At 42.4% G+C, this 40,813-nt stretch carries 38 protein-coding genes, 2 pseudogenes and 3 other annotated features; of the genes and pseudogenes, 6 read left to right on the forward strand and 34 right to left on the reverse strand.

The genetic code is table 11. From position 1 onward, the window contains the following. Positions 1 to 77 precede the first annotated feature (77 nt). Positions 78 to 366 (reverse strand) — a binding site (T-box leader). Between the two features lie 956 nt (positions 367 to 1,322). The 3 genes from MXE28_RS06585 to queC form a co-directional block, all read right to left on the reverse strand. Further along, on the reverse strand, positions 1,323 to 1,787 hold the full coding sequence (locus MXE28_RS06585; RefSeq protein WP_021840119.1) for a hypothetical protein: 465 nt from the start codon (positions 1,785 to 1,787) through the stop codon (positions 1,323 to 1,325). Positions 1,788 to 2,375: 588 nt separating this feature from the next. Then, on the reverse strand, positions 2,376 to 2,969 hold the full coding sequence (locus MXE28_RS06590) for a GDSL-type esterase/lipase family protein (protein ID WP_021840120.1): 594 nt from the start codon (positions 2,967 to 2,969) through the stop codon (positions 2,376 to 2,378). Positions 2,970 to 2,983: 14 nt separating this feature from the next. Beyond that, entirely contained in the window at positions 2,984 to 3,673 is a 690-nt protein-coding gene (queC, locus tag MXE28_RS06595) for a 7-cyano-7-deazaguanine synthase QueC (protein WP_226974404.1), read from the reverse strand. 224 nt (positions 3,674 to 3,897) lie between these two features. Between queC and MXE28_RS06600 the strand changes: the two genes are divergently transcribed. Beyond that, a complete protein-coding gene (locus tag MXE28_RS06600) occupies positions 3,898 to 4,716 on the forward strand; it encodes an EcoRV family type II restriction endonuclease (RefSeq protein WP_247239978.1) in 819 nt (272 codons plus the stop codon). A gap of 126 nt (positions 4,717 to 4,842) precedes the next feature. On the opposite strand, the gene MXE28_RS06605 is transcribed toward MXE28_RS06600, so the two are convergent. The 15 genes and pseudogenes from MXE28_RS06605 to MXE28_RS06675 form a co-directional block, all read right to left on the reverse strand. Continuing rightward, a complete protein-coding gene (locus MXE28_RS06605) occupies positions 4,843 to 5,703 on the reverse strand; it encodes a Dam family site-specific DNA-(adenine-N6)-methyltransferase (protein WP_021840123.1) in 861 nt (286 codons plus the stop codon). A gap of 164 nt (positions 5,704 to 5,867) precedes the next feature. Continuing rightward, positions 5,868 to 6,962 carry a histidinol-phosphate transaminase gene (gene hisC, locus MXE28_RS06610; RefSeq protein ID WP_021840124.1) on the reverse strand — a complete coding sequence of 365 codons (1,095 nt, stop codon included), beginning with the start codon at positions 6,960 to 6,962 and terminating at the stop codon, positions 5,868 to 5,870. Positions 6,963 to 7,082: 120 nt separating this feature from the next. Further along, complete coding sequence (gene hisE / locus MXE28_RS06615; RefSeq protein ID WP_021840125.1) at positions 7,083 to 7,406, reverse strand: phosphoribosyl-ATP diphosphatase; 324 nt, start codon at positions 7,404 to 7,406, stop codon at positions 7,083 to 7,085. Positions 7,407 to 7,433: 27 nt separating this feature from the next. Further along, positions 7,434 to 7,760 carry a phosphoribosyl-AMP cyclohydrolase gene (gene hisI / locus MXE28_RS06620; RefSeq protein WP_226974414.1) on the reverse strand — a complete coding sequence of 109 codons (327 nt, stop codon included), beginning with the start codon at positions 7,758 to 7,760 and terminating at the stop codon, positions 7,434 to 7,436. A gap of 77 nt (positions 7,761 to 7,837) precedes the next feature. Continuing rightward, a complete protein-coding gene (gene hisF / locus MXE28_RS06625; RefSeq protein WP_021840127.1) occupies positions 7,838 to 8,596 on the reverse strand; it encodes an imidazole glycerol phosphate synthase subunit HisF in 759 nt (252 codons plus the stop codon). 146 nt (positions 8,597 to 8,742) lie between these two features. Next, positions 8,743 to 9,573, reverse strand: a complete 831-nt coding sequence (gene hisA / locus MXE28_RS06630; protein WP_021840128.1) for a 1-(5-phosphoribosyl)-5-[(5-phosphoribosylamino)methylideneamino]imidazole-4-carboxamide isomerase — start codon at positions 9,571 to 9,573, stop codon at positions 8,743 to 8,745. A 267-nt stretch (positions 9,574 to 9,840) separates the two neighbouring features. Continuing rightward, positions 9,841 to 10,470, reverse strand: a complete 630-nt coding sequence (hisH, locus tag MXE28_RS06635; RefSeq protein WP_021840129.1) for an imidazole glycerol phosphate synthase subunit HisH — start codon at positions 10,468 to 10,470, stop codon at positions 9,841 to 9,843. A gap of 26 nt (positions 10,471 to 10,496) precedes the next feature. Further along, on the reverse strand, positions 10,497 to 11,183 hold the full coding sequence (hisB, locus tag MXE28_RS06640; protein ID WP_156704118.1) for an imidazoleglycerol-phosphate dehydratase HisB: 687 nt from the start codon (positions 11,181 to 11,183) through the stop codon (positions 10,497 to 10,499). Beyond that, entirely contained in the window at positions 11,173 to 12,513 is a 1,341-nt protein-coding gene (hisD, locus tag MXE28_RS06645; RefSeq protein ID WP_247239979.1) for a histidinol dehydrogenase, read from the reverse strand. Before hisD ends, hisB begins: the two co-directional genes overlap by 11 nt. Positions 12,514 to 12,548: 35 nt before the next feature. Next, positions 12,549 to 13,178: pseudogene (gene hisG / locus MXE28_RS06650) on the reverse strand (ATP phosphoribosyltransferase); the annotation flags it as partial. Beyond that, positions 13,174 to 14,331, reverse strand: coding sequence for an ATP phosphoribosyltransferase regulatory subunit (locus MXE28_RS06655; protein WP_021840133.1), 1,158 nt, complete (start codon positions 14,329 to 14,331; stop codon positions 13,174 to 13,176). The pseudogene hisG and the gene MXE28_RS06655, both read right to left, overlap by 5 nt. Before the next feature lie 288 nt (positions 14,332 to 14,619). Next, a complete protein-coding gene (hisJ, locus tag MXE28_RS06660; RefSeq protein WP_021840134.1) occupies positions 14,620 to 15,603 on the reverse strand; it encodes a histidinol-phosphatase HisJ in 984 nt (327 codons plus the stop codon). Beyond that, positions 15,600 to 16,280: an energy-coupling factor transporter transmembrane component T gene (locus MXE28_RS06665; protein ID WP_021840135.1), complete on the reverse strand. Its 681-nt coding sequence runs from the start codon at positions 16,278 to 16,280 to the stop codon at positions 15,600 to 15,602. Before MXE28_RS06665 ends, hisJ begins: the two co-directional genes overlap by 4 nt. A gap of 8 nt (positions 16,281 to 16,288) precedes the next feature. Further along, positions 16,289 to 17,098: an ABC transporter ATP-binding protein gene (locus MXE28_RS06670; protein WP_226974407.1), complete on the reverse strand. Its 810-nt coding sequence runs from the start codon at positions 17,096 to 17,098 to the stop codon at positions 16,289 to 16,291. A gap of 133 nt (positions 17,099 to 17,231) precedes the next feature. After that, complete coding sequence (locus tag MXE28_RS06675; RefSeq protein WP_021840137.1) at positions 17,232 to 18,692, reverse strand: ABC transporter ATP-binding protein; 1,461 nt, start codon at positions 18,690 to 18,692, stop codon at positions 17,232 to 17,234. 52 nt (positions 18,693 to 18,744) lie between these two features. Beyond that, positions 18,745 to 18,995 (reverse strand) — a binding site (T-box leader). A gap of 401 nt (positions 18,996 to 19,396) precedes the next feature. On the opposite strand from MXE28_RS06675, the gene MXE28_RS06680 reads away from it, so the two are divergent. Continuing rightward, entirely contained in the window at positions 19,397 to 20,389 is a 993-nt protein-coding gene (locus MXE28_RS06680; RefSeq protein ID WP_226974408.1) for a Rossmann-like and DUF2520 domain-containing protein, read from the forward strand. Continuing rightward, complete coding sequence (panB, locus tag MXE28_RS06685) at positions 20,382 to 21,221, forward strand: 3-methyl-2-oxobutanoate hydroxymethyltransferase (protein WP_156704126.1); 840 nt, start codon at positions 20,382 to 20,384, stop codon at positions 21,219 to 21,221. The genes MXE28_RS06680 and panB overlap by 8 nt, the downstream gene beginning before the upstream one ends. A 274-nt stretch (positions 21,222 to 21,495) precedes the next feature. On the opposite strand, the gene leuB is transcribed toward panB, so the two are convergent. The 8 genes from leuB to MXE28_RS06725 all read right to left on the reverse strand — a co-directional run bounded on the left by leuB (position 21,496) and on the right by MXE28_RS06725 (position 30,191). Further along, positions 21,496 to 22,569 (reverse strand): 3-isopropylmalate dehydrogenase, encoded by a 1,074-nt coding sequence (leuB, locus tag MXE28_RS06690; protein WP_021840140.1) that lies wholly within the window; start codon positions 22,567 to 22,569, stop codon positions 21,496 to 21,498. Positions 22,570 to 22,687: 118 nt separating this feature from the next. Continuing rightward, a complete protein-coding gene (locus tag MXE28_RS06695) occupies positions 22,688 to 23,182 on the reverse strand; it encodes a 3-isopropylmalate dehydratase small subunit (protein ID WP_021840141.1) in 495 nt (164 codons plus the stop codon). A 1-nt stretch (position 23,183) separates the two neighbouring features. Next, positions 23,184 to 24,443 carry a 3-isopropylmalate dehydratase large subunit gene (gene leuC / locus MXE28_RS06700; protein WP_226974409.1) on the reverse strand — a complete coding sequence of 420 codons (1,260 nt, stop codon included), beginning with the start codon at positions 24,441 to 24,443 and terminating at the stop codon, positions 23,184 to 23,186. Between the two features lie 161 nt (positions 24,444 to 24,604). Further along, positions 24,605 to 26,221: a 2-isopropylmalate synthase gene (locus tag MXE28_RS06705; RefSeq protein WP_021840143.1), complete on the reverse strand. Its 1,617-nt coding sequence runs from the start codon at positions 26,219 to 26,221 to the stop codon at positions 24,605 to 24,607. Between the two features lie 505 nt (positions 26,222 to 26,726). Next, positions 26,727 to 26,928: a binding site (T-box leader), on the reverse strand. Positions 26,929 to 26,991: 63 nt separating this feature from the next. Next, positions 26,992 to 27,726 carry a DUF805 domain-containing protein gene (locus MXE28_RS06710; protein WP_156704128.1) on the reverse strand — a complete coding sequence of 245 codons (735 nt, stop codon included), beginning with the start codon at positions 27,724 to 27,726 and terminating at the stop codon, positions 26,992 to 26,994. Positions 27,727 to 27,784: 58 nt separating this feature from the next. Further along, on the reverse strand, positions 27,785 to 28,942 hold the full coding sequence (locus MXE28_RS06715) for a glycoside hydrolase family 3 N-terminal domain-containing protein (RefSeq protein WP_226974410.1): 1,158 nt from the start codon (positions 28,940 to 28,942) through the stop codon (positions 27,785 to 27,787). A gap of 15 nt (positions 28,943 to 28,957) precedes the next feature. Beyond that, entirely contained in the window at positions 28,958 to 29,587 is a 630-nt protein-coding gene (locus MXE28_RS06720; RefSeq protein ID WP_021840146.1) for a hypothetical protein, read from the reverse strand. A 16-nt stretch (positions 29,588 to 29,603) separates the two neighbouring features. Continuing rightward, positions 29,604 to 30,191, reverse strand: a complete 588-nt coding sequence (locus MXE28_RS06725) for a hypothetical protein (protein WP_021840147.1) — start codon at positions 30,189 to 30,191, stop codon at positions 29,604 to 29,606. A gap of 349 nt (positions 30,192 to 30,540) precedes the next feature. Here MXE28_RS06725 and MXE28_RS06730 point away from each other — a divergent pair, with 349 nt between their 5' ends. Together MXE28_RS06730 and MXE28_RS06735 are read left to right on the forward strand one after the other, a co-directional pair. Continuing rightward, positions 30,541 to 31,356 (forward strand): ADP-ribosylglycohydrolase family protein, encoded by an 816-nt coding sequence (locus MXE28_RS06730; RefSeq protein ID WP_156704132.1) that lies wholly within the window; start codon positions 30,541 to 30,543, stop codon positions 31,354 to 31,356. A 546-nt stretch (positions 31,357 to 31,902) separates the two neighbouring features. Beyond that, positions 31,903 to 32,070 (forward strand): hypothetical protein, encoded by a 168-nt coding sequence (locus MXE28_RS06735; RefSeq protein ID WP_021840151.1) that lies wholly within the window; start codon positions 31,903 to 31,905, stop codon positions 32,068 to 32,070. A 178-nt stretch (positions 32,071 to 32,248) separates the two neighbouring features. Here the strand turns inward: MXE28_RS06735 and MXE28_RS06740 are convergent, their stop codons facing one another. The 8 genes and pseudogenes from MXE28_RS06740 to MXE28_RS06775 all read right to left on the reverse strand — a co-directional run bounded on the left by MXE28_RS06740 (position 32,249) and on the right by MXE28_RS06775 (position 39,477). Beyond that, the gene (locus MXE28_RS06740; RefSeq protein ID WP_021840152.1) at positions 32,249 to 32,812 is read right to left on the reverse strand and encodes a DUF805 domain-containing protein; all 564 of its coding nucleotides are present in this window, start codon (positions 32,810 to 32,812) and stop codon (positions 32,249 to 32,251) included. A 266-nt stretch (positions 32,813 to 33,078) separates the two neighbouring features. Beyond that, complete coding sequence (locus tag MXE28_RS06745; RefSeq protein ID WP_021840153.1) at positions 33,079 to 33,621, reverse strand: DUF805 domain-containing protein; 543 nt, start codon at positions 33,619 to 33,621, stop codon at positions 33,079 to 33,081. A gap of 184 nt (positions 33,622 to 33,805) precedes the next feature. Then, a complete protein-coding gene (locus tag MXE28_RS06750) occupies positions 33,806 to 34,054 on the reverse strand; it encodes a hypothetical protein (protein WP_021840154.1) in 249 nt (82 codons plus the stop codon). 281 nt (positions 34,055 to 34,335) lie between these two features. After that, positions 34,336 to 34,746: a DUF805 domain-containing protein gene (locus MXE28_RS06755; RefSeq protein WP_021840155.1), complete on the reverse strand. Its 411-nt coding sequence runs from the start codon at positions 34,744 to 34,746 to the stop codon at positions 34,336 to 34,338. A gap of 140 nt (positions 34,747 to 34,886) precedes the next feature. Then, positions 34,887 to 35,645 (reverse strand): SDR family NAD(P)-dependent oxidoreductase, encoded by a 759-nt coding sequence (locus MXE28_RS06760; RefSeq protein ID WP_156705285.1) that lies wholly within the window; start codon positions 35,643 to 35,645, stop codon positions 34,887 to 34,889. A gap of 95 nt (positions 35,646 to 35,740) precedes the next feature. Further along, on the reverse strand, positions 35,741 to 36,982 hold the full coding sequence (locus MXE28_RS06765; RefSeq protein ID WP_021840157.1) for an L-serine ammonia-lyase, iron-sulfur-dependent, subunit alpha: 1,242 nt from the start codon (positions 36,980 to 36,982) through the stop codon (positions 35,741 to 35,743). A gap of 156 nt (positions 36,983 to 37,138) precedes the next feature. Then, positions 37,139 to 38,308 carry a diaminopropionate ammonia-lyase gene (gene dpaL / locus MXE28_RS06770; RefSeq protein WP_021840158.1) on the reverse strand — a complete coding sequence of 390 codons (1,170 nt, stop codon included), beginning with the start codon at positions 38,306 to 38,308 and terminating at the stop codon, positions 37,139 to 37,141. 80 nt (positions 38,309 to 38,388) lie between these two features. Then, a pseudogene (locus MXE28_RS06775) lies at positions 38,389 to 39,477 on the reverse strand (Zn-dependent hydrolase). A 340-nt stretch (positions 39,478 to 39,817) separates the two neighbouring features. Between MXE28_RS06775 and MXE28_RS06780 the strand changes: the two are divergent. Next, positions 39,818 to 40,735, forward strand: coding sequence for a helix-turn-helix domain-containing protein (locus MXE28_RS06780; RefSeq protein ID WP_226974413.1), 918 nt, complete (start codon positions 39,818 to 39,820; stop codon positions 40,733 to 40,735). Positions 40,736 to 40,813 lie beyond the last annotated feature (78 nt).

Here is a 40,813-nt window from a genome sequence, read left to right on the forward strand (position 1 = left end):
ACCGACCCCCAGTTTAACTGGGGGTTTTGTCATGCCTATTCGGCGTACAATAAAAAAAGCCCTTGGTCACATTTGTGACCAAGGGCGATATATCGCGGTTCCACCTTGTTTCATTTGACTGTGCGCACAATCAAACCTTTGCTGTACTATTAAACACATATTCTCCGGAGCATTTCACTCCTATCTGTTTAATTCTATACAGATTCGCTATAACGGGCGACCCCCGAATAAGACTCCCCTATATCGCTATAGCTTTGCCTTAATAACTCCGAGATGCACTTCCATACACTTCATAAGACCCGCTCTCACCGTCCGGGCTCGCTGCACATACAATAGTATATGTACTTTTCTCTTCCTCGTCCTGATTTCTATTCAAATCATAAACCTACTATAACACTATGAATTAATACTGTCAACAGCGAAATTAAACTTTTTGATTTTCATCAATTTATTATTGACGAATCTTTGACTCTCTGTTGCATGTACTTTATTTTACTACAACTGTACATTTTTTGCCAGTCCTATTGTATTTTATTATTCATTTTACGCTGATTTCGAACAATTTCATCAAACTTCTTTCAATTTTTGCAATTATTATCAATGCATTACCAAAATAAGCTGCAAAGAAAAAAACTGTCAAAGAAAAAACAGCCTATTTTCATAGACTGCTTTCTGTTATACATATATAAATTTTTGCTCGGTATAACCTAATCTAATGGGTATCCGCGTCCCTAATCGCAATCCCGATAAGACACGAGGCCTGCAATTACCGGTCATAGACTTAGCTACTGTCCATCACTCTTCACAGGTCTCAGTCTTACCTGTACTGTCATCTATGCAGTATATTCGAATCTATACTGTCTGTCCAACTCCTCGAAATAACCTATACCTTTAATCTATCCCTGCCGGTTCGACAGAAAGCTGACAGCCTTGAATACTAGGTATATTATAACAAACCTTTTGAATATAAGGAATATTTAAAATGAATTTTCGACATAAATATCCGTATCGATTATGCATAATTATCGTCAAAAAAACCGGCTATATAACTTAAAGTCATTTTCTAATTGACTTTAATGTAAAAAAATACCTTCCCGCTGTACTTGCGGGAAGGCATTTGCATATATGATTATATGCCGGTAAAAATTAAGTATTCATTTTACTGTGTTAAGTGTGTGTTTAATGTGTGTGTTATTTATGTTGTGTTATTTGTGTGTTGTGTTGTTTTGTATTGTGTGTATTTAAGTGTTGTGTTTGTGTTTAGGTATTTATGGAGTATTACCTATTAATGAGGGAGTTGGTTCTTCAGGGAAAAAACGTGCTTATGCGTTAAGAAGTACCCCGATTTGAACAGCTGTACCGGAATTTTGAGGAACCGGTTTCTTGTCATCTTTAGGTGGCAACGGTTTTTTATCTTCCGGTTTTACCGGTGGTTTTTCAGCGCCCGGTTTGCGATTATTGTAGTCGTTAGCCAAAGCTACTTTGCGTTTTTCCTTGGTTTCCGGTGTTACTTTGCTTGCTGCTTTATCTTTTTTAACAGTTTCTTTTTCAGGGGCTTTAGGTGCTACCTGAGGATTCTGCTGATTCTGATCTTTTTTATCGTTTTGGTTAATCTGTTTGTTGTCTTTATTAGGCTGATTTTGTTTGTTCTGCTCTTCTTGCTGCCATACAGCCGGTTTATTGTTGTTAATGTCTTGTAAGCTCTGAGCACTTACCAAAGTGCCGAAAGAGTTAGCCCAAAGAGTAACCGCCGCGACAGGTACCATTAATACATATTTGCGTTTCATAACTATACCTCCTAGTACAAAATTATACAATTTTCTTACTGTCTCATAAATGCTCGCGCATCACTTGAACAGCGCCATATACAAATCTAATCTGTTAACTTACGTTTAACATATGTACATCTTACCTAGATTTTATGAGGTATATATGAAAATTTCGATGAGCTTTCCGTAAAGTTTTTCATGATTGTTCATCTATCGTTCATCTATATTTTTATTCCAAAAGCAAGTATAATTATTCCTATTTATAAACAGAAAAATGCCGTTGCCCTTAGGGAGGAGGCAACGGCAAGTTGTTCGTACATATTTGTACTCACGATTAGGTATAGGTATTTATAGGTTTAACAAGTGGACTCACTCGCAATAACTTCCGGGATAAAGAAGTTAGTTGAGCTGTAGCGCTCGATTCTGAATAATCGTTAACTACTGTTCCCTTGTTATGAGCCTATTATAGCATGTAAATCTAATAATTTCAATATCTAAAATTTATTTTTTTCGATTTAATTTATTTTTCTCTATATATCCGTCAAAAAACCGCATAAATACTGGGTTTGTATGTTAGCTAATAATTTATTTTTATCTGTAAAGTGACTACAAGCCGGCCTTCAATACATCACGAGCCGTTTCATACATGTAATGATACCCCAACTCATTGGGATGCACATCACCGGCATAAAGAATTTCACCGCGATAATCCGCTTCGGCGATGGTTTTATAGAAGTCTATATACAACAAGCCTTGTTCCTTACAGTAGGCTTTCAAACGCTCATTATAATCAACGAGTACCGCATCATCGCCATCGGGATCACAGTCAATCTGCGGCGCTAAACCAACAACCACATCACAGCCGATTTTTTGAATATGATGAATCGAGCGCATCATTGAAAAATAGCAATCTTCCGCCGTGCGCCCATGCAAAATATCATTAGTCCCACCCATGATAAACACCGCATCATAGGACGAATCATGGAGAGCGCGCTCCAAATTATTATAAATAGCCTGCAAGGTGGCACCATCAACGCCGGCATTAACCATAGTAATTTTTGCACTTTCATTAGTTGCCGTGCTTTTTTCAAAATATGCTTTCAATAATTCAACCCAGCCCTTGCCGTAGGGCACATCGTAACCGCGCGTCAAACTGTCACCGATAAATAACACCTTTTGCCAACTCTTTGTATTTGCCATGCCCTTACCGCCTCCTATTTCATCAATGGATCCGTGGTGCCGTTCAATTCAAAAGCCTTAATGCGATCGATGCAGGTACCGCAAGTGCCGCAAGGCTTGTCGCCACCTTCATAGCAACTCCAGGTAAATTCATACGGCACCTTAAGATCCAAGCCAACCTTAACGAGTTGAGCCTTATTTTTAGTAGCAAACGGAGCCTCTACTTGGACTTTATCGTAGGTACCTAAGGCAATAGCTTTGGTCATAGCATCAACGAAGGCCTCACTACAATCGGCATAGGCATTACCCGCCGCATCATCGGCATGGGCGCCCAAATAAAGCTGCACCGTATCATCAGGGAAAAGGCTCATGCCGAGACTGGCTACGGCGGATAACATCAAACCGTTGCGGAACGGCACATACGTGCTGACCATGCCTTCGCCTTGTTCTTCAATCTGTTCCGCATAACTCTTATGAATAATCTCATCGGTGGAATTTTGCAATAAGGATGAATTCGAGTATTTTAAAATCTGCGATAAATCCAATTCATAATGAGGTACTTCATAATAGGCTGCAATCTTGCGGGCACATTGCAGTTCTTTATCGTGTTTTTGCCCGTAAAAAATGGATACAGCCGCCACATTTTCCTTGCCAAGGCGATCAATGGCTAAAGCCAAACAGGTGGTGGAGTCTACGCCGCCACTGGATAATACAATTGCTTTCATAGTGTCTCCTTTACCAAATAGTATGTAATAACAATAAATCTATTGAATAATTTATACTACTTAAATACTTTATACTTCTCAAATACTTTATATCAAAAATTTCATAATCACCCAAAATCTCAGCACAAAAACTAAATACATCACTCATAATTTATCGTACATCAATAAAAACATTAGTGATATAATAATATTATTCTTTGCTATATTAAAAAAGGAGCATATATATGGAAAATCCAATAAATACAAAAGATCCTATAATTGAACAAATCACCATACAATTAGAGTCTATGAAATACTCATGGAATTTTGCAGGACTAATTAATTTTAATAATACTATATATCCTTTTGGCAATGATTCTAAAATAATTGGCCGCATATTCGAAATCACCGCTAGAGAGGCGTTATCAATGGCCGCACAAAAACTTGGATATATATTTCAAGAAAATCCTACACAGACGGTATACCCTGATTTTTATTTTGCCATTCCAAATACCGATAAGCTTATTGCCATTGATATAAAAACGACATACAGACAATCCTCATCAGCCAGTTTTAAATTTACTGCAGGTAGCTTTACTAGCTATCTTAGAAACGGAACTAAAAATATCGTTGGACATTATGACAATTATATTAAACATTATATCATTGGATTTGTCTATGATAGAGAAGAAAGTCCAACTACTCAATGTACTCATTATGAAGATAGAGATTCTATTATTCCCGCTTATAAAAATGTAGAATTCTTTGTACAAGAAAAATATAAGATTGCAGGAGAACAGAAAGGAAGTGGAAATACTGACAATATAGGCACTATTTCCGCTAACTCAATAGAACCATTTAGATTAGGATATGGTCCATTTTCAGTACTTGGAGAAGAAATATTTGAAGACTATTGGAGACACTACCCTAAATACACAGACACAAAAAAGTTATATACTAACCTTCCAACATATATAGAATGGAAAAAACAAATTGGTGACCCACATGCGACTCGCATAGAATACTTATACAATACGTGGAGAAATAATATCACCCTATATTAAGCTTCAAATGAAAAAAATAAAATCCATAGTGATCCATAGCTAAGTACTAAAATTAACACGCTTAATGCTTAACCGAATAGGTAATCACTATGGATTTCTTATTTTTATATCTATTTTGAATTATAATCATTCAAAATTATTTACAACTAAGGCTTCAATCATTGGATTTCTATTACTTTCTTTGGCTCCTATATGGTAAAAGTGTTCTGTAGTTAACAGTTTTCCATGTGACCACAATTTAATGTGTTCATTTTCTCGATATTTATTTTTATACCACATACTAAAAGCGTATTTAGCAGGTCCATTTTGAGCCAATTTAGATAACAAAACTGCATAGTCTTCACTCCATGCATCATAGTAACCATCATACCTATCAATATATGGCGGATCTAAATAAGTAAAATCTTTTGGCTTCATCATCGAAAAGGCCTCTTCAAAAGGAATACATAAAAAGTCCCAATCATGATTAACGATTAAGTCTTGTGCCCACGCAACCTGATTTACTATTTTAGTAATGAGTGCTTTTTTAAACCTTTCTGGCTTTCTTCCAAAAGGAACATTATACTTCCCTTGATTATTAAACCGTATCATACCGTTAAAATTAGAACGTTGAAGGAATAAAAAATCAAGAGAAGTATGGGTTTTATTAAATCGTTCTCTAACTTCATAATAATAGGAGTTCTTATCAGCTGGTGTCGCCATTAGTTTTAAAGTCTCTTCCTCTAAAAATTCACGAACAATAGCCGGTGTAATAATTTTATTCTGTAAATCTTTATAAAATTGTATAATATAGGGATTCGTATCACTAAAAATTGCCTTTTTGGGTTGTAAATTAAATCCAACAACCCCTGAACCCATAAACGGCTCAAAATAAGTACCATTATCATCCCAATATATAGATGCAGCAATAAAAGGTACCAATTTTGTTTTAATGCCTTGAATTTTAATAGGTGGCACCTTCGTTAATTCGATATGCTTAGGAAACAAAAATAGACCTCCTCATTTTATAATGCTAAAAACACCATGATTATCCATGTGTTTTATTAAGCATAACATATCGTAAAGTATAAACAAAGTCCTATGTTACCAAGACAAGTGAAATTATAGAATTAACTCTTTTTCATAAGAGCGAATTCATGTTACTCCACATTTTATCTCTCTTCTTTGCAATATACTTTTAACAACTCTTGCATTTTTTCACAATCAGCGGCCTGCCCAACCGTAATCCGCAGCCATTCAGGACTGAGTCCGGAGCGCACTTGATAGCCCGTTTTGAGCCATACATCGGCAATAGCTTTAGCCTCTTCCGGTGATGCAAATTCTACAAAAATAAAATTGGCTTCACTGTGATAGTAATGGAGTTTTAACTCATCGAGGCAAGCTTCCCAGCCTTGACGAGCCTTAGCATTGGCTGCCACAACATCCGCAATAAAGGCTTGATCCATAAGGGCTGCCTCCGCCGCCACCTGTGACACGCTGTTGAGATTATAAGGCAAGCGAATAGCCTGTACATAATTTACCAATTCCGGACTTAATACTAAATAACCTACCCGATAATTGGCCAGGCCATAGGCTTTTGAAAACGTCCGCATCAAGCCCATATTGGTAAATTCTTTTAAAAGCGGTAAAGCACTGGCTGTTTCAGTAGTAGTGACGAACTCAATGTACGCTTCATCAATCAAGACCAGCACGTCTTGAGGAACCTTATTCATAAAATCGCGCAACGATGCTAGCGAACAATACGTACCGGTAGGATTATTCGGGTTGCATAGCCATACCAGCTTCGTCGTCTCATCGATAGCATTTAGCATACCGGCTAAATCAGTAGCACCTGTTACAGCATCACAAGGAACGCCTTTAATGACAGCCCCTTCCAACTGAGCATTCAAGGCATATTCTGAAAACGTCGGCGTGCTGATGACTATGGAGTCTTTATCGGTCAAAAAAGCACGACTGAGCATAGTAATCACTTCATCAAGGCCCACGCCGATAACAAGTGATGTTTCAGCCACGCCTAAATGATTGGCCAACGCTGTACGCAAAGAACTTGCATTGCCGTCAGGGTATTGGCTGCTGTCATGTTTAGTTACATAATCGATTACCGCTTCACGAACAGCCGGCGAAGTGCCATAGGGATTTTCATTAGCCGATAAGCGAACAACTCGCTCCACCCCCAAACGCGCCTTCAACGCTTCCACCGGTTCTTCCGGAACATATGGTTTTAAGTCTTTTATACTCTCTTTCATATACACTCACTCTTTCTCTTATCGCTTTATTGATTGCCCGTCATGCTTTATTAAATCAAGATTTTGCTTGGTTCATGATTTGTAAAAAAGGCCCACCGAGCGCAGGTGGACCCATATAGGCTATAAGTTCTTAATTTCCGGCCGATCCGTTGTTTTACTGATAAGACCTTCTCGACGTGCCAGTTCTTCCGTTATAGCTTCGTAAGGAATGCCCTTTTCAACCAATAAAACCAACACATGATACAGCAAATCCGCCGTTTCGCTGACAAGTTCCTCTGTACCTTCATTTTTAGCGGCAATCACCACTTCCGTAGCCTCTTCGCCGACTTTTTTCAAAATCTTATCGAGTCCTTTAGCGAATAGATAATTCGTGTAGGACCCTTCTTTCGGCTCTAATTGCCGATTCTTGATGACCTCATAAAGTTCAGCCAGTTCCTGTGTCATAGTAATCCCTCTCTTTTATTCAGCTTTTTAGCTATTTGTTTTTAATTTGATTTCGTTAAAAAAACAGCTCCTTGAACCGGTATGACAAGCCGGGCCGTTGGGGATAACTTCCAATAATAAGGTGTCCTTGTCACAATCCAAGGCAGCCCGTACAACCTTTTGCGTGTTACCGCTGGTTCCCCCCTTATGCCACAACTCTTGGCGCGACCGTGACCAAAACCAGGTTTCGCCGGTTACTAAGGTTCGTTCATAGCTTTCTTCATTCATATAGGCTACCATGAGCACTTCTTTCGTGTTGGTATCCACTACTACCGCAGGCAATAAATTGTGCACCTTTTCAAAATCAGGCCTCAAATCCGAATCCAATCTTAAATCGGTGGTAATGTTCTGTTGCATATCTGCTATTTTGTCAGCCATCATTGCCCACCTCCCTAGCGAACCGGAATATTATAAGCGCGCAAAGCCTCTTTTACTTCCTCAATGGTTATTTCGCCAAAGTGGAATATAGAAGCCGCTAAAGCACCGGTTACTTTTGTTTTTGAAAAAACCTCTACAAAGTGTGCTACCGTGCCGGCGCCACCGGAGGCAATTATGGGCACTTGCACCAAGTCGCCCAATTGTTTATACAGTTCAATATCAAAGCCGGACTTGGTGCCGTCTTTATCCATACTCGTTACGAGTAGTTCGCCGGCCCCCAAGGCTATGGCCTCCTGTGCCCAGTCATAAGCTAAGCGGTCTGTTTTTTTACGTCCCCCATGGCTGTACACAAACCGTTTCCCCGTCTCGGGATCGGTTTTCACATCAATGGCTACGACGATACATTGATTGCCGAATTTTTCAGCCCCTTCGCGGATTAGTTCAGGATTCGCCAAGGCTGCTGAGTTGATTGAGATTTTATCCGCCCCGGCCTGCAATAATTGTTGCATATCCGCCAATGTACGAATGCCGCCACCAACGGTAAGAGGCATAAATACTTCATTTGATATGGCTGAAATTACGTCCTTGAAGGTCCCCCGACCTTCCGTTGTGGCCGTAATATCCAGAAACACTTGCTCATCGGCACCTTGCACTTCATAAGAAGCGGCAATCGCCACCGGATCGCCTACATCTACTAAATTAATAAAATTAACACCCTTTTTTACACGGCCGTTATCCACGTCCAGACAAGGGATGATTCGTTTTGCCAACATAGTTTCTACTCCTTTATCATTAGCCGTATCCGGTTTATCATGATCATGAGTATGTATTGCTATCGCTATTGCTATGTGTATCTTATTAGTGTTATGTATTGATTTTATTTTATTGATTTTATTTTATTGACTTTATTATATTGAATTTACTTTGCCGCAACTGCGGAAATCGCTAAATTAGAAACATCATGAGAATCTGTTTCTTCATGGATAGTGCGTGTATAGTATGGTGACGGTTCAATCAATTCACCGGCTAACTCGCTTTTTTCCAAAGCTACAATATCCGCTAAAGCCAATGGACCTTCATACAAGGCTTTACCGACAATACAGTCGACAATGCCTTTTTTACGCAAGGCTACAATGTCACCGGCATTGCGAATGCCGCCGGAGGCAATAATACGAGCTTCCGGAAATTGATCGTGTAATTCAAAGAGCAATTCCTGGTTAACCCCTTCCATGGTACCGTCACGATTAATATCGGTAACAATGAAGTGTTTAGCACCGGCCGCCATCATTTCACGAATCAAATGGCTCATATCAACGTCCGACTTTTCAAGCCAACCTTCTGTGGCTACTTTACCGTCGGCACCGTCAACACCGATAACAATGCGTTCTGCTCCATAAGTGGCCAGCATTTGCTTAGTAAATTCCGCATTTTTTAAAGCTACAGATCCTAAAATAATACGGTCGATACCGGCATTCAGATACGCTTTAATCATTTCTTCGTCGCGAATACCGCCACCTACTTCAATAATGCCGCTGAAAGCTCTGCGAATACCTATAATAATATCGAAACTAACCGGTTTACCTGCTTTGGCCCCATCCAAATCAACCACATGAAGTGCCTTAATACCGGCGTGTTCATAGTCCTCAGCTTGTGCCATCGGGCTATAGTTAATCACGATTTCCTTGTCAAAATCCCCTTTATATAAACGTACGCTGCGTTTGTCTTGTATATCAATGGCCGGAAAAATCACGGTCAACCCCTCCTTTAAGTACTGCTCTTATATATTTAATATTATATAATATACACTTCTAGATTACATCTGTCTATGATTTACATCGAAGATTTCTATGTTGTGTATCAATTTTTATTATAAAAAAATGTGCAATACAGGCCATCATATACAACAAACATTATCTTTTAGCAACTATTACAATAATCACTTTTCACTAATAATAGAGTTTTTAAATTCTCACAATACGACTAATCTGTTGATAAACATCGCAATAAATACCATTCTTTAAGCCTCATAACCTGCCGTATGAGCTTCACATAGCTCATTAAATCGTTGCAATAATCTTAGCCCGATAGCGGCGCTTTTTTCCGGATGGAACTGCATACCATACACATTACCATGCGCCACCACGGCCGGTATTTCCATGCCGTAATCAGCCACCGCCGTAATATAGCGCGTTTCACATTTCACATAATAGGAATGAACAAAGTATGTGTATTCGCCATCAATACAGCTAAAAGGACTTGTTTTATTCACCAGTGAATTGCAATTCCAGCCGGTGTGCGGCACCATGAGACCCAAATCTTGAGGAATTTCATCTACCGTACCCGGAATAAAACCGAAGCCCTGTGTTTGGCCGTATTCATTGGAACTATCAAACAAAAGTTGCATTCCCAAGCATATGCCCAATACGGGAATATTTCGAGCTACCACCGTCTCTAAGACGGGTACCAAATCACGTCGTGTTAAAGTATCCATGGCTTGCCGAAAAGCGCCCACGCCGGGCACAACGACGCCGGCGGCCTGTAAAATCGTCGTCTTATCGGCCGTTAAGACCGTCGGTATGCCCAAGTGAGCAAAGGCTTTTTGCACATTAAAGGTATTGCCCGCATCATAATCTATAATTGCAATCATACGCTACCTTCTCTTTTCAAAATATTTTATACTGTCAAACTGCCCTTGGTAGAGTTAACGCCTACAATAGCCTCATTTACAGTTACAGCACGGCGCAGTGCCCGCCCCAAGGCCTTAAACATGCTTTCAATAATGTGATGTGTATTGCGTCCATATTCATTGCGCACATGAAGATTCATAAGACCGTTCATAGCGATGGCTTGGAAAAAATCTTCCACCAATTCTGTCTCAAAAGTTCCCAACAAAGGAGTTGAGAGTTCCGCCTTGAACACTAAATAGGGCCGGCCGCTCAAATCAATAACGACCTGAGTCAGTGCCTCATCCATAGGCACCCACGCATCGCCGTAGCGCTCAATTTGTTTTTTATCGCCCAAGGCCTTTGTCAAAGCTTGGCCCAAGGCGAGGGCCACATCTTCAACCGTATGATGAGCATCAATATAGGTATCGCCATCAGCCTTAACCGTTAAACCGAAGCGACCATGTTTAGCAAACAAATTCAACATATGATCAAAAAAGCCGATGCCCGTCGCCACGGCAACGCCTGATTCTTCATCTAAATTAAGCGTTACTTCAATATTCGTTTCCGCGGTTTTGCGGATTACCGTAGCCACTCGCCATGTAGCGGCCGCTTGCTCAGCTGCTTGCCGGGTCTTACCTGATATTGCCACCGTGGCCGGCTTAGTATTTGTCTTCGCTTCATCCTTAGTGTCCATAAGCAACTGCCTCCGTATCTTCACCTTTACCGGCTACTACCGCATTGTCTTTTGTTTTATCAAAACGAATTTCAATGGACCGCGCATGGCCTTCCAAACCTTCAGTGCGTGCTAATGTGGCAATATGCGGAGCCAGCTCAGCTAAGCGTTCTTTAGAAAATTGCATAAACGCTGTACGTTTTACAAAATCATATACGCCGAGGGGTGACGAAAAACGAGCCGTACCGCTGGTTGGCAATACGTGATTCGGGCCGCCCATATAATCACCCAGCGGCTCAGCCGTATAAGAGCCGAGGAATACGGAGCCGGCATTTTCTACTAAGCTCAAGTAATCTGACGCATTGTTAAGCTGAATTTCCAAATGTTCCGGTGCCACTTCATTCATTAAAGTGAACATGTCGGCTACCGAATCCATGATGGCAATAAAACTACGCTCTTCAATGGCCACTTTGGCAATATCCTTACGAGGCAGTTCCTCCAATTGCCGTGCCACTTCATCCGAAACGGCATGAGCCAATACTTCGCTGTCTGTAATTAGAATAGCCCGCGCCCGTTTATCATGTTCCGCCTGAGACAATAAATCAGCGGCCAAGTGAACCGGATTAGCTGTTTCATCAGCCAAAATGCCTATTTCGGAAGGCCCTGCAATCATGTCGATGGATACTTGACCGAACACTTGACGTTTCGCCGTAGCCACATAGATATTACCGGGGCCTACGATTTTATCAACCATCGGAATTGATTCCGTACCATAAGCAAGGGCTCCCACAGCCTGAGCGCCGCCTACCTGATAGACTGCATCAACACCGGCTAATTTAGCGGCACCTAGTACAATCGGCGCAATGCCTTCTTTTTGCGGCGGTGTCACCATAATAACTTCCTTAACACCCGCTATTTTAGCCGGCAAAGCACACATCAAAATAGTCGACGGATAGGCGGCCGTACCGCCCGGTACATAAATGCCCACCCGTTTTAACGGGGTTACTTTCTGGCCCCGGACTATGCCCGGTGTATCCAAATCAATAAAGCTTTGGTCGATTTGTCGTTTATGAAAAGCCTCAATATTACGTTTGGCCACTTCCAAAGCCTCTTTTAAAGCCGGATCCAGTGAATTATAAGCTTTGGTCAAAGCTTCGTCACTCACTTTTAACTCCGTAAGCTGTACGCCGTCAAACTTTTCACTATAATCACGCAAAGCCGCATCACCTTTGGCAATAACGGTATCAATAATTTCGCGTACCTGCTGTTCAATCACTAAATCCGTTGTGGCCGCCGTGTAATCATTTACCAATTCCAGCATCTTTTGTAACGGCTCTCTATATATTTTCATGATGGTCTCCTCTCTTTTTTTAATTTTTTCTCAAATTATTTCGCCATATCAAGCTTACGAGCTTCTTTTAAGCGGTCTACCAAATCAAAAATTTCACCCCGTTTTTGCTTAAGCGCCAAAGGATTCGCTACTAAGCGCGTTGAGATGGGGCTCAATTTATCAAAAATCTGCAAATTATTTTCCCTCAAGGTTGTCCCTGTTTCCGTTATATCCACAATGGCATCAGCTAAACCGATAAGGGGCGCCAACTCCACGGACCCCTCAATTTTGATAATTTCCACGTCTTTACCACGGCTGGCAAAATAGCGTTTCGTAATATTCGGATACTTGGTGCCGATGGTATGTCGCCGCGGCTCATTGAGATCATAACCGGCCAGCGATGCCAGAATAAATTGACAACGCCCCGTTTGTAAATCCAACAGCTCATACCCTGTATTCTGCTGTTCTTCCAAAATATCGCTGCCTACAATGCCGATATCAACGACACCGTTATTTAAATAGGTAAGAACGTCGCCGCCTTTAACTAAAATTACTTGCAAATTCTCACCTAAAGTAATGACCAGTTTTCGTTTTTTATTTCGTAGCGGCTCACAATCAATACCGCAACGTTCAAAGAGTGGAATAACCTGATCTTCCACTCGTCCCTTTGTCAATGCAATACTAAGCATCGGCTTTCACCCCTTCCTCTGTGACCACATAGAGTATGGCTCCGTCCGCAGCAGCTTGTTCACGGGCCTCCGCTAATGTATCGGCCAACACTAAACTATACGTCGGATGAGCCAATACATAATCAGCCACCACATCCCAAGCATCTTCACCGATATACACATAGGATGGTTTTGCCTGAGGCAAGGTTATATCCGCTACCGATGCCAATACATCCAAATCAAAGCCCATACCCACGGCCGGAGTAGGTTCTTTTTGAAAATTAGCGAGTAATTTATCATACCGTCCGCCGCTCACAATATAACTGGCCACGCCGTCAATATAGCCGCGGAAAGTAAGTCCCGTATAATAAGGTTGCGGTGCGGGACTGCTGAAGTCTATGCGCACCTTTTGACTGGATAATTTTTGTACCGCCTGCGCCATTTGCATAACCCCGTTCACCAAACGCTGTGCGCTCATCGGTAAAATAATGGCATCCAGCTCTTGCTGCACTTCCTCAATAGAGCCGAAAAGGCGCGGCCAAATTTTGAGCAAGGAATACAATGTATTTTCCGTATACGCTTCAATTAAACGCTCGTACACCGGCAAGTTTTTATTAAATAACGCTTCAAACAATTCGGTTCGTTCCGCCGCCGTAAGCCCCAATGCGTCGACTACGGTTTCGGCAAACCGCGCATCACTGAGTTCCACATATAGCTGATTGTTGAGCCATAATCGGTTAACTTGATTAATGATAAGCAAACACTCCAGTTCGGCTTTTTCCGAAGCATAACCGACCAGCTCAATGCCGGCCTGTGTCACTTGATTTGCCCAACCGCGGTGAGCCTGATTCATAGCAAACACATCGCCGGTGTAGTAAAATTTTTTAGGCAAATTAACTTGAATATTCGCTAAAAAGCGTGCAATAGGCAGCGTCAGATCGGGGCGAATTACCAAGCGTTCCTGGGAGCTGTCCACCACTTCATACATACGCTGCTGAACAGCCAAATCATAGTCATCAAATATATTCTTGTATTCAATGAGAGGTGTATTAATCTTCGTATAACCCCGTTCAAAAAAGCACTTAGCCAGACTATGACTAAGAGCTGCTTTTTTCTGTGCTTCTTCACCAAACTCATCGCGAAATCCCGGCGGCAATCGTTTCTGTCTCATATGTTCTCCCTACTCTCTTCCTCTTTGAACCCTATCGGTACGTTCTATTACATCTCTTTTACTTATTCTTTACTTTTATTCTTCATCTAACTAAAGGATTAAAGTTATAATACACTTTCAAGCGCGGATAGTCAACTTTCATTTAGGTATAGCATGCATGTATTTAAGTAATAAGATACTGTTTCAAATGGCAAATAACTAAAAAGGAGCCTTTAACCATATGATTTTATATGACTAAAGGCTCCTGATATGTTGTTCTCTCAAATCAATTTCTCTATAATATTACCCTTACTCACTCCAGGCTTTTACAAAAGCCGATAAGCTATGTGAGTCGGATCCCATCATGAACGGTACACCCAAAACATAGGCCATTCCTTGAATGAAAGGACTTGGATACATTTCACCGCAATTTTCTTTGAACACACCGCTCACATTATAATCAAGGGTCCGATTTTGCACTTTTAAGGTGCGTAAAATGTTCATAATGACCTGCTGCGTTTGCTGATCATAGGACGATGTAAAATTGAAATACTTTTGGTATTTTTTAATCACATCAATATGGCCGATACGCACCGGCGTATGTGGTCCGAAATCAGTCTGTACCGCCTGCAATACCAATTCAAAATAGCGACGGAACAAAACATCCTGTTTTTGCAAATAACTGCCAAAGGCTTTTTCAAATTCCGCCTCACTGTAGTCAAGACACCAAAAACCGTCGTTCGCGCCCTGCATGAAGTGAACCGACAATAAGTTTTCACCCGTATAAGGACCTACCATGTTTAAAAATTCTTGCGTAGCTGCTTCAAAGCCCGGTAAAAAATCCACTTCAAAACCGACAGACAAATTAATATGCTGCCCGTATTCGCGTTGCAGTTCATTGCCTAACGCCAAATACGGCTCCACTTGGTCCATCCGCAACGAAGCTGTAGTAAGCCCCTCTTCATCACCTTTATAGCGTTTACTGAAACCGACCGGTAGTGGTGCATGTTCAGTAATACAAAGTTTATAAAAACCTAATTCGATGGCTTTTTCAATAATCAAGGCCACCTTATCGCCACTGCCATGAGGGCAAAGTTCGGTGTGTATATGACCATCCACCAATTGCCCTTCATATTGATTATTGCCGGCTACGGGATAACGGTGTTGGCGAGCTTGTACCGCAGCGGCAGGCTCGTTATTTTGCGGCATAGTATTACGCACGTTATTTTGCGACATAGCGTCACGATCGTTATTTAGCGGCATACCGTTATGAAACGGTTGATTATTACTCATATAGCGCCTCGCACATACATAATAATAGCAATCGTAACCAAGACAAGCACGGCTGTCACTACATAATCCAAACCTTTCATGCCAACAGTGGCTACAAAGCTGTGATCTTTATTACCGAAACCGCGAAGTTCCAAAGACAGCGCCATTGTTTCCGAACGGCCTAAGGATTTTAACAACAATGGTTGAATGACAGAACCGTAAGAAGTAAAGCGTTTGAAGAAATTACCTTCCAAAGCAAGACCTCGACAAGCCTGAGCTTCCTGAACGGCATGGCTTTCCGCAATGAAATCCGGTACGAAACGAAGGGCTGCGGTGAACATAAACGCATATTCGTAAGGAATTTTACACTGCGTAACCAAAGCTGCCGTCAAATCCTGTAATTTCGTCGTTGCCAAAAGCATGATGAATACCATAGTCATGCAGAGCATACGAAGACCGGTTACGTAAGCCGATTCCAAGGTACCACCGCCAAGGAACTGTACCACTGCCAAGAACACGGCGAAGGCGGCTAAAGTTAAAACGGCTTTATATTGGCGAATCAAAAGACCCGTTACTAGTAGAATTAAAAGTTCCAAAGCCAATAAAAGGCTTAATTCATAGGTGGTTGTCAAAAGGACAGCCCATGCGGAAAAGGCGATGGTCATTAATATTTTGGTAAATGGTACTAATCGTTGCATGGTTCCTCCTAACTGCGAGCCTTTAAGGCCAACATTTTTGCTTCAAATTCTGCCATTGATTTGCAATAACCAAGGCCCGGTACCGTTTCTGCCAATTCTACACACGGCGGTTTGGTAAGACCTAAGTCAAATAAATCATCACGGCTCGTAAATAATTCTTCCGGCTTCCCGTCAAAAGCTTTCGTGCCGTAGCCTACGATAATAGCGCGGGTACAGTGGCTTGCCATGATTTCCATGTCATGAGTAACAAGGATAATCGTAAGTCCCGTAACACGCAAGGTTTCCAACAATTCCAAGAGTTCGCGTGTTTCCTTACCGTCTTGACCACTGGTCGGTTCATCAAGAATTAAAATCTTGGACTTCATAGCCAAGGCCGAAGCAATGGCTACACGCTGTTTTTCACCACGACGTAAAGTCGGTGGATACGCATCGCGCAAATGACTGATGCCCGTATCGGCCAAAGCTTTGGACGTAATATCCGCCACTTCCGCTTTGGTGTAACCTAATTGTTCCGGTCCGAAGGCCACTTCTTCAGCCACCGTTGGGCGGAACATTTGGCGATCCGGCTGTTGGAACACGTAGCCGATGAAACGGCCTCGTTCCGATGGCGGTAACGCCGTAATATCTGTGTCATTATAATAAATCTTGCCGCTGCGCGGTTTTTCAAGGCCCATTAATAAACGGGTTACCGTCGTTTTACCGCAACCGTTGCGACCGCCGATGGCGATGAATTCACCTTCGCCGATGGAAAAATCTACATTATCTATAATATCTTGGCCCAGCACATAGCCGAAACGCAAGCCTTTAACCTCCAGCATACGAACCTCCTGTTTTTAATCCGTTAGCTAATTCTTTATCTACCGCTGTAACTTTAATGACTCGGTAGTGCTATCTATTTTATGTTGCTTTTCTCTTATACTCTTTACCCGCTCTCACAACTGCTTTGATTGGCTAGGCTTTTAAACCTTCTTTAGCAGCTGCCACGCTGAGCCATGGTTTTTCAAAAGCAAAACCTGCTTCTTCTAGACGCATATAGGTTGTGAAGATGGATGGCAATGCGTCCACATAAATTTTGTGGTCATACATGTAACGCAAGGTTACTTCCGGCACATCGTCGGTGCGAAGTTCGCCGTCTACCATGAGGGCCATGCGATTGGCATATGGCAGCACTGCATGAAGGTCGTGGTCGATAACGACTACGGTAATGCCGTATTCCTTATTAAGGGCACCCACTAAGCGATACAATTCAGCAGTCCCTTCCGGATCGAGGGAACTGGTCGGCTCATCCAACACGAGGATGGATGGATTCGTGGCAAGCACGGAGGCAATAGCCAAACGTTGACGCTGACCGCCGGAAAGACTTGGAATCTTACGGTTTTCCATGCCTTCAAGACCAACCTGTTTGAAAACTGCGGCACTTCGTTCTTTAATCTGTTCCGGTGTATAACCGCGGTTTTCCATGGCGAAGGCCACTTCTTCGGCTACCGTCATGGTTACGAGCTGCGTGTCATAATCGGCCAGTACGACACCGATTTCCGTAGCCAATTCGGAAATTTCCGCCTGCGTCGTGGCTTTACCGTTTACGAATACCATGCCTTCCATACGACCGCCGTAGAATTTAGGCACCGCACCAATCATGGCCATACATAAAGTGGATTTACCGCAACCGGCAGGACCGGTAATAACGAGGAAGTCCCCATCGTTTACAACTAAATTAATATCTTTCAAAGCCGGCTTGGTTTGCTGGCCGTAATAATAAGAGAAATGTTCAATAGAGATTTTAGCATCCGTAGCCGGTGTCAATTCATACATACTATGGTCGCTGGAAATAACTTCATCCGCTTTCGGTAAATAACCGCGGCGCGCGAATAAGCGTTGTGCCGGCAAATATAAAAGCGGTGTAATAACGGCGTTAATAGCAGCTACCAAAAGAACTAACGGCCACATAGCTTTCGTGTACACTTCAGTCGGTAACGCTAAAACTACATACAAAACGGTAACGAAAATCCCGCCCGATACAACGGTACTTAAGAATCCGGATACAACCGGCGGTACAATCATGCGACCGAATTTCAAACGGCTGAACATGTGAACCACGAAGGCGGCGGTGAGTGCCCCGGCCGGTTCACTCAATAAGTTCGCATACGGAAACGCCGATTTAGAAGTCATCAGGTTAATTAGGGCTGCCACAAGACCAATCCCTAAGGACTGACGATAATTTGGTCTGGTCAAATGAATGGCTACGCAGTAGGTAGCAATCATCCAGTTCGGCGTAATGCCCGCCACGCTAGGGCTGACTAAGTGTAAAATCGTACCTAACGCAAGCATTAAGGTACTGACTGTGACCCAGCGGAACTGCCCGCCTTGCACATGTGTATATACTAATTTTGAAACATCTTGAACTCGCTCCATACTGTTCTCCTCCTAAAAATGGGTATAAAAAAAACCTTCCAATCCCAAAATACATAGGGACGAAGGTTAATCCGCGGTGCCACCCCGATTGGTCAAAAGACCCGGCTCACTACGTACGGCCTACCCAATACAGGCGATACGCGCTCCTTTGGTAACGGTCGGAGATGACCGGTGACGCCTACCTACTGGTTCGGGCCACATCTCCCAGGTCCATTCACTATACTTTCTTGCACCGGGCTTCCACCATTCCCGACTCGCTGTAGCCGAACTTGTATAGCTACTCTTCCTGTTCACAGATGATAACTATATGTTTTATCCAATTATACACACAAGCGATTTAAGAAGTCAATACGATTTTCACAAATTATGACAAATCTTTTTGCTGGCTCTCAGAATCTTTATTCATGGTTGCTGCTGTAGCTTTATTCATAATCTTCGTTCTCCAATAAATATATAAGTTAGCGTTTAACACGTCATTTCAATAAACAGTTCGCTATGCTATAATAACAGTGAAATAGAGTGGTATCTATCAAGAACCACATCGCTTTCAACAGGATTTATAACTTCATAATTTATTCTAGTTTTATCGCTTGGATCTTTTAGACCGGGACGAGACGCAACATAGGAATTTTATGCGCATTTCGTGGTCGAAGTGCGCCTTTTTTATGAAAACTTGCGGCACGTCAAAAGCAGAAAGGAGTTTCATGAAAATCGGTATTATCGGCGGGGGCAAAGTCGGTTCTACCTTAGCTCGTCATTTGAGCACTCGTTTGGTGGGCATCGTAGGTTCTTCTTCTGAAAAAACCACCCAATTAGCCACCAAGTACAAGGTACCTTGTATGACTCACGCTGAACTCGCCGCCAAGGCGGATTTGGTATTACTCACCGTACCGGACAGGCAAATAGCCATCGTCGCCAAAAGCCTCGCTGCCGAGGCTCAACAAGAGCCGGCTATAGGGAGTACCGTTTACTTACACTGCAGCGGCAGTTTAGACCTGTCACCCCTTAAGCCTTTGCAAGACATTGGCGCTTTCGTAGGCAGTCTTCATCCTCTGCAAAGTTTTGCCGGTGAAAACACCGTTTTAAAAGGCATTTACATGGCCATTGACGGTGATGAAAAGGCACAACAAGCCGCCCATGAACTGGCAACGATTTTAGAAGGACGAAGTTTTCACGTTCCCGCCGCAGACAGACCGCTCTATCACGCAGCCGCCTGTATCTGTGCCAACTATACGGTCACCTTACAGGCCATGGCGCAAGAGCTTATGAGCCGTTGGTTAGTGCCAACTAAGATTTCAGACTCAACCAAAGACTCAGCCAAAGGCTCAACCAACGAAGCACCGGCCAACGTTTCAGGCTCCGGCTCAGTCATTATGGACTCAACCAAGCCTTCGAAGGCCGCTTGGCAAGCACTTTTGCCATTATTCCAAGGCGTCGCCGCCAATCTTGAAAAGGCTGAAAATCCCGGTTCCGCTCTTACCGGCCCCATCGCGCGGGGCGATATAAACACGGTACAGAGCCATTTAGGGGTTTTACCAAAAAACATGATTCCGGTTTACATACAATTGGGCATGGCCACAACGCAGTTGGCCCTAATGAATCAGACAATTACGCCGCTTATGGCGGAAGAACTATTCGATCTATTTAATTCCGTTCACTATGAAGCTACTACTAAGGAGGAGACTTCACATGAGTAACAAACCAAAAACTATTACAACCATCAAACAAATGAAGGAACAGGGCGAACCGATTACCATGATTACGGCCTATGACGTAGCCATGGCGCGCAATGTAAATGAAGCGGGCATCGACATGATTCTCGTAGGTGACTCCGTCGGTAATGTAATGCTCGGTTACGAATCCACTCTTCCTGTTACGATGGATGAAATGATACATCATACCAAAGCGGTAATGCGCGGCAATTCAACGGCTCTCGTGGTAGCCGACATGCCGTTCATGAGCTATCAGGCAGACATGGCGGAAGCCATGCATAATGCGGGCCGTTTCTTAAAAGAAACCGGCTGTACCGCCGTAAAACTTGAAGGCGGTCAAGAAGTGGCCCCTTTGATTAAGAAACTTACCACCGCCGGCATTCCGGTAGTAGCCCATATCGGTTTAACACCGCAGTCGGTAAATCAACTCGGCGGCTTTAAAGTACAGGGCAAAGACATGGAAGCGGCGCAGCAACTCATTGATGATGCCAAAGCCTTGGAAGAAGCAGGCGCTTTCGCCTGTGTCTTAGAATGTGTACCTGCTGCCTTAGCTACCAAAGTAACGCAATCCCTCAAAACGATGGTAACCATCGGCATCGGTGCGGGCAACGGTTGCGACGGGCAAGTACTGGTTTGCAACGATTTACTGGGCGTAAGCACCGGCTTTTCACCGAAATTTGTCAAAAAATACGCCAATCTCCATGACATCACGGTCAACGCGGTAAAAGACTATATTGCGGATGTAAAAAGTCGTGAATTCCCGGCCGAAGAACATACCTTTAAGATTGACGATTCTGTGCTGGATAAATTATATTAAAGTAAATCCCGCAACTATAAACACGCATAAATACATACAGGCATATATAAACATATTTAAACACACATAAACACATATAGGCACATATAAGAAAATATGTGGTTTCAAAATTCAAAAAGGCGATAAGTTCAGTTTATTTCTGAATTTATCGCCTTTTAAGTTAGCAAATTATAGGACAAATCAGCAGCACTTTCCCTACATTATATTTTACCCTATCTAAAGTTAAGGTTTGAAAATATAGGTAATTGACATTAAATAGGCTGAGCTAAGTTAGTTAAATATATTGTAAAACCGCTGCTGTCATGCCATTTGTATCGACCCGTTGCATGCCGTCCTTATAAATATCGCCCGTACGATAACCCGCTTCCAAGGCTTTTTCAACGGCTGCTTCAATAGCATCAGCGGCCTTAGGTGCGTTCAACGAATAACGACACATCATGGCGGCCGACAAAATGGTGCCCAAAGGATTGGCAATGCCTCGGCCTGCAATATCCGGTGCGGAACCGTGGATTGGTTCATATAACGCAGTACCCGTACCGATGGAAGCGGATGGCAAGAGACCCAGTGAGCCGGACACAACGGCGCCTTCGTCACTTAAAATATCGCCGAATAAATTGGTCGTAACGATAACATCAAACTGGCCGGGATTGACTACAAGCTGCATAGCCGTATTATCTACATACAAATAGTCCATATCAATTTCCGGATTAGCCGCCGCTTTCTCTTGGGCAATCTTACGCCATAAGCGGGAGGAGGCCAACACATTGGCTTTATCCACACTGGTAATCTTACCGCGACGTTTAGCCGCCGTTTCAATGGCCACATCCATGATGCGCTCAACTTCATAGCGATGATACGTTTCCTTATCCCATGCCAATTCATTGGGACCTTCCCCTTCCGCTTCTTCACGTTCTCCGAAATAAATACCCCCGGTCAATTCACGGACAATGACAAAATCTACATTTTGTACCAGTTCCGGCTTTAACGGTGAATAATCTTGTAAGGCTTTAAAAATGCGAACCGGTCGTAAATTACAAAAAAGACCTAAAGCTTTACGAAGACCGAGAATTGCTTTTTCGGGGCGAATAGATGGGGCAACATCATCCCACTGCGGGCCACCAACCGCCCCTAGCAAAACAGCATCCGCCGTTTCACAAGCTTTAATCGTCTCCGCCGGCAATGGCTCGCCATAGGCATCGATGGCTTCACCGCCGGCCTTTTTTTCAACCCATTCTATCGTTATATTATCTTTTGTCACAGCCGCATCAACTATACGGCGTGCCGCCGCCACAATTTCACGGCCGATTCCGTCGCCATTAATAGCGACAACCGTTTTTGTTTGACTCATTTATATTCCCTCTATTTTTCTCAAAATCTCAATACCCAAAATGCAAAAAGATAGTGAAGTTCTTATACGCATTACCTGCTAACTATATTAACAGATACTTCATGCCCCGGTGCAGCGATTAAGCCTCACTGCGTTGTTTGGCAAAATTCACCAACCCGCCGGCCTTGGCGATAGCCTGTACAAATGGTGGCAAAGCAGTCCCTTGATACACTTCGCCGGTCGTCAAATTATGCACTTCGCCGGTACTCATATCTACGCCCACTTCATGGTCGGCTTTGATTTTTTCAACAGCATCACCGATTTCAATCACCGGCAAACCGATGTTAATCGCATTGCGAAAGAAGATGCGGGCAAAACTGTGAGCAATGATACAAGGCACACCATTTGCCTTAATAACCGCCGGTGCATGCTCACGGGAGGAGCCGCAACCGAAATTTTTACCGGCCACCATAATATCACCGGGCTTCACATTCGGTGCAAAAGTAGTATCAATATCTTCCATGGCGTGGGTGGCGAGCTCCTGCATATCGGCAATGGCCAAATAGCGGGCCGGAATAATTACATCTGTATCTACATTGTCGCCGTAGCGCCAAATTTTTCCTTGAAAATCCATATTATACCTCCTCCGGACCGGCAATGCGTCCCAAAACGGCACTGGCCGCCGCCACATAAGGGCTTACCAAATATACTTCACTATCTACATGACCCATACGGCCTCTGAAATTACGATTCGTCGTCGACACAGTGCGTTCACCGGCCGCCATAATGCCCATATAGCCGCCTAAGCAAGGTCCGCAAGTCGGCGTGCTCACCGCACAACCGGCATCTACAAAAATATCTACCAAACCTGTTTTAATGGCCTCATCATACACAGCCTGACTACCCGGAATAACGATGCAACGAACGAAGTCAGCTACTTTACGATCTTTAAAAATAGCTGCTGCCGCCGCTAAGTCTTCATAACGGCCGTTCGTACAGGACCCGATGATTACCTGGTCAATCGCGATGTCCTTTGCAATTTCATCTACATAATGCGTATTCGATGGTAAATGCGGGAAGGCTACTACCGGCTTTAACGCTGCTAAATCAATAATCACGGTTTCGCTGTAAACGGCATCTTCGTCCGCAGCAACCGGTGTAAAATCACGTTTTACCCGGCCGGTTACATACGCTTCAGTTCTTTCATCGTACGGGAATACACCACATTTACCGCCCGCTTCAATAGCCATATTACAGATAGTTAAGCGATCGGCCATAGCCAAATGGGCTACGCCGTCACCGGTGAATTCAATAGCCTTATAACGTGCTCCATCTACACCAATGCGACCGATAAGTTCAAGCACGATATCCTTGCCGGTTACCCAGCGATTCGGCTTACCCATAAGTTCTACCTTAATGGCTTCCGGCACTTTGAACCAAATCTGTCCCATGGCCATAGCTACGCCCGCATCAGTAGAGCCTACGCCGGTGGCAAAAGCGCCAAGCGCTCCATAAGTGCAGGTATGTGAATCCGCCCCGATAATCATATCTCCTGGTGCTACCAAGCCCTGTTCCGGCAATAATACATGTTCGATACCCATGCGGCCCACTTCAAAATAATGAGTAATCTTTTCGGCTTTTACAAAATCACGCATTACTTTGGCTTGCTCCGCCGATTTTATGTCCTTATTCGGCGTGAAATGGTCGGGCACCAAATAAATACGGTCACGGTCAAACACAGGTTTACCTATTTTTCTGAATTCTTTCAGTGCCGGCGGAAAGGTAATGTCATTCATCAATACCGCATCTACCTTGCACTCAATAATATCGCCTGCTTTCACCACGTCTACGCCGGCGTGGCGCGCCATGTTCTTCTCTGTCATCGTCATCCCCATAACGAAATCCTCCTCAACTCTCTTAAGCTCTCAAACTATTTTCTCTTATGTCTTAAAATACATTCTCTTATGTCTTAAACTACATTCTCTTGTGCCTCAGACTTACGCTCTATCAGCTGTAATACACCATGAAGCTCTCTCAAAACTTCGTAGCGTAATGTTTATTCTATGTCCTGTGCTATTTCCTGCTCAATTTCTTCTGCCAAATACACATAGTTTACAGCATTAATATAGGCCAACACACTGGATGAAATTACATCGGTGCTCACGCCGCGTCCGTTATATCGGCGGCCTTTATATTCAATCGTTACCTGCACTTCACCAAGCGCATCCTGCCCTTCCGTTACGGCTCGTACCTGATAATCCTTGAGTTCAATCGGCAAACCGATAACACGCTGTGCCGCTTTTAACGACGCATCTACCGAACCGTCACCGACCGCCGCATCTTCGCGAATACCTTGCGGTGTTTTCAAACGTACATCGGCGTAAGCATAGCCTCGTTCGTTAGATTTATAATGATGATGGACAAGTTCCACTGCTTTTACATGGTCGATATTGTCGATAACTAAAGCCAAAATGTCTTCGTCAAAAATCTCTTTTTTACGATCCGCCAAGGCTTTGAATTTAGCGAATAAGTCGTTCACTTTGGCCGTATCAAACTTAAAGCCCATGCCCTCCAAATGGCTTTCAAAGGCATGACGGCCGGAATGTTTGCCAAGGACGATGCTCGTTTTTTCTGCCCCCACACTTTCCGGTGTCATAATTTCATAGGTGGTCGGATTATTCAACATACCGTGCTGATGAATACCCGATTCATGGGCAAAAGCGTTACGCCCTACAATCGCCTTATTCGGCGGTACCACCATACCCGTCAATTTGCTGACCAATTTGCTGACACGAGTGAACTGTTTCGTATCGATGGCGGTGGTTACGCCGTAAATATCGGCGCGAGTTTTTAAAGCCATTACAACTTCTTCAATGCCCACATTACCGGCTCGTTCGCCAAGACCGTTAATGGTGCCTTCCACCTGACGGGCTCCCGCTTGAATGGCAGCCAAGGTATTGGCGTTGGCCATGCCCAAATCATCATGGCAATGAACACTGATGATGGCTTTGTCGATGTCCTTTACATGCTCCTTGATGTAACGGATTTTATAAGCAAACTCATCCGGCGTCATATAGCCCACCGTATCCGGCACGTTCAGGATGGTAGCGCCCCCTTCGATGGCAACACCAAAGACTTCACATAAATAATCCAAGTCGGTACGCGATGCATCTTCGGCGGAAAACTCGATTTCATCAAATTTGCCGGCTGCAAAAGCTAAGCAGTCTTTTACGATTTCAATGACTTCATCGCGCGTTTTTTTCAATTTATATTCTAAGTGAATATCGCTGGTGGCAATAAACACATGCAAACGGCTATGCTCAGCGCCTTTCAAAGCTTCCGCGGTGCGCTCAATGTCTGCCTTATTGGCTCTGGCCAAGCCGCAAATAGTGGCGCCTTTTACTTCATCGGCGATTTTTTTAACCGCTTCAAAGTCCCCCGGCGATGCAGCCGGAAAGCCCGCTTCAATCACATCAATGCCTAAGCGTACCAAGTTCTGCGCAATTTCAATCTTCTCCGGCGTCTGTAATGATACGCCCGGGCTCTGTTCACCGTCACGCAAGGTTGTATCGAAAAAATAAACTCGATCCTGATTTACTACATTATTGGCTGTCTGGTTAACTGCTTGATTTGTTACTTCGTTGACTTGATCAGTTGCTTGCCCCTGTGTCATATACATTCCCTCTCTTTTCGCTCTCTTATTTCTCAACTAAGCGCCCTATATGTTTAGCGCCACTCTTTGTTTACCCAAAATTTCATCAGTACAGCGCTCTCACCCGCCATACTAAGACTCATCATTTCTTAAGCGAACCGGCTCAGCCCCGCGCTCTCACCCACGGGACCGGTTCCTCTCTTCTCGCTCAAATGAGTCCCCAGTGCATCATGCTCTCACCCACAATGCATTCTCTCTCTTTTTTCTCAAAAGAACCGTCACGCCATTATTTTTAAACTATTCTTCTTAAAAAATCTTGACTCGGATAATATAAAAACGCCCCCGGATGCACAGTAAAACTGTACGTCCAGGGGCGTTATATACATTAATAGCAGCCTATTAACAGCTATGATTTTTGCCGGATGAAGTAAGACTTGAGACCTGAAAATTTAAAATTTAGACTTGAAGTAAAATTTTCATTTATTTTTTCATCTAACAAAAAAGCCCCCGGAATCACATAATGTGTTCCAGGGGCATCATAAACTATAACACGGTACCACCCTAGTTGGTTCTCTTGCAGTTATAACGGAACTACCGTCACGGCTTACTTCAGTTCAGCCGCAATGCTCCGAGGCGAGTTTCGATACTATCCGTTCTATTGCCTCGCACCGACCGGCAACTCTCTGTAAGCAACTAAATAGTTCTTTATACCTGTTCATCACATATCTCATTTGATTGTTGCTATTTTCGCACATACATATATACTTTGTCAAGAGATTTTTTTAAGAGTTTTATATTTTACCAAAATAACGGCTCGAAAACTCTGATTTCTCATAGTTGGAATAATCCGGTAACGGCCCATATTGATTCGTTTCCGGTTGACTCTGCTGTATGCTGAAAATTAACAGAACGATAACACCAAATGGTACAAATACGATTAAATACCACCAGCCCGTACGACCGATATCATGGAGCCGCCGTACCTGTACGGCTATGGAAGGTATGATAAAAGCCAGGCCGATTACACTGCTTATAATACTGCCAAACTCCGAAATAACACTAAAAATAAGCGTTAACAGCGAGCCTACTACCCATTGGGCCAACACAAAGCGCCAAAATTCACCGCGCGTAGCCCGCCCCTTGAAATCAGCATATTTATCCTTAAGACACATAATATAATTATCGATTAAAGATAGGGAACCCACCCAGTTAGGCGGATAACCTTCACCATTCTCCCAATTGGCATAGTGCGTATTAGAGGACTGTGGCTTTGCCGCCGGCACTTGATTATTAACACCGACTTCTTTTGGCTGATTGCCATCTGACGAATCATCTGCCACCGGCTCCTCTACATAAACCGGCTGGCTGAATTGACTATCCTTCTTGAATTGTTCTCCTTGCTGTTCCTTTTTCGGCTGCGCCGGTTCACTCACGTCCGGCATGGCTATTTCACCGACGGCCGTGCCGCATTTCGAACAAAAACGACTGCCTTCCCCAAGTTTAGCTCCGCATTTTGTACAGTACATAATTCCACTCCTTTACCTATTCCCCGTTTTCCATCTATTCCTTACGAATTAATAACTATTACCATGCCAAATTATGGCTGATTTTCAACATTAATATGTGACGCACCGCATCATTTAAGCGGTCTTTGGAGATGTCACCGCTGCGCACGGCCTTTAAAATCGCATTATAACCCTCGATGGCGTGATTGTACTCTTGACCGATAAGCACAATATCCACACCGGCGTTAACAGCCTTAACACTCATATCGCCAAAACTGTAATGATTGGCAACGGCGCCCATTTCCATATCATCCGTAATGATGACACCTTTATATCCCAGCTTTTGACGTAAAAAATCTTGCATAATAACCTTAGACAAGCTGGCCGGCATGGTATCATCGAGATTGCTGTAAACCGCATGGGAAACCATGACCATATAGTCGTCGTTATTCACCGATTGTATGATCGTCTCAAAGGGCTTTAAATCGGTGGCCCATAATTCATCGGCCGATGCGTCAATCGTATTGCCCTCTTTATGTAAGTCCGTCACGGTACGACCGATACCCGGAAAATGCTTTAACGAATAAATAAGCCCCGCTTCATGGTAAGCATTGCCCACCGCCTTAACAAATGGAATGACTTCAGCCGCGGTGGTGCCGTAAGAACGTTCATCGGCAAGGCCCAAATCGGCAACCGGTGCAAAGTTCACATTAAAACCTAATGATTTTAACTCTTTACCACTTTCTAATGCTAGTTTTGCTGCTTCCGCCGGTGTACCTTGCCCCAGCTGTTCAGCGGCCGGTACTTTTACAAGCTCACTGCTCAGGCGCGCCACCCAGCCGCCTTCCTGATCTATAGCTACAAAGAGCGGTGCTTTTTCACTTTGGCGAGCCGCTTTCTGTAAATCTTGAATCAACGCTGCAACCTGTTCTTTGGATTCCATGTTGCGGTCAAACAAAATAATGCCGCCCATTTTGTATTCGCTCAGCATATAGCGCACATCGTCGTTTACCTGAGTCCCTTGCATGCCGAATAAAATCAGCTGGCCGACTTTTTCTTCATCACTCATGGACTCAAGTAATGAGTCTACTTTTTGCTCGGCCGTCAAATCCGTCTTTTGCCAAATTTCTTCCTTAGCCTGGGGCTTTGTATCAGAGCCGCACCCTGCCATAACCACTAAAGCCATAAGCAAAGCCATTAAAAATCCAAGCCGTTTAAGACCTTTTCTGCCTTTCATTAATTCGCCTCACTTCTAAATCTTACGGGCCGACATATCATCAATAAGCCAGCCCGACCCTTGTTTACGCATCGTCACTTCGCCGGCAAATTTGCTCGCCACCGTGTCGCCCTTGTTACCTGTATAGTCTTCCGCATGCAACGTATACTGAATCACAATCGTGTCATCTGTTTGGGAAATAACGCGCATAGAATCCACTATACTTTCCTTGGTTTTGATATACCCCATGGACCAATCATAAAAAGAATTGCCCCCTTCTCGCTTATAATTTTCAGATAACAAATCATAGGCCTTAGAAATATCACCATCAGTAATCATCTGATGATATGTTCTAAATGTGTTCATAGCACTGTCAGCGGCCAATGTTTTTGGATCGGATGATTTAGGTTTTACTACCGGTTGTGTTTTAGTTACTGTTTCAGTTGCCGTAGTGGTCACACCATTTGATGTTAACGTGGTCACTTCTTTGGCTGTCGTATTCAGTATTTGCTGATTTCGTTCCTGATAACTTTCATCGGCATAATCAGCCGCTTCCTCCAATACGCTCATCGTATTGGCATAGGACATATACATATTACCAAAAAATAAAAATACCCCCAGTACACAAGCCCCAATAATCTGTCCCTTATCATTGCGTTGATACATGCTAACCTCCTCCTTCTTACAACGATTTCTCTTTAATTTCATCGATTAACCAAACCGGTCCATCTTTGCGCAGCGTCGCTTCACCGGCAAATTCCCTACGCACCGTATCGTTACCTTCATCGACCAACTTATGTAATGTATATTTAATGATAATCGTATCCTCGGTTTGTGAAACTAAATCCATTGAAGATACGACAACTCCTTTGGTTGCGCTAAAGCTGTTAACCCAGGTCTCATAATTACCGGCCACATTCTGTTGGTAATTATCGGAAAGCAATTGATACGCACGGGCATACTTATGCTCCGTAAGAAACAAATGATAATTTACAAACGTGGTCAACGCACTTTCGAGCTCCTTAAGCTCCAGCACATCTTTTGACGTATCCTTGGCTTCGGTTGCAATTTCGCCCTTGGCCGCTGATGTAGTTGTCTCTTTAGTATCGGACTCTAAACCTAATGCTTTTTTACCCTGCTCCCAGTAACCAACCCATCTGGTGGCCTGTTCAAATACTTTATCCACACTGTTTGTGGAAACCATTATCGACGCTGACGCCATGATTAAAACTCCGATAATAATTCGCCGTATTAGACCCCAATAATCCATACCATCCTCCCCGATTGACTGTACCCCTAAACCTATTTACTATTCTCCTAAACCTATTTACTATTCCCCTAAACCTTTTGCAAAAAATCCTCATTTCATAAATTGGAGACTTACTCTATAAGTAAAGAGTTCCACACACATTGAAAGTTTCCCTCTTTTAACTTTTAACGACTTCATTTTATAATCACATTTCAAGTATCTTGATAAAATTCATTGAACTTAGCCTCTATATTTATCGTAAAAAGCATGTGGTATAATATAAGCCTAACGATATTTTTTGGTTTTTTAACCTGAATATTCATCGTTTTTTTAATTGAATTAGGTGTTGGATATGAGGAGGCGTATTACTATGTTAGGTGCAATTGTAGGCGACGTTGTAGGCTCCCGTTTTGAATGGGACAATCTGAAGTCTAAAGAATTTGAACTTTTTAAACCCCCTTGTCATGCTACCGATGATTCCGTGATGACCATAGCCATTGGTAATGCTTTATTAAAGGCTGCTACGGCTCCCCCTGAAAAGCTGGCTCAAACAACCGTAATGTCTATGCGTATTCTGGGACGAGCTTATCATGGTCCTAATTACGACTATGGCGGCATGTTTTACCAATGGCTCTATGAAAAAGACCCAAAACCATACAACAGTTTTGGGAACGGTGCGGCCATGCGTGTCAGCGGCTGTGCCTACGCCGGCGACAGCTTAGAAGAAGTCCTTAATTTAGCTCACACCGTAACGGCTGTCACTCATAACCACCCAGACGGTATTGCCGGCGCGCAAGCTACGGCCGGTGCCATTTATTTAGCACGTACCGGTGCTTCCAAAGACGAAATTCGCAAGTTTGTCCAAGATAATTATTATGACTTGAATTTCACCATTGACGGAATTCGTCCTACCTACACATTTCAAGGTAGTTGTAAAGGAACGGTACCGCAAGCCGTTGTAGCCTTTCTTGAAGGTAACGACTTTGAAGATACCATTCGCAATGCCATTTCCATCGGCGGCGACAGCGATACCTTGGCAGCCATTGCCGGCTCTATTGCTGAACCGTTCTTCGGAATTTCGCGAGAAATCGGTGATACCGCCTTGTCCTACTTAGATACGCCACTCTTAAAGCTGTTCTGTGAATTTGAAAAAACCTTTATTTTTCCGAAACAGCCGAAAAAATAGAATAATCCGAACAGCAAATTTTATTTAGAACCAAATTATTCCGGCAACATAATCACAACATACCATCATTTTCATATCGATAATTTGCGATTTACTCCCGAATTTGCTATAATTTTAAAAAAACAGCAAGCCCTGTGCTTGTAAACAGCACAATAATCAAGCCAAATAATCGATTGTATCATAATGTTATTTTGTCATTTTTTATGTACATCAAGAAAATTTAAAGTTTTCGTATTAGAAAGGTGTAAAAAATGGATAATTCTCTTTATGAATACAAAGCATTTACTCTTATTGAAGGTTTAGGTGAATTATATACAAAATATCTTTACAGAGTATCAACATCTGACTTAGATAGCGAAACTAAATAGACATTCATAGACAAAATAAAATCTGAAAAAAGAAATCTTAATTTCAAAACGTTAGATACCGTTGAAAAACTAGATTTAGCGGAAGCTAATTTTAATCAACTAAAAAAACAATTAGATGGCTTAAATATTTCTTTATAAAAAGTAGACATTAAATTATAACAGTAGGGAGACTTGTAAAATGAAATCTTTAATTATGTTATTGTTAGCCGGCTTATTTATGTATATTTCCTTCAAAATGATGGTATTTGCATTTAAAGTAGGCTTCATGGTTGTATCCATTCTCTTACTTTGTGGCTTTGTTTATTACCTCTACCGCTCTATCACGTCCAAACGTTCGGAAGAGTAATACTGATACCACATACCACATACCGCATAAAACATACTCCTAACAAAAAGCGATGGACCCCGGTCCATCGCTTTTTTGCGTTCATTTTAAAAGACCCATAAGACTAGGTAACTACTTATCTTATCGGCCTAAAAAACAACTCATTTTGTCCTATAAAATAAAAACAGCGCAAAATGTCCTATATATCTGAAATTTTCTTATTGTTGAACCACTTTTTGCTTACATGATCCGTATAATCCGGCAACGGTCCATACTCATTTTCATACATCTGACTTGGCAAGAGCGTAAAAATTAAGAGAATAAAACTACCGCCCGGAATAAGGTGTAAGAAATACCACCAACCGCTGAAGCCGGTATCATGATAACGACGTATTTCACAGGTAATAATAGGTGGTAACAAGGCTAGCCAAGCGGCTACGCTGATAAAAAAGAAAAAGAAGAACGGTACATTGGAGTCGGCTACATTCATAAACATTCCGGTAATAAACATCAACGGAAATTCAACTACAAGGATTAATAGCCCTACAAATAACATAAACTTCCAGTACTCACCGCGCGTAGCACGACCTTCAATGGTACAGTACTTTTCAATAAGGCATAATTTTATATTTTCAGTGAATTCCAGCGAACTCTTCTGATGATTTGCCACTACCGGTACGGTGGACGCAACGCGCATTTGTCCGCAATTAGGACAAAACCTGGCTTCCGGTGACAATTCTTTACCACAATGACTACAATACATAATAAACCTCCCAGCAATCATTTTTTTAGATAGTATACATGATTCGACAACAAAGTTAAACACTTCTAACTTTTATTGCCGATTAAATTATTATATTGCTAATTATATTCTAACATACTTTTTCAATCATTTTTGTATACAAAAAAACAGCCCTAAGCTATGACTGCACCTTTTCACGAACTTTTGAAAAGCCTGCCTCATCAAAGCCAATGACTGTTTTATAAATTTAATATTCAATGTTTAATTAACTAAATAATTGCTCACGATTACCCTTGATAATTACTGTAATCAGGCAAAGAACCATATTTATTAGGCAATGGATTATTTTTTAAAAGCATTAAAACAATACCCGCAATAGTGCCTATGAAAGGAATTAAAATGAGTACTAACCACCAGGCACTGCGATTGGTGTCATGAAGTCGTCGAACCATTACGGCTAATGACGGCATAAATAATGCGAGGCTCAATAAACTGAGTACGCTTTCAACAATTTTACTCGACTCCATAACCGACCCAATTAGAGCCGCTACAATTACAATCACATAATGCACCAAAGAAAACTTCCAATACTCTCCCCGTGTAGCACGACCTTGTATGGTAAAGAACTTTTTAGTCATACACATCTTAAAGTTTTCCCAAATCGGTAAGGATCCCACCCAATGTAAAGGATAGCCATCCGCATCTACCGCAGGCACCGCATTTGTTGACGTCGCTGCTACCGAAGTCTCTGCCGCAGCAACATCTTGACCACAGTGTGAACAAAATGCTTGCCCGGCCTCCAATTCTTTACCACAATTTTGACAATTCATCCCAATACTCCTCTCTACGCAAACCCTTAACTAACAACCACTTATAAAAAAATTCATGTATATCATTCAATAAAACGATATAAATGAACATTCTACACTAATTATTAATCTTTATCAAATGCAAATTATGAAAACCGGTATCACACCGAATTATCATAAATATTAAACCAAAACATCTTAACGTTTACGTTGGGTGAACACCCGGATAATGGTCGGGAATTTTATCATTTATCCCTCGTGTGAGCGCCTTTATTTCGTCATGAATAACATGATTGACTGTTTCACATTTCGCCGAATTTTGTCCTAACAATACACGACCTTGGTCAACTGCTACCTTAGCTCGCCCGGTTACTATGAACGGGTGCTTTTTAATAGCTTCGATTTCATCTACATAATGACTGCACATAATCTTATTGACCGTAATTATTTTCATAAGTTTCCCCCTGGCACGGTAAAATAACCAACTGATATACTTAAAAATTTAAAATCGGCACAATGTTAAGTTTTTAATCGTACAATTCAAACGTAAAATATAGTATCAATCAAATGTTGCCCACCGCCCGTAATAAGTGGTTAAGCCATTCCCAGACGCTGCCGGTGCATTCCCCCATTCCGTTACTGCTTAAAATAATTACTATAGTAAAACTCCAAGTCCCGGTTTGAATCCTTGCTTTTGGGCTCAGAGGTTAAAACAGTATTAATATTCAAGCTCCATTAGCCCCTGTAATAGCTGTAATCCGGTACGGGGCCGTATTTATTAGGTACTGGATTCCCTTTCATGACGGAGAAAATAAACAAAACAAAAGAACCGGCATAGGGCACGAAGTGGAGTAAAAGCCACCACGCACTACGGTTCAAGTCATGAAGCCGACGGGTCTGCACCGCTAACGAAGGCAAAATGAACGGTAAGGTGACTACCAAGGTCAAAATATCTTCGAAGGTCGAACCAATACTGAAAATACTGATTAAGAATTCCAACACAATTATAATAACGAATTGAATGAGCACAAATTTCCAGTACTCACCACGGGTAGCACGACCTTCAAATTTTAAATATTTTTCAGTCATACACATTTTAAAATTATCCCAAACCGGTAAGGAACCGACCCAGTTTTCACTATTCATAGGAACTCCTCTTTTAACTACAATCTTAAATTCAAACTCATAAGTAACCGACATGCTAATATAACTAGCCCGCCGGAAAAAGATATATAACCACCAATTGCCTGTAGTGCTTTATGGGCACCACAGGCAACTGTCATTTCTTATTTCTTTGCAATCATAAAACCGGTGGCCTGCTGATTGGCCATGATGGTAATGTCCGAAATCTGCACGCGTTTTGGCTGCGTAGCGGCAAATACGATAATGTCCGCAATATCTTCCGCCTGCAACGCTTCCACGCCGGCATATACAGCAGCCGCTTTTTCCTTATCACCGTGAAAACGAACTTCACTGAACGGTGTTTCCACAATACCCGGTTGAATCGTCGTCACTTTAATATCCGACTCAATCGTATCGATGCGGATACCGTCACTCAGTGTTTTAACAGCCGCTTTAGTGGCACAGTATACAGCGCCTTTAGCGTACGCATAAATACCGGCCGTAGAACCTAAGTTAATAATGTGACCGGCATTTTTAGCCAACATGAACGGTAATACGGTACGTGATACATAGAGCAAACCTTTTACATTTGTATTAATCATGAGCTCAATATCATCGATGGAACTTTCTTGGAAAGCATCGAGACCTTGCGCCAAGCCTGCATTATTTACAAGAATATCTACACCGCCGGCTTTTTCAATCACCGCCGGTAACGTTTCCGTAACTGCTTGACGATTTGTTACATCAAGGGCAAACGGAGTTACCTTGATGCCGTATTCCGGTTCGAATTCGGCTTTCATGTTTTCCAATACTTCCAAGCGACGAGCGCATAATAAAAGGTCATACCCCGCTTTGGCAAAAGCTAAAGCCGTAGCGCGGCCGATTCCCGAAGTAGCACCTGTGATTAATACTGTTTTGCTCATTATAGTCACTCTCTTTCTTAGATATACCTTATATTTCTATTATAGATATAATTCGGTTTTGAGACTAGTTAGAAATATTTTTATTTTGCTCTATATTATTTTTCAATCATTGATTCTAAAATTACAATGTCCGTCTCGCGCATACCGTCACGAGCGATACGCCCCACCGTATGCACCGTTTCATCGATATTAGCTTTAACGATACCGTCACCGTTTTTAAAACTATTATTCGACTTCGCCTGGCGATAGGATAATAACGCATTGCCCAGAGACATACCAATCTTCATGGCACACGATGCTTTGGCGCCGTCACAAACCACGCCGGATGTACCAACCAGTGCATTGGATAGGGTTTCCCATACCACTTCTTTCGGCTCATCCGTTAAGTACGCAATACCTGCTGCCGTAGCAGATGCGGCACTCACCACACCACAATAGGCACTCAAACGCCCAATATCATGCTTAATATAAAGTGCTAACACATTAGCCAAGGCCAACGCACGATAACGTCGTTCTTCAGGCACATCATATTCTTCAGCATACACATGAATAGGAACGGCCAAGGTAATTCCCTGATTGCCGCTGCCGCAGTTAATCATAACCGGCATGCTGCAACCGCCCATGCGCGCATCGGAGCCGGCCGCCGCATAAGCACGTGCCTTATCCGCAATGCTGGCAGAATCTTCAATAATAAGTTTACCGATGTTTGAACCGTAGGAGTTTTTCATCCCCTCTTCGGCAATGGCCATATTATATTCAAACTGACGATGCAATAATTCTTTGAGCCGCTTAAAATCAGCCTCTTCAGCGAATTCATAGCAGTCATCAAATGTCATCTGCACTTCTTCCGCCAAAATCTGTTCCAACGGCATATCAAATATAACTTCCCCGTCTTTTTCGATGTGCGTAATATTAGTGTGTTTCTGTTGAACCGTTACCTTCACTTCGTGATCCGCCGTTTTAGCGGTTACGGCGATGTACAGATTGGCCACACCTTCCGCCAACGATACGGTACAGAAATTACTTTCAAATAATTCATCAGCCCGCTTCACATCATCCGATGTCAAACCTTCGAGTACTTCCAGTTCTTTAGACGCATCACCCACAATAGCGCCCAAAATCAGACTGTAGTAAAAACCGGTTCGCCCCTGTGCATTCGGGATAGTTACGCTCTTCGCGTTTTTAATAATGTTGCCGCTGCAATCAGCGTGCAAGCTGCTTGGAAATTCCCCCAAAACTTCCACCGCTTTCGCCGCCGCAAAGGCCAGCGCAATCGGCTCCGTACAACCAAAAGCAGGTAGTACCTCTCTCTCCAACATACAGTACAAATCTTTCATAAGAGTCCTCCATGCTTTTTTATTCAAATGACGTAATTTAGCCATTTCTAATTTTATTATACCTTATTTATAATCAAAAATCTCAATATAATTTCATTATAATAAAAAACAAGACACTTTGCGAGCAATCATTGCAAAGTGCCTTATTAGCAAAATTTACTTTATTAAACCGCATGCACCATCCCAAACAATGCGTCGATAATTAACTGTATCCGTATCGCCTTCAGTACTGATACAAAGAACAACAGATTCTTCATTTAATCCCAACTCTGAACGCATAGGCGCTTTATCCGCATCAACCATAAGACGATAAACGAGTCCGGTTGTAACAGCACCGCTTTCACCTGAAATGATTTGTTCATCACCATACAACGGATTCCCCAACACACGCATTCCATCGGCTGCAACTTTATCATCGCAAGACACACTGTAATCGCCAAATTGACGAATTTGTTCCCAGCCTACCGTACATACCTCACCACAACAAAGGCCGGCCATAATAGAATCTAAATCTCCCGTCACGGCATGTAAGGTACCATCATTGGCTTTAACTGTCTGAAATACACAGTCTGCCTTATTAGGTTCTACATAAATTATGGTTGGTTTCTTATCACCATAATAATGATTGAAAAATCCGGTTAAAGCTCCGGCCATAGCACCAACTCCGGCCTGTAAGAAAATATGGGTAGGTACAATATCTCCCAAAGACTGTACAGCCTCTAACGCCATTGTCATATAGCCTTGCATAATCCAACCGGGAATTTCCTCATAGCCCGGCCATGCCGTATCTTGCACCAAAATCCAACCGTTAGCGTCACCTTGTGATTTAGCAAAACGAACTGTATCATCATAGTTCAGTTCGGTAATCTCTGCCGTAGCACCAAGTTTACGAATATTTTCCAATCGTTCGACAGCCGATCCTTTCGGCATATACACAACAGCTTGCTGTTTTAAATTCTTAGCAGCCCAAGCAATACCGCGTCCATGATTGCCATCGGTAGCCGTTACAAAAGTGAAACTGTTTGGCTCTACATTTTTCACTTCAGCCGGCGTTATATTTAATTTTGTAGCAATCACTTCAGCCAGCGCATAACTGCCACCAAGGCCCTTAAAAGCATTCAACTCAAATCTATAGCTTTCATCTTTTACAAATAAATTTTTTAGTCCCACATGTTTAGCTAATGCACTTAGTTCTCGTAACGGTGTTGCCTCGTACCCCGGTAAACTCTCGTGGAATTCCTTAACTGCTTTTGCCTTTGCAACAGTAAACAAGGCATCAAAGTCACTAGATCTAACATCTTTTTGAATAGGAACAATATTTATCATGGATTCTCCTTAACTTATGTTATTCATAGACTAACTGTAATTCTTCTTAGAAATTTATCTTCTTCAAGAAAATCGATTGTTTACTGCGCCAAATTTTTGATTACATTAATGAATACATTGGCTCCGGCAAAAATATCTTCGTCTTTAGTATATTCTTTCGGATTATGACTAATACCGTTTACACTTGGTACAAAAATCATGGCCGACGGGCAAATCCGCGCCATCATCTGTGCATCTTGACCGGCACCGGACGTCATCCGACGATTCGATAAATGCATTTCATTAGCCACTTGTTCCACCATACTTACAATTGTTTCATCAAATTGTACCGGTTGAAAACGTACTAATTGCTCCGTACTAATTTGTACCTTATCGGTCACTGCCAATTCTTTTAGGTATGCCGCTAAAGCCTGTTCTTCAGCTATTAAGCGTTCCTCATTAGGGTTGCGTACATCAACTGTAAAAACAGCTTTTGATGGGATTACATTAATCGCATTTGGTTCAAAAGCAATCGTACCCGTTGTCGCTACTGTAGTACCACCTGACTGATTACAACGGTCACGCATAAAAGTAATTACCTTGGCTACGGCCAAACCCGCATCCACTCTCATATTAGTCGGTGTTGTACCTGCATGATTAGCTACACCTTTAATCTCAATTCGTTGCCAAGAAATCCCTTGCAAATTTTCAACAGCTCCGATAGAAATGCCTTCTACATCTAAAATAGGACCTTGCTCGATATGAAGTTCAATATACGCACGAGGTTTAATAAATCCCGGTTCTTCCGTCCCTTCGTAGCCGATACGCTTTAATTCTTCTCCTAAAATCGTGCCGTCTACACCAACAATAGCTTAGGCTTCTTTTACATCAAGACCTCCTGCATATACAAGGGAGCCCATCATATCCGGTGAGTAACGAATACCTTCTTCATTGGTAAAGGCTCCTACAACCAATGGACATTTTGTTACAATCTGCTGTTCCTGTAAACTTTGAATTACTTCAAGGCCGGCCAACACTCCATAACAACCGTCATATTTGCCGGCATTAATAACCGTATCAATATGAGAACCCATCATAATCGGTGCTTCATGTTTATTGGACTCGGTCTCCCATATCCCAAAAATATTACCAATATAATCTACTGCTACACGAAGTCCGGCTTCTTTCATCCATGCCACTACCTGATCGCGCCCGGCTTTTTCCGTATCGGAAGCAGCCGCTCTGGTACGGGCTCCATTTTCATCAATGCCGATTTCACCAAGTTAGTTGATTCGATTCAACAATCGTTGTTCGTTAATTTTTAACATAATAGTTCCTCCTATACCTACTGACATCCACTATAGAACTTCTTATCTATGCCCTAAGTATAAGGGTATCGTGATTTTCTTACTATCGAATACGAACGTATTTTTATCTGATTTGTACTTTTTATCATACTTATTATGTTGTATTGTAATAAATATTCCTTTATAATTTAAATCAAGACATATCATCAAAGGAGGATTAGTTATGATAGAATCTCATCCACAATCAAAAAATAAAGGGCAAGCATTTGCCATGAGTTTCACCAGTGAGCTTCGCGAAAACCTCCCCTATATAGCCCTTGATTTACCTTTATCCGTATATACCCAGGATTTCGTCCATGCTACGTCCGACATGGTGCCCATTCACTGGCATAATGAAATCCAACTGACTTGGGTTATTTCCGGATCATTAGAATATCGTGTTAATAATAAAACCTTTCATTTAACACCAAATACATTATTATTTGTAAATCCTCACCAACTACATACGTCAAAAACAATAGACCAAGATACACATTCACTCTGTCTAAACTTTACCGATAGTTTATTTATTGACTATATCCAAACTCATTTTATTAATCCCATTACCCAAAACCCGTCACTCGCTTATGCCATGTTACCCCTACAGCCAAATCAGCTAAAACAGTTGCAATCTTTTATAGAGTTAGACGATGCTCCATTTCATCATTTAGAGGTTATTAACTTTATTATGGAAATCATTGAACAGCTCTATCCGCTTACCAAGAATGAATCAAAGCCGGTCAACAAAAAGGAACTGGCCCTGTTCTACGCTATGATTGAATACATTCACAACCATTTCCATGAACAGCTGACAGTTACAGCTATCGCCAAACAGGCTTTTACCAATAAAAATAGATGCACCGCCTTATTCAATAAATACGCCAGTACATCGCCTATTAAATATTTAAACAATTATCGGCTTAATCAAGCCAAAGATCTGCTATTACAAACATCTCAATCAGTATCAGATATTTCATTAGCGGTCGGTTTCAATCAGTTAAGTCATTTTATTGAACTCTTCCGTCTTAATTATGGTTTATCACCTCTCAAATATAGAACCTTTCATTCTAAAACCATCGGTAATGATGCTATTGAAAAATAATAATCTTGGAAGAGTTCTGTTAATTTTGGCTTATAGGACAAAAAGTGTGTGTGGCTTTTTTAAATTAATCCCAATAAA

This window comes from Veillonella sp. KGMB01456 (genome assembly GCF_023051165.1).
Lineage (GTDB): Bacteria > Bacillota > Negativicutes > Veillonellales > Veillonellaceae > Veillonella_A.

Bases quoted from the DNA above. Each gene is read 5' to 3' on its own strand.
- MXE28_RS06760 (WP_156705285.1), bottom strand. From the start codon at position 35,645: ATGAGCAAAACAGTATTAATCACAGGTGCTACTTCGGGAATCGGCCGC.
- hisB (WP_156704118.1), bottom strand. From the start codon at position 11,183: ATGGACACTAAGGATGAAGCGAAGACAAATACTAAGCCGGCCACGGTG.
- hisJ (WP_021840134.1), bottom strand. From the start codon at position 15,603: ATGAGTAATAATCAACCGTTTCATAACGGTATGCCGCTAAATAACGAT.
- MXE28_RS06675 (WP_021840137.1), bottom strand. From the start codon at position 18,692: ATGGAGCGAGTTCAAGATGTTTCAAAATTAGTATATACACATGTGCAA.
- panB (WP_156704126.1), top strand. From the start codon at position 20,382: ATGAGTAACAAACCAAAAACTATTACAACCATCAAACAAATGAAGGAA.
- MXE28_RS06670 (WP_226974407.1), bottom strand. From the start codon at position 17,098: ATGCTGGAGGTTAAAGGCTTGCGTTTCGGCTATGTGCTGGGCCAAGAT.
- hisE (WP_021840125.1), bottom strand. From the start codon at position 7,406: ATGACACAGGAACTGGCTGAACTTTATGAGGTCATCAAGAATCGGCAA.
- MXE28_RS06735 (WP_021840151.1), top strand. From the start codon at position 31,903: ATGAAATCTTTAATTATGTTATTGTTAGCCGGCTTATTTATGTATATT.
- leuB (WP_021840140.1), bottom strand. From the start codon at position 22,569: ATGAGTCAAACAAAAACGGTTGTCGCTATTAATGGCGACGGAATCGGC.
- hisH (WP_021840129.1), bottom strand. From the start codon at position 10,470: ATGATTGCAATTATAGATTATGATGCGGGCAATACCTTTAATGTGCAA.
- MXE28_RS06725 (WP_021840147.1), bottom strand. From the start codon at position 30,191: ATGGATTATTGGGGTCTAATACGGCGAATTATTATCGGAGTTTTAATC.
- MXE28_RS06590 (WP_021840120.1), bottom strand. From the start codon at position 2,969: ATGGCAAATACAAAGAGTTGGCAAAAGGTGTTATTTATCGGTGACAGT.
- hisF (WP_021840127.1), bottom strand. From the start codon at position 8,596: ATGTTGGCAAAACGAATCATCCCTTGTCTGGACGTGGATAACGGCCGT.
- dpaL (WP_021840158.1), bottom strand. From the start codon at position 38,308: ATGATAAATATTGTTCCTATTCAAAAAGATGTTAGATCTAGTGACTTT.
- MXE28_RS06585 (WP_021840119.1), bottom strand. From the start codon at position 1,787: ATGAAACGCAAATATGTATTAATGGTACCTGTCGCGGCGGTTACTCTT.
- leuC (WP_226974409.1), bottom strand. From the start codon at position 24,443: ATGGGGATGACGATGACAGAGAAGAACATGGCGCGCCACGCCGGCGTA.
- MXE28_RS06715 (WP_226974410.1), bottom strand. From the start codon at position 28,942: ATGAAAGGCAGAAAAGGTCTTAAACGGCTTGGATTTTTAATGGCTTTG.
- MXE28_RS06695 (WP_021840141.1), bottom strand. From the start codon at position 23,182: ATGGATTTTCAAGGAAAAATTTGGCGCTACGGCGACAATGTAGATACA.
- hisC (WP_021840124.1), bottom strand. From the start codon at position 6,962: ATGAAAGAGAGTATAAAAGACTTAAAACCATATGTTCCGGAAGAACCG.
- MXE28_RS06600 (WP_247239978.1), top strand. From the start codon at position 3,898: ATGGAAAATCCAATAAATACAAAAGATCCTATAATTGAACAAATCACC.
- hisD (WP_247239979.1), bottom strand. From the start codon at position 12,513: ATGAAAATATATAGAGAGCCGTTACAAAAGATGCTGGAATTGGTAAAT.
- MXE28_RS06750 (WP_021840154.1), bottom strand. From the start codon at position 34,054: ATGAAAATAATTACGGTCAATAAGATTATGTGCAGTCATTATGTAGAT.
- MXE28_RS06765 (WP_021840157.1), bottom strand. From the start codon at position 36,982: ATGAAAGATTTGTACTGTATGTTGGAGAGAGAGGTACTACCTGCTTTT.
- MXE28_RS06655 (WP_021840133.1), bottom strand. From the start codon at position 14,331: ATGAGACAGAAACGATTGCCGCCGGGATTTCGCGATGAGTTTGGTGAA.
- MXE28_RS06720 (WP_021840146.1), bottom strand. From the start codon at position 29,587: ATGTATCAACGCAATGATAAGGGACAGATTATTGGGGCTTGTGTACTG.
- MXE28_RS06710 (WP_156704128.1), bottom strand. From the start codon at position 27,726: ATGTACTGTACAAAATGCGGAGCTAAACTTGGGGAAGGCAGTCGTTTT.
- MXE28_RS06705 (WP_021840143.1), bottom strand. From the start codon at position 26,221: ATGACACAGGGGCAAGCAACTGATCAAGTCAACGAAGTAACAAATCAA.
- MXE28_RS06780 (WP_226974413.1), top strand. From the start codon at position 39,818: ATGATAGAATCTCATCCACAATCAAAAAATAAAGGGCAAGCATTTGCC.
- MXE28_RS06730 (WP_156704132.1), top strand. From the start codon at position 30,541: ATGTTAGGTGCAATTGTAGGCGACGTTGTAGGCTCCCGTTTTGAATGG.
- MXE28_RS06680 (WP_226974408.1), top strand. From the start codon at position 19,397: ATGAAAATCGGTATTATCGGCGGGGGCAAAGTCGGTTCTACCTTAGCT.
- MXE28_RS06740 (WP_021840152.1), bottom strand. From the start codon at position 32,812: ATGTATTGTAGTCATTGTGGTAAAGAATTGTCACCGGAAGCCAGGTTT.
- queC (WP_226974404.1), bottom strand. From the start codon at position 3,673: ATGAAAGCAATTGTATTATCCAGTGGCGGCGTAGACTCCACCACCTGT.
- MXE28_RS06665 (WP_021840135.1), bottom strand. From the start codon at position 16,280: ATGCAACGATTAGTACCATTTACCAAAATATTAATGACCATCGCCTTT.
- MXE28_RS06745 (WP_021840153.1), bottom strand. From the start codon at position 33,621: ATGAATTGTCAAAATTGTGGTAAAGAATTGGAGGCCGGGCAAGCATTT.
- MXE28_RS06755 (WP_021840155.1), bottom strand. From the start codon at position 34,746: ATGAATAGTGAAAACTGGGTCGGTTCCTTACCGGTTTGGGATAATTTT.